Annotated in this window: 41 protein-coding genes, 1 tRNA gene, 1 rRNA gene and 1 pseudogene (1 of these 44 cut by a window edge); 20 read left to right on the forward strand and 24 right to left on the reverse strand. The window is 70.9% G+C overall.

The features are described 5' to 3' along the window. Positions 1 to 162: the beginning of a tRNA (N6-isopentenyl adenosine(37)-C2)-methylthiotransferase MiaB gene (miaB, locus tag ACIBNA_RS23030; RefSeq protein ID WP_399167011.1), read on the reverse strand. The gene continues 1,374 nt to the left of window position 1, outside the view; 162 of the gene's 1,536 nt are visible here — the first part of the coding sequence; its start codon is at positions 160 to 162; its stop codon lies off the left edge, out of view. Positions 163 to 367: 205 nt separating this feature from the next. Between miaB and ACIBNA_RS23035 the strand changes: the two genes are divergently transcribed. From ACIBNA_RS23035 to ACIBNA_RS23060, 6 genes and pseudogenes are all read left to right on the forward strand, one after another. Next, positions 368 to 4,126: a helix-turn-helix domain-containing protein gene (locus tag ACIBNA_RS23035; RefSeq protein ID WP_399167012.1), complete on the forward strand. Its 3,759-nt coding sequence runs from the start codon at positions 368 to 370 to the stop codon at positions 4,124 to 4,126. Between the two features lie 196 nt (positions 4,127 to 4,322). Further along, positions 4,323 to 5,753 carry a polysaccharide deacetylase family protein gene (locus ACIBNA_RS23040; protein ID WP_399167013.1) on the forward strand — a complete coding sequence of 477 codons (1,431 nt, stop codon included), beginning with the start codon at positions 4,323 to 4,325 and terminating at the stop codon, positions 5,751 to 5,753. 385 nt (positions 5,754 to 6,138) lie between these two features. Further along, a pseudogene (locus ACIBNA_RS23045) lies at positions 6,139 to 6,804 on the forward strand (DUF3533 domain-containing protein); the annotation flags it as partial. Positions 6,805 to 6,875: 71 nt separating this feature from the next. Continuing rightward, on the forward strand, positions 6,876 to 7,445 hold the full coding sequence (locus ACIBNA_RS23050; RefSeq protein ID WP_399167014.1) for a TetR/AcrR family transcriptional regulator: 570 nt from the start codon (positions 6,876 to 6,878) through the stop codon (positions 7,443 to 7,445). 330 nt (positions 7,446 to 7,775) lie between these two features. Then, entirely contained in the window at positions 7,776 to 8,261 is a 486-nt protein-coding gene (locus ACIBNA_RS23055; RefSeq protein WP_399167015.1) for a cation:proton antiporter regulatory subunit, read from the forward strand. 4 nt (positions 8,262 to 8,265) lie between these two features. Further along, positions 8,266 to 9,489, forward strand: coding sequence for a cation:proton antiporter (locus ACIBNA_RS23060; RefSeq protein WP_399167016.1), 1,224 nt, complete (start codon positions 8,266 to 8,268; stop codon positions 9,487 to 9,489). A 274-nt stretch (positions 9,490 to 9,763) separates the two neighbouring features. Here the strand turns inward: ACIBNA_RS23060 and ACIBNA_RS23065 are convergent, their stop codons facing one another. Continuing rightward, on the reverse strand, positions 9,764 to 10,171 hold the full coding sequence (locus ACIBNA_RS23065; RefSeq protein ID WP_399167017.1) for a MazG nucleotide pyrophosphohydrolase domain-containing protein: 408 nt from the start codon (positions 10,169 to 10,171) through the stop codon (positions 9,764 to 9,766). A gap of 109 nt (positions 10,172 to 10,280) precedes the next feature. On the opposite strand from ACIBNA_RS23065, the gene ACIBNA_RS23070 reads away from it, so the two are divergent. Further along, positions 10,281 to 11,282 (forward strand): TAXI family TRAP transporter solute-binding subunit, encoded by a 1,002-nt coding sequence (locus ACIBNA_RS23070; RefSeq protein WP_399167018.1) that lies wholly within the window; start codon positions 10,281 to 10,283, stop codon positions 11,280 to 11,282. Positions 11,283 to 11,314: 32 nt separating this feature from the next. On the opposite strand, the gene ACIBNA_RS23075 is transcribed toward ACIBNA_RS23070, so the two are convergent. Next, positions 11,315 to 12,718, reverse strand: coding sequence for a sensor histidine kinase (locus ACIBNA_RS23075; protein WP_399167019.1), 1,404 nt, complete (start codon positions 12,716 to 12,718; stop codon positions 11,315 to 11,317). Positions 12,719 to 12,727: 9 nt separating this feature from the next. Continuing rightward, complete coding sequence (locus tag ACIBNA_RS23080; RefSeq protein WP_010034790.1) at positions 12,728 to 13,414, reverse strand: response regulator transcription factor; 687 nt, start codon at positions 13,412 to 13,414, stop codon at positions 12,728 to 12,730. Between the two features lie 290 nt (positions 13,415 to 13,704). On the opposite strand from ACIBNA_RS23080, the gene ACIBNA_RS23085 reads away from it, so the two are divergent. The 8 genes from ACIBNA_RS23085 to ACIBNA_RS23120 all read left to right on the forward strand — a co-directional run bounded on the left by ACIBNA_RS23085 (position 13,705) and on the right by ACIBNA_RS23120 (position 20,104). Further along, entirely contained in the window at positions 13,705 to 14,481 is a 777-nt protein-coding gene (locus ACIBNA_RS23085) for an amino acid ABC transporter ATP-binding protein (protein ID WP_086600642.1), read from the forward strand. Positions 14,482 to 14,561: 80 nt separating this feature from the next. After that, positions 14,562 to 15,392 carry a glutamate ABC transporter substrate-binding protein gene (locus ACIBNA_RS23090; RefSeq protein ID WP_399167020.1) on the forward strand — a complete coding sequence of 277 codons (831 nt, stop codon included), beginning with the start codon at positions 14,562 to 14,564 and terminating at the stop codon, positions 15,390 to 15,392. Between the two features lie 90 nt (positions 15,393 to 15,482). Next, positions 15,483 to 16,148 carry an amino acid ABC transporter permease gene (locus ACIBNA_RS23095; protein WP_399167021.1) on the forward strand — a complete coding sequence of 222 codons (666 nt, stop codon included), beginning with the start codon at positions 15,483 to 15,485 and terminating at the stop codon, positions 16,146 to 16,148. Further along, positions 16,145 to 17,017, forward strand: a complete 873-nt coding sequence (locus ACIBNA_RS23100) for an amino acid ABC transporter permease (RefSeq protein WP_399167022.1) — start codon at positions 16,145 to 16,147, stop codon at positions 17,015 to 17,017. Before ACIBNA_RS23095 ends, ACIBNA_RS23100 begins: the two co-directional genes overlap by 4 nt. A 176-nt stretch (positions 17,018 to 17,193) precedes the next feature. Continuing rightward, complete coding sequence (locus tag ACIBNA_RS23105; RefSeq protein WP_399167023.1) at positions 17,194 to 18,801, forward strand: FAD-dependent monooxygenase; 1,608 nt, start codon at positions 17,194 to 17,196, stop codon at positions 18,799 to 18,801. Between the two features lie 109 nt (positions 18,802 to 18,910). Further along, a complete protein-coding gene (locus tag ACIBNA_RS23110) occupies positions 18,911 to 18,982 on the forward strand; it encodes a putative leader peptide (RefSeq protein WP_309544753.1) in 72 nt (23 codons plus the stop codon). A 100-nt stretch (positions 18,983 to 19,082) separates the two neighbouring features. After that, positions 19,083 to 19,658: a cysteine dioxygenase gene (locus ACIBNA_RS23115; protein WP_399167024.1), complete on the forward strand. Its 576-nt coding sequence runs from the start codon at positions 19,083 to 19,085 to the stop codon at positions 19,656 to 19,658. Between the two features lie 17 nt (positions 19,659 to 19,675). Beyond that, the gene (locus ACIBNA_RS23120; RefSeq protein ID WP_399167050.1) at positions 19,676 to 20,104 is read left to right on the forward strand and encodes a rhodanese-like domain-containing protein; all 429 of its coding nucleotides are present in this window, start codon (positions 19,676 to 19,678) and stop codon (positions 20,102 to 20,104) included. Positions 20,105 to 20,153: 49 nt separating this feature from the next. Here the strand turns inward: ACIBNA_RS23120 and recX are convergent, their stop codons facing one another. The 4 genes from recX to ACIBNA_RS23140 all read right to left on the reverse strand — a co-directional run bounded on the left by recX (position 20,154) and on the right by ACIBNA_RS23140 (position 23,886). Then, positions 20,154 to 20,975 carry a recombination regulator RecX gene (recX, locus tag ACIBNA_RS23125; RefSeq protein WP_399167025.1) on the reverse strand — a complete coding sequence of 274 codons (822 nt, stop codon included), beginning with the start codon at positions 20,973 to 20,975 and terminating at the stop codon, positions 20,154 to 20,156. A gap of 3 nt (positions 20,976 to 20,978) precedes the next feature. Next, positions 20,979 to 22,106: a recombinase RecA gene (gene recA, locus ACIBNA_RS23130; RefSeq protein WP_274820233.1), complete on the reverse strand. Its 1,128-nt coding sequence runs from the start codon at positions 22,104 to 22,106 to the stop codon at positions 20,979 to 20,981. A gap of 232 nt (positions 22,107 to 22,338) precedes the next feature. Further along, positions 22,339 to 23,607 carry an AI-2E family transporter gene (locus ACIBNA_RS23135; RefSeq protein WP_399167026.1) on the reverse strand — a complete coding sequence of 423 codons (1,269 nt, stop codon included), beginning with the start codon at positions 23,605 to 23,607 and terminating at the stop codon, positions 22,339 to 22,341. An 84-nt stretch (positions 23,608 to 23,691) separates the two neighbouring features. Beyond that, positions 23,692 to 23,886 carry a DUF3046 domain-containing protein gene (locus tag ACIBNA_RS23140; protein WP_399167027.1) on the reverse strand — a complete coding sequence of 65 codons (195 nt, stop codon included), beginning with the start codon at positions 23,884 to 23,886 and terminating at the stop codon, positions 23,692 to 23,694. A gap of 80 nt (positions 23,887 to 23,966) precedes the next feature. Between ACIBNA_RS23140 and ACIBNA_RS23145 the strand changes: the two genes are divergently transcribed. After that, on the forward strand, positions 23,967 to 24,911 hold the full coding sequence (locus ACIBNA_RS23145; RefSeq protein ID WP_399167028.1) for a hypothetical protein: 945 nt from the start codon (positions 23,967 to 23,969) through the stop codon (positions 24,909 to 24,911). Here ACIBNA_RS23145 and ACIBNA_RS23150 read toward each other — a convergent pair whose 3' ends face one another. Genes ACIBNA_RS23150 through ACIBNA_RS23160 form a run of 3 tightly spaced genes read right to left on the reverse strand, consistent with a single transcriptional unit; the run spans position 24,912 to position 26,795 of the window. Next, positions 24,912 to 25,223 carry an AzlD domain-containing protein gene (locus tag ACIBNA_RS23150; protein ID WP_399167029.1) on the reverse strand — a complete coding sequence of 104 codons (312 nt, stop codon included), beginning with the start codon at positions 25,221 to 25,223 and terminating at the stop codon, positions 24,912 to 24,914. Beyond that, the gene (locus tag ACIBNA_RS23155; protein ID WP_399167030.1) at positions 25,220 to 25,942 is read right to left on the reverse strand and encodes an AzlC family ABC transporter permease; all 723 of its coding nucleotides are present in this window, start codon (positions 25,940 to 25,942) and stop codon (positions 25,220 to 25,222) included. The genes ACIBNA_RS23150 and ACIBNA_RS23155 overlap by 4 nt, the downstream gene beginning before the upstream one ends. A 22-nt stretch (positions 25,943 to 25,964) precedes the next feature. Then, positions 25,965 to 26,795, reverse strand: a complete 831-nt coding sequence (locus ACIBNA_RS23160; protein ID WP_399167031.1) for an AraC family transcriptional regulator — start codon at positions 26,793 to 26,795, stop codon at positions 25,965 to 25,967. Positions 26,796 to 27,089: 294 nt separating this feature from the next. Between ACIBNA_RS23160 and ACIBNA_RS23165 the strand changes: the two genes are divergently transcribed. The 3 genes from ACIBNA_RS23165 to ACIBNA_RS23175 are packed head-to-tail and all read left to right on the forward strand — an operon-like array spanning position 27,090 to position 33,694. Next, on the forward strand, positions 27,090 to 32,015 hold the full coding sequence (locus tag ACIBNA_RS23165; RefSeq protein WP_399167032.1) for an ATP-dependent helicase: 4,926 nt from the start codon (positions 27,090 to 27,092) through the stop codon (positions 32,013 to 32,015). Between the two features lie 54 nt (positions 32,016 to 32,069). Further along, positions 32,070 to 32,897 carry an Fpg/Nei family DNA glycosylase gene (locus tag ACIBNA_RS23170; RefSeq protein WP_399167033.1) on the forward strand — a complete coding sequence of 276 codons (828 nt, stop codon included), beginning with the start codon at positions 32,070 to 32,072 and terminating at the stop codon, positions 32,895 to 32,897. 32 nt (positions 32,898 to 32,929) lie between these two features. Next, the gene (locus tag ACIBNA_RS23175) at positions 32,930 to 33,694 is read left to right on the forward strand and encodes an SDR family NAD(P)-dependent oxidoreductase (RefSeq protein ID WP_399167034.1); all 765 of its coding nucleotides are present in this window, start codon (positions 32,930 to 32,932) and stop codon (positions 33,692 to 33,694) included. Here the strand turns inward: ACIBNA_RS23175 and ACIBNA_RS23180 are convergent. The 10 genes from ACIBNA_RS23180 to ACIBNA_RS23225 all read right to left on the reverse strand — a co-directional run bounded on the left by ACIBNA_RS23180 (position 33,657) and on the right by ACIBNA_RS23225 (position 48,774). After that, a complete protein-coding gene (locus ACIBNA_RS23180; RefSeq protein WP_399167035.1) occupies positions 33,657 to 33,998 on the reverse strand; it encodes a hypothetical protein in 342 nt (113 codons plus the stop codon). The genes ACIBNA_RS23175 and ACIBNA_RS23180 overlap by 38 nt on opposite strands. 175 nt (positions 33,999 to 34,173) lie before the next feature. Then, positions 34,174 to 34,644: a Dps family protein gene (locus ACIBNA_RS23185; protein WP_399167036.1), complete on the reverse strand. Its 471-nt coding sequence runs from the start codon at positions 34,642 to 34,644 to the stop codon at positions 34,174 to 34,176. A 222-nt stretch (positions 34,645 to 34,866) separates the two neighbouring features. After that, entirely contained in the window at positions 34,867 to 35,247 is a 381-nt protein-coding gene (locus ACIBNA_RS23190) for a helix-turn-helix domain-containing protein (RefSeq protein WP_003993396.1), read from the reverse strand. A gap of 109 nt (positions 35,248 to 35,356) precedes the next feature. After that, positions 35,357 to 35,902: a CinA family protein gene (locus ACIBNA_RS23195; protein WP_274820215.1), complete on the reverse strand. Its 546-nt coding sequence runs from the start codon at positions 35,900 to 35,902 to the stop codon at positions 35,357 to 35,359. Beyond that, positions 35,899 to 36,771 (reverse strand): CDP-diacylglycerol--glycerol-3-phosphate 3-phosphatidyltransferase, encoded by an 873-nt coding sequence (pgsA, locus tag ACIBNA_RS23200; protein ID WP_399167037.1) that lies wholly within the window; start codon positions 36,769 to 36,771, stop codon positions 35,899 to 35,901. Before pgsA ends, ACIBNA_RS23195 begins: the two co-directional genes overlap by 4 nt. Then, positions 36,768 to 38,246, reverse strand: a complete 1,479-nt coding sequence (gene rimO, locus ACIBNA_RS23205; RefSeq protein WP_399167038.1) for a 30S ribosomal protein S12 methylthiotransferase RimO — start codon at positions 38,244 to 38,246, stop codon at positions 36,768 to 36,770. The genes pgsA and rimO overlap by 4 nt, the downstream gene beginning before the upstream one ends. 93 nt (positions 38,247 to 38,339) lie before the next feature. Next, the gene (locus ACIBNA_RS23210) at positions 38,340 to 39,188 is read right to left on the reverse strand and encodes a helix-turn-helix domain-containing protein (protein ID WP_399167039.1); all 849 of its coding nucleotides are present in this window, start codon (positions 39,186 to 39,188) and stop codon (positions 38,340 to 38,342) included. A gap of 263 nt (positions 39,189 to 39,451) precedes the next feature. After that, positions 39,452 to 42,187 (reverse strand): DNA translocase FtsK, encoded by a 2,736-nt coding sequence (locus ACIBNA_RS23215; protein ID WP_399167040.1) that lies wholly within the window; start codon positions 42,185 to 42,187, stop codon positions 39,452 to 39,454. Between the two features lie 127 nt (positions 42,188 to 42,314). Beyond that, entirely contained in the window at positions 42,315 to 42,995 is a 681-nt protein-coding gene (locus tag ACIBNA_RS23220) for a two-component system response regulator (RefSeq protein WP_399167041.1), read from the reverse strand. A gap of 307 nt (positions 42,996 to 43,302) precedes the next feature. Continuing rightward, positions 43,303 to 48,774 (reverse strand): HAMP domain-containing protein, encoded by a 5,472-nt coding sequence (locus ACIBNA_RS23225; RefSeq protein ID WP_399167042.1) that lies wholly within the window; start codon positions 48,772 to 48,774, stop codon positions 43,303 to 43,305. A 377-nt stretch (positions 48,775 to 49,151) separates the two neighbouring features. Here ACIBNA_RS23225 and ACIBNA_RS23230 point away from each other — a divergent pair, with 377 nt between their 5' ends. Further along, positions 49,152 to 51,905, forward strand: a complete 2,754-nt coding sequence (locus tag ACIBNA_RS23230) for a SpoIIE family protein phosphatase (RefSeq protein ID WP_399167043.1) — start codon at positions 49,152 to 49,154, stop codon at positions 51,903 to 51,905. Positions 51,906 to 51,948: 43 nt separating this feature from the next. On the opposite strand, the gene ACIBNA_RS23235 is transcribed toward ACIBNA_RS23230, so the two are convergent. The 3 genes from ACIBNA_RS23235 to rrf all read right to left on the reverse strand — a co-directional run bounded on the left by ACIBNA_RS23235 (position 51,949) and on the right by rrf (position 52,992). Continuing rightward, positions 51,949 to 52,024, reverse strand: a tRNA-Thr gene (locus ACIBNA_RS23235). A 74-nt stretch (positions 52,025 to 52,098) separates the two neighbouring features. Continuing rightward, on the reverse strand, positions 52,099 to 52,761 hold the full coding sequence (locus tag ACIBNA_RS23240; protein WP_399167051.1) for a DegT/DnrJ/EryC1/StrS family aminotransferase: 663 nt from the start codon (positions 52,759 to 52,761) through the stop codon (positions 52,099 to 52,101). Between the two features lie 114 nt (positions 52,762 to 52,875). Further along, a 5S ribosomal RNA gene (gene rrf / locus ACIBNA_RS23245) occupies positions 52,876 to 52,992 on the reverse strand. Positions 52,993 to 53,051: the final 59 nt, after the last annotated feature.

Below are 53,051 nucleotides of genomic sequence, written 5' to 3' on the forward strand. Positions count from 1 at the left end.
GTCGGCTCCTTCGGGGGCTCGCACGTAGCCCGCGTCCTCCAGCAGACCGGCCAATCGCTCGGAGTCGTGAACGTTCATCTGACACCCGTAGGTGCGGATCTCGTAGCTTCGGGTAACGCCCACTTCGTCCACTGCTCCGGCCCGATCACTGCTGCTGGTCATGACTCAAGGGTAAGGGCGCGCCGGCAACGCCCACTCCAGACCGGGCTTGGGATCACCGTGCACAGCGCGGCGAGCGGCAAGCCGTACCTGACCATGGCCAACCCGAGGAATCCCGGCACACGCGGTGAACCCGGATTGCCTGCGGACGGGTGAAAACGTAGGTTGAGCTCCGTTTTCTTGTTCGAGGGTCGAAAGGTGCCACCAGGTGGGTCGACGCGAGAAACCGGTGGACCCCAGCGCCGGTCCGGTGCAGCGCCTCGCGCACGACCTGCGGCTGCTGAGGGAGAAGGCCGGGAAACCGCCGTACCGGGAGATGGCCGAGCGTGCGGGCTACTCCACGACCGCGTTGTCGCAGGCCGCGGCCGGCGACCAGCTGCCGACTCTGGCGGTGGTGCGCGCCTACGCGGAGGCGCTCAACGCCGACGCCGACGAGTGGGAGGCCCGCTGGCGGGAGGCGGACGCCGAGCTCCGTGCTCCCGCGGCCGACGAGCGGGCTCCGTACCGGGGGCTGGCCCGCTTCGAACCGGACGACAGTGACCTGTTCTTCGGCCGGGAGGCACTGGCCCGCGAACTCCTGAACCTGGCGCGCACGCACCGGTTCGCGGCGGTGTTCGGGCCCTCCGGCAGCGGCAAGTCCTCGCTGCTGAGGGCCGGCCTCATCCCGCTGCTGCGGGAGGGCGGGGGCGCCGACCGGCCGGCGGTGGTCCGGGTCCTCACGCCCGGCGAACGGCCCGCCCACGCACACGAGCAGGCGCTCGTTCCCCGGGACGGTGAGCTGGACACCTGGGTGATCGTCGACCAGTTCGAGGAGCTGTTCACCCTCTGCCACGACCGCGAGGAGCGGGACCGTTTCCTGGATCTGTTGCTCGGCGCGCGGGATCCGGAGAGCCGCCTGCGGGTGGTGGTCGCGGTGCGCGGCGACTTCTACGGCCACTGTGCCGAACACCGGGAGCTGGCGGAGGCGGTCAGTCACGCGAACCTGCTGGTCGGGCCGATGAGCGGAGAGGAGCTGCGGGAGGTCGTCACCGGTCCCGCCACCGCCGCGGGGCTCAACGTGGAGCGGGTGCTGACCGCGCGGATCATCGAGGAGGTCGGCGCCCGGCCGGGCGCGCTGCCGATGCTCTCGCACGCCCTGCTGGAGACCTGGCGCCGTCGCCGGGGCCGCACGCTGACGCTGGCCGCGTACGAGGAGACGGGCGGCGTGCGCGGGGCGATCGCCGCCACCGCCGAGCAGGTCTACGGCGAACTGGACCAGAGCCAGGCCCGTACGGCCCGGCGCATCCTGCTGCGGCTGATCGCCCCGGGGGACCGCACGGCCGACACGCGCCGCCCGGCGTCCCGTGCCGAGCTGGGACCGGGCGCGCTCGACGTCCTTGAACGACTGGCCGCCGCCCGCCTGGTCACCCTGGACGGCGACACCGTCGAACTCGCCCACGAGGCCCTGATCACCGGGTGGCCGCGGCTCGCCGGCTGGATCGAGGAGAGCCGGGAGCGGCTGCGCGCCCAGCGGGGCCTCGGCGAGGCCGCCCGGACCTGGGAGGAGCTGGACCGTGACTCCGGCGCGCTGTTGCGGGGGGCACGGCTGGACCGCGCCGAGGAGCTGTTCGGCAGGCAGCAGGAGAAACAACAGGAGCGAGAGGAGAACCAGAGAGAGGAGAACGACGACCTCACCCGGCTGGAGCGGGCCTTCCTGACCGCCTCGGCCGCGGCCCGTGACGCCGAGCGGGACGCCGGGGCGCGCGCCGCCCGCCGCACACGGGCCCTCGCCATCGGTCTCTGCGTGTTCCTCGTGCTCGCGCTCACCGCGGGACTCGTCGCCTGGCAGCGCGACCGGGTGAGCGAGGAAGAGGCCGCCAAGGCCGCCGCCCGCCGCCTGGCCACCGTCGCCGAGAGCCTGCGCGCCACCGATCCCCGTACCGCGTCCCTGCTCGGCGCCGCCGCGTGGCGGATCGCCCCGCTCACCGAGTCCCGCTCCGCCCTGCTGGGCGCGCTCGCCCAGCCGGAACGCGACGCCTTCACAGACCCGCAGACCGGCCAGAACGTCCGGCGCTTCCTCACCGACCAGGGCCGCACCCTGCTCAGGGCCGACGGCGGCCGCGTCACCGCCTGGAACGTGGCCGACCACCGCCGTACCGGCGCCTACCACCTGCCGAGCGACGCGGAGGCGACCGACGTCGGTCCGGGTGGGCGGTTCCTCGTCCTGAGCGGGTCGGCCAGCGACACCCTGTGGAACCTCCCCGAGGGGAGATCCGTCGCCGATCTGGGCGATGCGGAGCTCGGGGCGACCGCGCCCGGCGGAGAGGCGTACCTCATCCAGCCGTTCGACGGGCCCGGGCAGGTACAGGTCCGCCGGACGAAGAACGGCAAGGTCCTCTTCACCACCGGTGTCTCCCGCAGTATCACCACGGCGGCCCTCGGCCGGGGCGGGCGTCTGGCCGCTCTCTGCCCTGCCGAGAGCCCGCCCCAGGTGTGGGACACCGTGCGCGGCAGGCAGGTGCCCGGCGCCTGGCAGAAGGCGGACAAGACCGTGTGCGGCACCGGCTCGGGAGCGGACGGCGGGGACCGGCTGCTGCGCCTCAGCGCGGACGGCAGGCGGCTGGCCTCGGTCCACGGGACGGCGGCCACCGTCTGGGACGTCCGCAGCGGCCGCGTCGTCGCCGACTTCGACAGCGGCGGCACGACCGGGTTCGCCCAGGCGGACCTCTCGCCCGACGGGGAGTTCCTCGCCACCACCGACGACCAGGAGATCGCCGTATGGCAGCTGGCGTCGGGGGGCGGGCAGGTCTTCCACCGGCCGCTGGCCGGCGCGGAGGTCACAGGGCTGACGTGGACCCCGGACCACGGCCGCCGCATCCTGCGCTACCTCGACCGCGCCACCATCCACACCTTCGACCTCACCGACCGCCTCGCCGCACACTGGCAGAGCACCCCGGCCGACGCCACGCTCCTCGCCCCCGACGGCACCACCCTCGCCACCGCCACCCGGTCGGGGGGCGGCTACCGCCTCGACCTGCGCTCCACCGGCACCGGCGCCGTCCTCGCCCGGAGCACGCTCGGCCCCCTGCCGAGCCTCACCGGCGACGAAACCCCGCTGCTGGCCTTCAGCCCGGACGGCCGAACGCTCGCCGTCGCCGACACCACCTCCTCGGGCGGCTCCCTGCGGCTGCGCTTCACCGTGTGGGACGTACGGGACCGCACGGTCCGTACGAGCTTCACCACCTCCGGAGCGGCCGACCGCCCCGTGTCCGCGCTCGCCCTGGGCACCGACGGGCGCACACTGCTGGCCGCGCGCTCCGCGGGTGACGGCGAGGCGGCGGAGGTCTGGGACACCCGGACCCACCGCACGTCCCGGACCCTGCACGGCCTCTTCGGGCAGGGCGTGGCCGTGCGGCCGGACGGACGGCTCCTCATCGGCTCCGCCGACCAGTACGCCGACCTGTCCTCCGGCAAGGTCACCGGGTGGGCGCTCGCCGACGGCCGTGAGGTCACCGCGCTCGCCTTCAGCCCCGACGGCACCCGGCTCGCCGTGGGCGATGTCACCGGGCACGTGACCCTCTGGGACGGCGACCTGCGGCACACCACGGGCGTCCTGACCGGCACCGCCGACACGGCCCCGAGCAGCCAGACCGAGGCCGTGGGCGCGCTGGCCTTCTCCTCCGACGGCGGCACCCTCGCCGTGGGGGGAGCCGACGGGACCCTCCGGCTGTGGGACACCGCCGGGCAGCGACTGCTCGGCGGCGACCTGCCCACGGCCGGGGACGAGATCCGCTCGCTCGCCTTCGGAGGGAACGACGGCATGCTCTACGCCACCAGCCCGAACGTGGTGCTGCAACGCCGCCCCATCGCCCCCGACGCGGCCGTCCGCGCCATCTGCGAACGCGCCGGTGGCGGACTGCCCCGGGCGCAGTGGCGGCGGTACGTCCCCGACGCGCCGTACCGGCAGGTCTGCCCAGCAGCGCACTGAAAGCGCACAAAAGGGGACAGAGTGCCGCAGGAGCCGGCCCTGAAATTGTTCACGGTGACCCCGGGGCTCGCTGAAAAACGCCCCTGACCAGAACGATCGGAGATCACAACGGCCGTCGGTGTCCCTCGAACGCGGCGGCCGCCCGGCGTCCGGTCCGCGACGCCCGGAAGGTCTCCTCCCCTCAGGTTCTGGTCACATGCGCTCTCACACCCTGCTCCCTGCCCTCCTGCTGCTCGGCTCTCTCACCTCAGCCTGTGCGCACGGGACGTCCGAACCCCCGGTCACGGCAGCCGACGGCGCCCGGCCCGGTTCGTCACCGTCCCCGGCCCGGACGGCCGACCCATCGAAGATCAAGGGCCTGGAGATCGTCAGCGACAGCAGCGAGAGCGGCTCCTGCCCGTTCGCGACCAGCTACCCGGACGTGCCGGGCGCGGAGGCGATGACGGCCGCGATGAAGAAGGACGTGGAGCGGCGCCTGGCTAGCTTCCGCTCGGGGGCGTGCACGGGTTCGGGCGGCGCGGACGGCCGCGAGCTCAACATCAGCCACCAGTTCCTGGTCGCCTCCGGCGACGTGCTCGGCGTCCGCCTCACCACGCAGGACCAGAGTGCGGCGGGCGACGGACTGTCCGCCAGCACGTACTGGTACGACGGCAAGGCCGGCGCCTACCGCACGACACTCGGACTCGTCGCCGACGGCTCCCGGGACGCCTTCGTCGCCGCCTTGAAGGATCAGCTCAAGGACCGGGAGGGCGTGGATGCAGCCGCCCTGGACGACAAGTTCTCCGACCCGGACACCCGCGACGCCGCCCTGTACGACATGGCGTTCACCGCCGACGGCGGACTGCGGGTGCACTTCGACCGCGGCGACGTGGGCGTTCCGGCCGCCGGAGCCCAGACGGTGACCATCACCAAGAAGACGATCACCCCATGGCTGTCCGCGTTCGGCAAGCGCGCCCAGCGGCAGACCGTGAGCCCCAGCCGTTCACTCGACCTGGGCGCGCCCCACATCCCCGCCCCGGCCGTCCCCACCCACACCGCCTCCGGCGACGACGACACCGACTGCAAGAAGGTCAAGTGCATCGCCCTGACCTTCGACGACGGACCCGCCGTCCCCGAGACCTCGACCCTGCTGACCCACCTCGCCCGGTACAAGGCGCGCGTCACCTTCTTCGCCGTCGGCCAGAACGTCGCCGCCCACCCCGACCTCATCCGCGCCGAGGCGAAGGCCGGCCACGAGATCGGCAACCACTCCTGGAACCACCCCGACCTCACCCGGCTCAGCTCGCAGCAGGTCGCCTCCCAGCTGGGCCGCACCAGCGCCGCCATCAAGGCCGCCACCGGCAAGACCCCCACCCTCTTCCGCCCGCCCTACGGCGCCGTCAACCGCACCGTCAGGGCCGCCACCACCCTCTCGCCGGTGCTGTGGGACGTCGACACCGAGGACTGGAAGTACCGCGACCCCGCCAAGGTGGCCCGGACCGTCATCACCAAGGCCCAGCCCAACGATGTCGTCCTCCTGCACGACATCCACGCCACCTCGGTCGCGGCCGTCCCCGAGATCCTGCGCACCCTCACCGCCCGCGGCTACCACTTCGTCACGGTCAGCCACCTGCGCGCCACGCTGTGACGCCCAGGGTCGGGTCGGGGGTTGTCCCGGGCAGGAGCGCCTTGAGGACCAGCGGCCTCTGATGGACCCTCGATGCCGAACGCCTCCCGCGCCTGCGCCGACTGCTTGCGCTTGCCACGTGCAACTGGCTCTCCCGGGGCTATCCGGCCGCATTCACCGCATCCGTCCTGGTCATGCCCCTCTTCCCGAACGGCGGATTCGCCCCCGACTTCCTGATCCTCACGACACCTCTCTCCTTCCTGAGCACGGTCCTCCCCTTCGGTCCCGGCACCGAGGGCGGTGGGGCGGTCGAGGTGCTCGCCACCGGCTTCTGGGCCGTATGGCTGCTCCCTGAGCACCCTCGTGAACGCCGCCCGTGCTGGGCGCCCTCGTCGCGAGGTCCGCGGCCCCCGCACCGGCCGTCGCGGCGCGCGTCCTGCTCGCCGACCCGGCCGCCGTCACGGTCGAGGACGGGCATCTGGACCACGCCCTCGGCTACACCCACAACGACATGGGCCCGCTGCGCCTGCACCGCCCGCTGATCCGGGCGACCCGGGTGCAGACCCTCGCCATCGGCAGCACTCTGATGATCGGCCTGTCCCTGCTGATGGGGACCCTGGTCAGGGCGGGCGCGGTCGGCGTCATGGGGATGGACGCCGCCCATCTGCCGCTGCTGTGGCTGTACTCGGTGTGCGCCATCGCGGTCTGCGGCATCGGTGCGCTCGCCCTCCTCGCGGTCTGCGGCACGCCCGGCATGCTGGTGGTCACGCCGGTCTTCATCGGGATGGCGGTGCCGACGGCCGGCGCCACCACCCCCATCGAGGCGCTGCCCGGCTTCTACCGCTTCCTCGCGGAGTTCGAGCCGCTGCGGCAGATCACCGGCGGTCTCCACTCGATCCTCTACTACGACGCCCAGGCCGACGCGGGCCTGGCCCGGGGCTGGGTGATGACGGCCGTCGGCCTCGCGGTGGCCGCGCTGTTCGGCTTCGGCATGACCGGCTGGTACGACCGCAGGGGGCTGCATCGCATCCCGGTCGAGACGAAACCCGGGAAAACCGCCGCCCCGGCATAGCGGAAACCGCCCCCGCACACCCTGAAAACCGATCGGTTTTCATTTTGCCCCCATCGAGTTAACCTCGCAGTATGACGACAGAAGTGAAGCCGAGCACCAGAGAGCGGCTGCTGGAGGCCGCGGCCACGCTCACCTACCGGGACGGTGTCGGCATCGGCGTCGAGGCGCTGTGCAAGGCGGCGGGGGTGTCGAAGCGCTCCCTGTACCAGCTGTTCGAGAGCAAGGACGAACTGCTGGCAGTGAGCCTGGAGGAGCGCGCCTCCGCCTTCGTGGCAACCCTCCTGCCCGCGCCGGACGACGGACGGTCACCCCGCGAGCGGATCCTGCACGTCTTCGAGCAGGTGGAGTCGCAGGCGGGTGCGCCCGAGTTCCGAGGCTGCCGGTACCTGGCTGTGCAGATCGAACTGAAGGATCAGAACCACCCCGCGAGCCGGGTGGCCCACCGGATCAAGGCGAGCCTGACCGAGTTCTTCCGCTCCGAGGCCGAACAGGGCGGGGCGGGCGACCCCGACCTGCTGGCCCGGCAGCTCAGCCTGGTCTTCGACGGCGCCAGTGCCCGTGCGGGGATCGGGGCCGACAAGCTGACTGGGCTCATCGCGCCCACCGTGACCACCCTGCTCGATGCGGCGGGCATGCGCTGACACATCCCTCATAGGCGTTCGCCATGGACGCCACGGCCCGTGACCCGCGCTCGGTGACGCACCCCGATGCCGTTCCGCTGACGCTCGACGTCACCGACCCGGCATCCGTGGCAGCCGCCGCCGAGCACCGCCCCCGCCACCCTCTCCGGCGACCGGCCGCTGCGTATATCCGTCACGACACCCATGTCGTCACCGTACGGCCGGATGACAGCATGCGGAGTTGGCCCGTCCACAGATCGACACCGTTCACCGGACCGGCAAGAGCCGGCCGCACAACCAGCGCCGGCCGAACCAGCCAGAGCAAGAAGAAACGAAACAAGGGGAAGAAACGTGTCAGCTCCGCGCCTGAGGGCGACGCCGCTGCCGGGAATCGGGGTCCAGTACGACATGGAGACCCGGGAACACCGCCATCTGTCGGTGGTGGCGCACCGCGACGGCACGCGCACGGTGAACGTGTACCGGGCCGACGATCCCGACTCCTGCGCGCAGTCCCTGCGGCTGTCCAGCTCGGAGGCGGGGTCGCTGATCGACGCGCTGAAGCCGTCCCACCACAGTCCGAGTCTGCTGTACACCACGGACCTGGGGCTGGTCGCCGAGCGGATCGAGGTGGCCGCGACCTCGCGCTGGAACGGGCGGGTGCTGGGCGACACGCGGATGCGCACGGAGACGGGCGCGTCGGTCGTGGCGGTGCTGCGCCGGGCCGAGGCCATCCCGTCCCCCGCGCCGGACTTCCGGCTGGCGGGCGGTGACACGCTGATCGTCGTCGGCACCCGTGAGGGCGTCGACGCCGCCGCGGCGATACTCGGTCGGGAGTGAGCCGGTGCACTCCGCGGTCCTGCTGATCGAGTTCGGTTCCATCATCCTCGGCCTCGGCCTGCTCGGCCGGTTCGCCGGCCGTTTCCGGCTGTCGCCGATACCGCTGTACCTCCTGGCGGGGCTGGCCTTCGGCGAGGGCGGTCTGCTGCCGCTCGGCGCGAGCGAGGAGTTCGTCGCCACGGGCGCGGAGATCGGCGTCATCCTGCTGCTGTTGATGCTGGGCCTGGAGTACACGGCGAGCGATCTGGTCTCCAATCTCAAGACCCACTACCCGTCCGGTCTGGTCGATTGCGCGCTCAACGCGCTGCCGGGAGCGGCGGTGGCGCTGCTGCTCGGCTGGGGGCCGGTGGCCGCCGTCGTCCTGGCCGGTGTCACCTGGATCTCGTCGTCAGGCGTGATCGCGAAGGTGCTGGGCGATCTGGGCCGGGTCGGCAACCGGGAGACGCCGGTGATCCTCAGCGTGCTGGTGCTGGAGGATCTGGCGATGGCGGTGTACCTGCCCATCGTGACGGCGCTGGTGGCGGGGGCCGGGCTGCTGGCCGGCAGTCTGACCCTGGCGATCGCGCTGGGCGCGGCGGGCCTCGTGCTGTTCCTGGCCCTGCGCTACGGCAGGGTCATCTCCCGCTTCGTCTCCAGCGACGACCCGGAGAAGCTGCTGCTGGTCGTGCTGGGTCTGACGATCCTGGTCGCGGGTGTGGCACAGCAGCTCCAGGTGTCGGCGGCGGTGGGGGCCTTCCTGGTGGGCATCGCGCTGTCGGGAGAGGTGGCGGAGGGTGCGCACACTCTCCTCAGCCCCCTGCGTGACCTGTTCGCGGCGGTCTTCTTCGTCTTCTTCGGACTGCACACCGACCCGTCCAGCATCCCGCCGGTTCTGCTGCCCGCCCTGGGTCTGGCCGTCGTCACCGCCCTGACGAAGATCGCCACCGGCTACTGGGCGGCGCGGCGCGCCGGGATCTCCGTCAAGGGCCGCTGGCGGGCGGGCGGTGCGCTGGTGGCCCGGGGCGAGTTCTCGATCGTCATCGCCGGCCTGGCGGTCTCGGCGGGCATCGAACCGTCCCTCGGCCCCCTGGCCACGGCCTACGTCCTCATCCTGGTCGTCCTCGGCCCCCTCACCGCGCGCTACACGGAGCCCGTGGCGACCTGGTGGAACCGACGCCGGGAGTCGCACCCGGGTGCGGTGGAGACGACGCCCCGGGCCAAGGAGGCGGACGCGCCGGTGGCCGACTGAGGGGCGGCGGCCGGGCAGGGGTGCCGTCGTTCGGCCCGGGCGGCTGTCGGGCGCCGGACGAGAGCCACCGCCGACCCGGGCAGTCGCCAGGCGCCGCACGGGGGAGGCCACCACCCATCCCATCTACCGGCCAGCCACCGACCCTCAGCAGCGCCTCATGCTGTCGCCGGACAGGGGCCACCGCCCACCCCGGCACCCGCCGGACAAGAAGCAACCGCCCGCCCCGGCACCCGTCATGCGCCGGACCAGATGAGCCGCGGGCCGGAGCGGCGGCTCAGGCGTCGCCGGCCGGTTCCCACCCCTGCCTCCGCAGCACCCCCGGCACATCCGGTGCCTCGTAGTGCCACCCCTTGAGCACCTTGCCGTCCTCACGGCGGGAGACGGAGCCGTCGGGGCCGATCTTGGTCATGTTGGAGCGGTGGATCTCGGCCAGTACCGCGTCGAGGTCGATGCCGTGGACGAGGGCGGTGCCGTAGGCGACGTAGACGACGTCGGCGAGTTCGTGGGCGAGCCGGTCGAGCGGGCCCGTCACCGACACCTCGGCGACCTCCGCGGCCTCCTCCGCGAGGAGTTCACCGCGGTGGGCGGCGAGTTCCGGGGACACCTCCGTCGGTGTACTGCGGGCGTCCAGGCCGAAGGCGAGGTGGAATTCACGGACCAGGTCTGCGGGCGAGGAGCTCATGGGGGCGACTGTAGTGGCCGCCACTGACACTCCCCTTCGCCCGGTGTCCGGCCCCACTCCGTGAGCCCGCCCCTGGTCAGCGGGGCACCACGGCTGGCAGGATCTCGCCATGTCCAAGATGTTCCCGCCCATCGGCAGGCGCCGGGCCCTTCAGGGCGGCGCCGCCTCCCTCGTGGTCCTCGGGCTGCTGCTGTGGTGGCTGCGCCCCTGGACCGAGGAACCTCCGGGCGGGACGATCAGGTTCAGCACGGGCACCCAGGCGGGGGTCTACCACGAGTACGGCAAACTCCTGCGAACCGAGATCGACAAGGACATGCCCGATCTGAAGGTGCGGTTGCTGACCAGTGCCGGTTCGCAGGAGAACGTCGCGGACGTGGCGACGGGCAAGGCCGACTTCGCGATCGCCGCGGCCGACGCGGTCGCCACGTACAAGCTCGACAACAGCACGGGCGCCGACCGGCTGCGCGGTGTCGCGCGCCTGTACGACGACTACGCCCAGCTCGTCGTACCACCGGACTCGGACATCCGCTCCGTCGCGGACCTGCGCGGCAAGCGCGTGGCCATAGGGCTGCCGAACTCCGGCGTACGGCTGATCGCGAACGGCGTGCTCAAGGCGGCCGGGATCGACCCGGAGAAGGACATCAAGCCGTCGTCGGACGGCATCGACACCGGCCCCAAACGGCTGGGACACGGTCTCGACGCGTTCTTCTGGTCGGGCGGACTGCCCACGGACGGGCTCAGCCGGCTGGCCAAGAAGTCGGCGTCGGCCTTCCGCTTCGTGCCGATCGACGTCGGCCTCGTGGCCAGGCTGCACGACCAGGGTGGTGCCACGCGCTACTACCGTGCCACCAAGATGCCCGAGTCGGCCTACCCCACCATCCAGCGCGGCGACCCGGTCCCCACCCTGGCGGTGTCCAACCTGCTGGTCACGCGCAACGACATGGACCCCCGGCTCACCGAGTGGCTGACCCGTACGGTGATCGACAGCCGGGACGGCATCGGCGCGACCGTCCACTCCGCCCAGCTGGTCGACGTCCGCACGGCGATCTACACGGACCCGCTCAAGCTGCACGAGGGGGCCAGACGCTACTACCGGTCGGTCAAGCCCTAGGGGGTGTCCGCAAAGTCCCGCCCTCGACTTCGCTACGCCGGTCCGCCCCTGGGCACCGCCACCGTCACCTTCAGCCCATGCGGCTCGTGATGGTCGTACGCGATCAAACCGCCGCCCGCCGCGAGCAGCGCCCGCGAGATGGACAGCCCGAGGCCCGAGCCCTTGATGTTCTGGTGGCGGCTGCTGCGCCAGAAGCGGTCGCCGATGCGGGCCAGTTCCTCGTCGGTGAGGCCGGGGCCCTCGTCGGTTACGACGACGGTGGAGGTGTCGCCGTTGGAGACGACGGTCACCTCGACGGTCCGGCCCTCGGGCGTGAACTTCAAGGCGTTGTCGATCACCCCGTCCAACGCGCTGGACAGCGCCACCGGGTCGGCCCACGCGGTGGTCGGCGGGCAGTCGCCCACCAGCCGTACGCCCTTGGCCTCGGCGGTCGGGGACCAGGCCGCGACCCGTTCGGCGGTGAGCTCGCCGATGTCGGTGATCTTCAGATCGGCCTCGGTGTGCTCCGCCAGCGCCAGGTCGAGCAGATCGTCCAGGACCTGCGCCAGGCGCTTGCCCTCGGACTGGACCGAGGCGATCTCCTTGTTGCCCTCGGGCAGCTCGAAGGAGAGCAGCTCGATGCGCAGCAGCAGCGCCGCGAGCGGGTTGCGCAGCTGGTGCGAGGCATCGGCGACGAAGGCGCGCTGCTGCTCCAGCACGTCCTCGACGTTGTCCGCCATCTCGTTGAACGACCGGGCCAGACGCCTGAGTTCCGGCGGACCGCCGGCGGCGGCGACCCGGGACTTCAGCCGTCCCGTGGCGATGTCGTGGGTGGTGGCGTCCAGCACCCGTACCGGCTTGAGCACCCAGCCCGTCAGCCGCAGGGCCGCTCCGACGACCAGCAGCATCGCGGCGGACTCACCCGCGCCGATGACCAGCCAGCCGTGCAGCGTGCGCGAGCGCAGCTGCCCGGTGGGCGAGTCGGTGACGACGACCGCGACGACGTCACCGTCGCGGATGACCGGCGAGGCGACCACGAGGTTGCCCCGCTGCCAGGGCCACACCTGCCGCGGGTCATGGCTGCGGCGGCTGAGCAACGCCTCGTCGAATGCGTCCCGCACCTCGCCCTCCTCCGGCAGGGACCACCCGGCCGGTGCATGAGCCATGGCACTGCCGCTGCGGTAGAAGACACCGGCCCGGATGCCGTAGACCTTGTAGTAGCTGTCGAGTTCACTGCTGAGCGTGGCCAGACGCTCGTTCTCGAACGCGCTGGCGGTACCGGTGGGTGAGTCGGTGACGAACTGGGCGAGAGCCGCGAAGCGTGCCGTGTCGTCGATCCGGTCGACGACGACCTTCTGCTGCTGGGCACCGGCCAGGCTGACGGCCAGCGGGATGCCGAGCGCGAGCAGCACGGCCGCCATCAGGACGATCAGCAGCGGGAGCAGACGAGTGCGCACCCGGCCCCGCTACCCGGCAGGCGCGACGAGCCGGTAGCCGACTCCGCGTACGGTCTCGATGAGGGCCGGCATGCGCAGCTTGGCGCGCAGGGAGGCGACGTGCACCTCCAGGGTGCGCCCGGTCCCCTCCCAACTGGTCCGCCACACCTCGCTGATGATCTGCTCCCGGCGGAAGACCACCCCGGGCCGCTGCGCGAGCAGGGCCAGCAGGTCGAACTCCTTGCGGGTCAGCTGGATCACGGTTCCGTCCACGCTGACCCGGCGCGTGGGCAACTCGATGTGCACCGGGCCGAGGCGCAGCTCCGTCTCGATGCCGCTGGAGGTGTCCTCGTGGGAGGTGCGCCGGCTCACGGCGTGGATGCGGGCGAGCAGTTCCCCGGTGTCGTACGGCTTCACCACGTAGTCGTCGGCGCCGAGATTGAGGCCGTGGATGCGGGAGCGCACGTCGGAGCGCGCGGTGACCATGATCACCGGCGTGCTGGTGCGCTTGCGGATCTTGCCGCAGACCTCGTATCCGTCCTGGTCGGGCAGGCCCAGGTCGAGCAGGACGACGCCGAAGCCGTCGACCTCGGGCACCAGTGCCTGAAGGGCCTCCTCGCCGCTGCGCGCGTGCGTGACGTCGAATCCGTGCCGTGCCAGGACCGCCGACAGGGCGGCGGCGACGTGGTTGTCGTCCTCGACGAGCAGCAGTCTCACCCGGGCCCCCTTCGGTTCACTGGCCGTACGATCTATCTGTGTACAAAAACGCGTGCACGCGCGCGCGTGCACCTTGTGCAGTCACGCTGATGGATGAGGACGGCGTCAAGAGGGTTCCGGTTGCGGAGAGCTTCCGTTACCCGGCCGATATGAGCGCTGCTCATAAGTGCTACGACACGTGTCCGATTGCTATCGGATCGTGATGCTCAGATTCCCCTCAGATGTAATGACGCAGGTCGTAGAGGGTTACTACTGTCCTCCGAAACCGAGGAGGACGGAGCCTGAGAGCGATGACCGAAGTATCGGTGGCCAAGGAAGATGTGGCCGCGACCGGAGAACTGGTCGTCCTGAAGAGCGTCAACAAGCACTTCGGCGCGTTGCACGTACTCCAGGACATCGACCTGACGATCGCCCGCGGTGAAGTCGTCGTGGTCATCGGACCGTCCGGGTCCGGCAAGTCCACCCTGTGCCGCACCATCAACCGCCTGGAGACGATCGACTCCGGCACGATCGAGATCGACGGCAAGCCGCTGCCCGCCGAGGGCAAGGGACTCGCCCGGCTGCGGGCCGACGTCGGGATGGTCTTCCAGTCCTTCAATCTCTTCGCGCACAAGACCGTGCTCGAGAACGTGACGCTCGGCCAGGTCAAGGTCCGCAAGAAGGACAAGCAGGCGGCCGAGGAGCGGGCCCGGGCCCTGCTCGACCGGGTCGGCGTGGCCGCGCAGGCCGAGAAGTACCCGGCACAGCTCTCCGGCGGCCAGCAGCAGCGCGTCGCGATCGCGCGGGCGCTGGCCATGGAGCCGAAGGTCATGCTCTTCGACGAGCCGACCTCCGCGCTCGACCCCGAGATGATCAACGAGGTGCTGGAGGTCATGCAGCAGCTCGCCCGCGACGGCATGACGATGATCGTCGTCACCCATGAGATGGGTTTCGCACGATCGGCCGCAAACCGCGTGGTGTTCATGGCGGACGGCCGAATCGTCGAGGAGGCTGCGCCCGACCAGTTCTTCAGCAATCCGCGCAGCGACCGTGCCAAGGACTTCCTGTCGAAGATCCTGCATCACTGACGGCGTACGTCGCGCGCGACGCGACCTGCGTCACCGCCCTTGACGGCCCGCATCTCTTCACAAGTCAAAGGATGTTCACCATGAAGCTCCGCAAGGTCACCGCCGCCTCGGCCACCGTGTTCGCCCTCGCCCTCACCGCCACCGCGTGCGGCGGCAACGGCGGCGACTCCGGCTCGGACGGTGGCAAGACCATCACCGTCGGCATCAAGTACGACCAGCCCGGCCTCGGCCAGAAGACGCCGCAGGGCTACGCCGGCTTCGACGTCGACGTCGCCACGTACGTCGCGAAGAAGCTCGGTTACGACGCCGACCAGATCGAGTGGAAGGAAGCGAAGAGCGCCGACCGCGAGACCATGCTCCAGCGTGGTGACGTCGACTTCATCGCCGCCACCTACTCGATCACCCCGGAGCGCCAGGGGAAGGTCGACTTCGCCGGCCCGTACCTGCTGGCCCACCAGGACGTGCTGGTCCGCGCCGACGACAACTCCATCAAGTCGCCGGCCGACCTCAACAACAAGAAGCTGTGCTCGGTCGCCGGCTCCACCTCGGCGCAGAACGTCAAGGACAAGCTGGCTCCCAAGGCGGACCTGCAGACGTACCCGACGTACTCGGCCTGTCTGAGCGGTCTGCAGAACAAGGCCATCGACGCCCTGACCACCGACGACTCGATCCTCGCCGGTTACGCCGCCCAGGCCCAGTTCAAGGGCAAGTTCAAGCTCGGCGGCTTCAAGATGACCAACGAGAACTACGGCATCGGCATCAAGAAGGGCAGTGACCTCAAGGCCGACATCAACAAGGCCCTCGAGGACATGGTCGCCGACGGTTCCTGGCAGAAGGCCGTGGACAAGAACCTCGGTCCGGCCAACTACAAGAACGAGCCCGCTCCGAAGATCGGCGACATCAAGAGCTGACACAGCGGCTGAGGCACCGACGCCTGACGGGTGCGCCGCCCTCCGGGGCGGCGCACCGGGGCACCCCTACACGCGGAAGCGCGGGAGATCGTGTTCGACTTTCTTGAAGGTTACGACCTGCTGGGAGCCTTCTGGACAACGGTCCAGCTCGCTGTGCTCTCAGCCGTCGGCTCCCTGATCTGGGGCACCCTGCTGGCCGCCATGCGCGTCGGCCCGGTGCCGCTGATGCGCGGCTTCGGGACCGCCTACGTGAACCTCGTGCGGAACATCCCGCTGACCGTGATCATCCTGTTCACCTCGCTGGGCCTGTACCAGACTCTGAACGTCAGCCTGGGTGCGGAGGGCACCGAGTCGATCAACTTCCGGCTCGCCGTACTCGGCCTGATCGTCTACACCTCCGCCTTCGTGTGTGAGGCGCTGCGGTCCGGCATCAACACGGTGCCGGTCGGGCAGGCGGAGGCGGCCCGGGCGATCGGCCTGAGCTTCTCGCAGGTGCTGTGGCTGGTCGTGCTGCCGCAGGCGTTCCGCTCGGCGGTCGGCCCGCTGACGAACGTACTGATCGCGTTGACGAAGAACACCACGGTGGCCGCGGCGATCGGTGTCGCGGAAGCGGCGTTCCTGATGAAGGAGATGATCGAGAACGAGGCTCAGTTGCTCTTGATCTCCGCGATCTTCGCCTTCGGTTTCGTGGTGCTGACACTGCCGACCGGTCTGATCCTCGGCTGGGTGGGCAAGAAGGTGGCGGTAAAGCGATGAGTGCCCTTCTCTACGACGCCCAGGGCCCCCGCGCCAAGCGGCGCAACGTCCTGTTCACGGTGATCTTCCTGGTCGCCCTGGCGGCCCTGCTGTGGTGGGTGTACAGGACCCTCGACGAAAAGGGCCAGCTCGCGTGGGTGCTGTGGGAGCCCTTCTTCACCGGCACCGAGGCCTGGTCTACGTATATCTGGCCCGGCCTACAGAACACGCTGAAGGCCGCCGCGCTCGCCATGATCATCGCGCTGCCGCTCGGCGCCGTCTTCGGCATCGCCCGACTGTCAGAGCACGCCTGGATCCGGGTGCCGGCCGCCACCGTGGTCGAGTTCTTCCGGGCCATCCCCGTGCTGATCCTGATGATCTTCGGAAACGCCCTGTTCGCCGCGTACACCAACGTGCCCTCCGACGACCGTCCGCTGTACGCGGTCGTCACGGGCCTGGTGCTGTACAACGCCTCGGTCCTGGCCGAGATCGTCCGGGCGGGCATCCTGTCCCTGCCCAAGGGCCAGTCCGAGGCGGCCATGGCGATCGGCCTGCGCAAAAACCAGGAGATGCGGCTCATCCTGCTGCCGCAGGCGGTCACCGCGATGCTGCCGGCCATCGTCAGCCAGATGGTCGTCATCGTGAAGGACACCGCCCTCGGCGGCGCGATCCTCACCTTCCCGGAGCTGCTCTCCTCGGCGAACACGATGAGCGGCTACTACGGCGCGAATGTCATCGCCAGCTTCACGGTCGTGTCCGTCATCTTCATTGCGCTCAACTTCGCCCTCACGTCCTTCGCGAGCTGGCTGGAGCGCCGGCTGCGGCGGGCCAAGAAGTCGACGGGTGCGGTCGTGGGCGTGGACGACCTGGCGACCGGAAACGTCACCTGACACTCGGTCACCCCACGTGACACACTCAGGGGCAGTGGCATGATCGCCACTGCCCCTGGTCACTTGACGCAAGCACCGGCAATGGGTTGCATACGTTCTGTGATCGTGCACCCTGCTCCAACTTCCTGTTCACCTACGTCTCTCAGGACACCACCACGGGCAGGGGGCGCCGCGCCGTGGACCCGGTGATCATCGTCGGAGCGGGGCCCGTCGGGCTCACGCTCGCCCTGGCACTGGCGCGCCAGGAGGTGCCCTGCGTCGTTCTCGACGAGGGACCGGGCAAGGACGAACCCCGTGCGGCGCGCACCGTCGTCCTGCGCGAGGACACCGCCGCACTGCTGGAACGGCTGACCGGCGTGTCCCTGTCCCGGGCCGGTGCCCGTTGGGCCGGATGGCGGTCGATGCGGCGCAAGCAGGTGATGCGCGAGATCGTTTTCGACGGCACCGAACCCGCCCCCCTGCACATCGCCCAGCACGTGCTGACCGACGCCCTGCGCGCGGCCCTCTCCGGCGAACGGCTCGTCAAAGCCGCGGTGGACAGCCGCGTCGACGGCATCGAACAGGAGTCCTCGGGCGTCACGGCCCACACCCGCGGCCCCAAAGGCACCTGGTGGCGCGGCAGTTACCTGGTCGGCTGCGACGGCCCCCGCTCGACCGTGCGCAAGCTCCAGGACATCCGCTTCCCGGGCCGTACGGCGGTGGAACGTCACGCCGTTGCCGCGCTGCGTACGGAACTGCCCTGGCACGACGAGGCGATGCTGCATCGCTTGCCGCCGTGGCGCATGTCGGGCCCCTCGGCCGGCGAGGTCACCGTGCGCCCGCTGCCGGACGGCGTCTGGCGTCTGGACTGGCTCCTGCCGCCCGGCAAGGACCTGGTCACACCCGAGCTGCTGCTGACCCGCATCCGGGAGACCCTGGCCGGCTGGGCGGGCGGCACGACCCCGCCGTACGAACTGCTGGACACCGGCGTCCACACGGTCCACCACCGACTGGCCCGCCGCTGGCGCGCCGATCGCGTCTTCCTCGCCGGGGACGCGGCACATCTGCTCGGCGCGCTGGGCACGCACGGGCTGGACGAGGGCCTCAGGGACGCCGACAACCTCGCCTGGAAGCTGGCCCTGGCCTGGCACCACGGGCCGCACGAGGCGCTCCTCGACAGCTACCAGACCGAGCGCCGGGCGGTCGTCGCCGCCCGGCTGCGCGCCGCCGACCAGGCGCTGCCGCTGCTGCGCGGCGGCGGGGGCCTGCGCTCCTACGTCCCCGGCTCATCCCGGGGCCACGACGCGCTCCTCACGGACGGTCACTTGGGGCACGGCCAGCTCGGCGCGCCGGGGGCGTACGCCGACTCGCCCCTCGCGCCCCGCCGCCTCGAGGGAGAGACCCCCGTCGACACACCGCCCGGAGCGCCGGTCACCGACGTACGGGTCACCGCGGAGGACGGCACCTTCGTACGGCTGCGGGACCGGCTCGGCCGCGGCGCGCTGCTGGTGCTGCTGATCGCGCCGGGCACGGGCGTGTGGGAGCGCAAGCACTGGGTCAGCGCCGGCATCATGCCCCGGCTCGCGGCCGCGGTCGCGGCACTGCCGCACCCCGCCGAGCTGCTGGTCGCCGAGAGCTATCCGGGCGCTGCCGCGCACACGGTGCTCCTGGTGCGGCCCGACGGGCACCTCGTCACCGCGCTGAGCGGAGTGCGCCCGGAGGACCTGTACGCGGCGGCGGAGGCCACGGTGGGCGGACCGGCGAAGGCGCAGGCCGAGGCCGGTGCGTCGGCCGGCTCTCGCTGACGTCGATACCGAGGGTGCTGTGCTCGCTGTCACCGTGCGTCCGCATGGTGACAGTGAGTTGACCGGTCCGGGCGGTCATGGTGTACTCCGGTGCGTGACCGACACCTGTGTGCGCCTGTGGCGGAGGGTCCATATGGACCTCGTCCGCTATGCGGGCTGCGTGTGTCGCCCGTCCTGCTGACTTCGCATCACTCTTCCTCCGTGCGCGCGCCGCGCTCTGTCTGCCGCGGCCGACGCGCCTGACTCGCGAACCCTTCATCAGGACCTTCAGGACGGCACCCGTGTCTGTATCCCCTTCCCCATCCCCCGCTGTCTCCTCTTCCGGCTCTGCTTCCGGCTCCTCTTCGGTCTCCGCCGCCGTTTCGGCGCCCACTCAGGCCGACCTCTTCGACTTCGTGCGGCGTACGGCCGCCGACACCGAGCTGATCGCCTCCCTGCCGCTCGACCCGGAAGGCCGCACCTGGGTGCGGCTGGACGGGCCCGGCGGCAGCGAGGCCTGGCTGATCGGCTGGCCGCCCGGCACGGGCACCGGCTGGCACGACCACGCCGACTCCGTCGGCGCCTTCCTGACCGCGTCGGGCGAGCTCAGGGAGTACTCGCTCGCCGCACGGCTGCCCACCGACGGCTGGAAGACCCTGGAACTCACCGACGGTGTCGACCGCGAACGCCGGCTGCCCTCCGGCCAGGGCCGCGCCTTCGGTCGGCACCACGTCCACGAGGTGCTCAACGAGTCCCCCGACCGGCACGCGATCTCCGTCCACGCCTACTACCCGCCCCTGCCGCAGATCCGCCGCTACAGCCGCAGCGGGCCGATCCTGCGGCTCGAGCAGGTGGAGCGACCGGAGGACTGGCAGTGAGCGCGACGCACGAGCGGGTGAGCGACGGCGGCGGTGGCGGTGGCGGTGGCGGTGGCGGTGTCCAACGTCCCGTCAGCATCGATGAGTTGTTGGAGCGCGTGCGTGCGGGCTACGAGCGGATCGAGCCGCGGGAGGCGTACGAGGCTGCCCGGGCCGGTGACGCACTGCTGGTGGACATCCGCTACGCGGCCCTGCGCGAACGGGACGGCCTGATCCCCGACGCCGTCGTCGTCGAGCGCAACGAGCTGGAGTGGCGCCTCGACCCGCAGGGCAGCCACCGTCTGCCGGAGGCCACGAGCCACGCCCTGCGCGTCGTCGTGATCTGCAACGAGGGGTACGCCTCCAGCCTGGCGGTCCAGTCCCTGCACCAACTGGGACTGCACCGGGCCACCGATCTGGTCGGCGGGTTTCAGGCTTGGCGGGCGGCGGGGCTTCCGGTGGTGTGACCGCGCGGCTCGACAGCGGGCGCGGGCCCACGAGGGTCTCGCCCTCGCCTCAGAACCCCTCGTCCCCCAGAAACTCCGTGTCCTCGCCCTCCTCCTCCAGCGCCTGCCGGACCACGCGCAGGGCCATGCCCTCGGAGTAGCCCTTGCGGGCGAGCATGCCCGCGAGGCGGCGGAGGCGCTTGTCCCGGTCGAGCCCACGAGTGGAGCGGAGCTTCCGCGCGACGAGTTCCCGCGCGGTCGCCTCCTCCTGCTCGGAGTCGAGCTGGGAGACGGCCTCGTCGATCAGCATGGAGTCGACGCCCTTGGTCCGCAGTTCCCGGGCGAGCGCACGCCGGGCCAGCCCCCGGCCGTGGTGCCGGGACTCCACCCAGGCGTCCGCGAAGGCGCTGTCGTTGATGAGGCCGACCTCTTCGAACCGCGACAGCACCTCCTCGGCGGCATCGTCAGGGATCTGCCGCTTGCGCAGGGCGTCGGCGAGTTGCTTGCGGGTCCGCGGGGTCCCGGTGAGCAGACGCATGCAGATCGCCCGAGCCTGCTCGACCGGGTCCCCTGGAGGCTCCCCCTGCTCGGCCCTCGACGAGGAGAGGGAACCTCCGTCCTCGGCAACCGCCGCGCCGAAGCCACGCCGGCGGCGCCCGCGTCCACGCCCGTCAGGCGGCCCACCGTCACGTGAGCCGTCCCTGGACGAGCCGCCTCCGCGTGAGCCTCTGCCGGACGAGCCGCTGCCCTGGGAGGCATCCCCGTACGGCCCGTCGTCCCCGTACGCGTCCTCGCCGTCCACGGCCGAGCCCGTCTCCCCTCCGGTGCCCCTCCCCCGTGGGGCACCGGAGGCGGTGTACTCGTACTCCGCCCAGTCGGTTCGTCGAGTCACGGGTCAGCTCTTGGCTGCGGCGGCCTTGGACTTGGCGGGCTTGGCCGCTGCCGGGGCGGGGACCGCCGCAGCAGCGTCGGCCGGTGCCGGGGAGACCGCCGCGTCCGTGCCCGGCTCGGCGGCCGGCTCCTCGGGACGCACGCCGACGCCCAGCTTCTCCTTGATCTTCTTCTCGATCTCGTTGGCCAGGTCGGGGTTGTCCTTCAGGAAGTTGCGCGCGTTCTCCTTGCCCTGGCCGAGCTGGTCGCCCTCGTACGTGTACCAGGCGCCGGCCTTGCGAACGAAGCCGTGCTCCACGCCCATGTCGATCAGGCCGCCCTCGCGGCTGATGCCATGGCCGTAGAGGATGTCGAACTCGGCCTGCTTGAAGGGGGGCGCGACCTTGTTCTTGACGACCTTGCAGCGGGTGCGGTTGCCGACCGCGTCCGTGCCGTCCTTCAGGGTCTCGATGCGGCGGATGTCGATGCGCACCGAGGCGTAGAACTTCAGCGCCCGGCCACCGGTCGTGGTCTCCGGGGAGCCGAACATCACGCCGATCTTCTCGCGGAGCTGGTTGATGAAGATCGCGGTGGTCTTGGACTGGTTGAGCGCGCTGGTGATCTTTCGCAGGGCCTGGCTCATCAGGCGGGCCTGAAGACCCACGTGACTGTCGCCCATCTCGCCCTCGATCTCCGCGCGCGGGACGAGCGCCGCGACGGAGTCGATGACGATGAGGTCGAGGGCTCCGGAGCGGACCAGCATGTCCACGATCTCCAGGGCCTGCTCGCCGTTGTCCGGCTGGGAGAGGATGAGGTTGTCGATGTCGACGCCGAGCTTCTTCGCGTACTCGGGGTCGAGTGCGTGCTCCGCGTCGACGAAGGCGACCTGGCCGCCCGCCTTCTGCGCGTTCGCCACCGCGTGCAGGGTCAGGGTGGTCTTACCGGAGGACTCCGGTCCGTAGATCTCCACGACACGGCCGCGGGGCAGGCCGCCCACACCGAGGGCCACGTCGAGGGCGGTGGACCCGGTCGGGATGACCTCGATGGGCTCCTTGGTCCGGTCGCCCATGCGCATGACCGCGCCCTTGCCGAATTGCCGTTCAATCTGTGCGAGAGCGGCATCCAGGGCCTTCTCGCGGTCGGTTCCTGCCATGGGTTCCACCCGATTTGCTTGAGTCGATCGCTTCACGTCAAAGACGCTAACGCCTGCCACTGACAATGCGCCCCGACGCACGTCCGGCCTGTGGATAACTCGGACACTTCTCCATCCAAAGTATGTCGAAATGCCCGCCGTTGAGCTTCGCCGGAGACTCCATAAGAATGGATGTTCGATTTCCGTGTCAAGCGCCCCACGCGGCACCTGAGTGAGGCAGGGGCGCAGCGACTCAGGCCGGGCTCTTCCAGGAGCCCTCGCCCTCGGGCCGTCCCCTCTCGGGCCGCCGTGCCCACAGCTGCCTGGCGCGCGGGACGAGGCCCGACCCCTCCCCGCGTCGGCGATGGCCGTGCACCCGGGGATCGTCCGTGACGTCGTACCGCTTCACGTACGCCCCCAGGAAGGCCTGGAGCGTGGCGATGGCGGGGATCGCGATCAGCGCGCCGACGGCGCCCAGGAGCGCGGTGCCCGCGATGACCGAACCGAAGGCGACCGCGGGGTGGATGTCGACGGTCTTGGCGGTCAGCTTCGGCTGGAGCACGTAGTTCTCGAACTGCTGGTAGATCACCACGAAGATCAGCACCCACAGCGCGTACCAGGGGTTGACCGTGAACGCGATCAGCATGGGCAATGCGCCCGCGAGATAGGTGCCGATGGTGGGGATGAACTGCGACACCGCGCCCACCCACACGGCGAGCACGGGCGCGTATGGCACGTCCAGGGCCTGCAACAGGACGAAGTGCGCTGCGCCGGAGATCAGCGCCATCAGGCCGCGCGAGTAGATGTAGCCGCCGGTCTTGTTCACGGCGATCTCCCACGCGCGCAGCACCTCGGCCTGCCGTGCGGGCGGCAGGAGGGAGCAGATCGTGCGGCGCAGTCGCGGTCCGTCCGCGGCGAAGTAGAACGAGAACAGCGCGATCGTCAGCAGCTGGAAGAGACCCCCGATGACCTGGGCGGACACGTCCAGGACACCCGTGGCGCTGTTCTGCACGTAGTTGCGCAGCCAGTCGGAGCGGAGCAGGCCCTCCTGGATGTCGACGCGCTTCAGATCGGTCTTGAAGTGTGTGTTGATCCAGTTGATGACGGAGTCGAGATAGTCCGGGAAGCCCTCGATCATCTTGATGATCTGGTCCGCGAGGATGGACCCGAGCAGCGTGACGAAGCCCGCCGAGACGACGATCACGCCGATGAAGACGACGAACGTGGCCAGTCCTCTGCGCATGCCGCGCGAGGCCATCCAGCTCACCGCCGGTTCGATGGCGAGCGCCAGGAAGAACGCGATGAGGATGTTGATCAGCAGGCCGGTGAGCTGGTGGAAGGCCCAACTGCCCAGCTGGAACACGGCGACGAGGGCGAGTGCGAGGACCAGGGCGCGCGGCAGCCAGCGCGGCATACGGTTGTTCGGCCCGGCGGTCCCGCCGACGGGAGGCGGGGTGGGCGGTGTCGTACCGGACAGGGAGGGCTGCTGGGCTTCCTGCCCGGTCTCGTCAGTGGGTGCCACGCACCAAGTCTCGCCCACGCCACCGACAGCCGTCTGCCCGCCCGCGATCTTCGTGGGCCCTCGGTCAGCGGTCTCCACGACGGGTCAACGCTTCTCCCTCGGCACGTCCATCACCGCGCACACCACCTGCCAGACCTCCTTGGCGTCCCAGCCGGCGTCGAGCGCCTCGTGGACGGTGCGCCCGCCGAGATCCGACATCACATGGTCGCGTGCGAAGGTGTCGGCGTAGCCCAGACCGAAGTGCTCCGCCATCCGCTCCCAGAAGACCGTCAACCGCATGGTGCCAGTATCCCGCTCCTGAGGGTGGGCCTGAGCCGGGACCGCCTGCCGGCACCGTTTTCCGCCCTACCGTCTGAGCCATGGCCGAAACAGGAGCTCCCTCACTCCCCCAGTCGCCCCCGCCGCTCACCCCCGTGGCCCGCGCGGAACGCTTCGTCTGGCTCACCGCGCGCGTGCTCGAGCAGCGCCTCTTCGCCCACCATTTCCTCGGCGGCGCCGCCGACCCGGTGGAGACCGCCCTGGACGCCTACCGCAACGAGGACGGCGGGTACGGCCACGCACTGGAGCCCGATCTGCGCGGCCCGGTCAGCCAGCCGCTGCACACCGCCCACGCCCTGCGCGTCCTGGACGCCGTGGGACGCTGCGCCGGACAGCGCGTGGAACGCATGTGCCGCTACCTGACGTCCGTGTCCACGGCGGACGGCGCCCTCCCGGCGATCCACCCGAGCCAGCGCGGCTACCCGACGGCCCCCTTCGTGCCGGTCGTGGACGACCCGCCCAGCGCTCTCCTGGCCACCGGGCCGGTGGTGGGGCTGCTGCACCGCAACGAGGTGTGGCACGCCTGGCTGTTCCGGGCCACGGACTTCTGCTGGCAGGCGGTCGAGTCCCTGGAGAAGTCCCACCCGTACGAGATCGAGGCCGCCGTGGCCTTCCTCGACTCCGCCTCGGACCGCCCGCGCGCGGAGGCGGCCGCCGACCGCCTGGGCCGCCTGGTACGCGCACACCGCCTCGCGGCCCTGGATCCCGACGACCTGGACTCGTATCCGGTCTCCCCCGGCTATGCCCCGGGCGAGCACCACTTCCCGCACGACTACGCGAGGACACCGCGGTCGCTCGCACGCGCGTGGTTCACGGACGACGAGATGGCACGCTCCCTGGACCACCTCGCGGCCCAGCAGCAGGAGGACGGCGGCTGGCCCGTCCGATGGCGCCACTGGGCCCCGGCGCCCGCCCTGGAGGCACGCCCCGTGGTGACGGTCGAGGCCCTGCGCACGCTCCGGTCCCACGGCCGCCCCGTCGGCTGATCACCCCACGCCCAGGGCCCGCACTCCTGCGGTCACCAGCACGCCCGCCGCGACGACGAGCAGGAACGGGGCGCGCAGGACCAGCGCCAGGGCCGCGGCTGCGAGCCCGGCGGCCCGCGCGTCCAGCACCAGTGCCTGTCCGTCGGCGAAGGTCTGCTGGGCCGTGAGGGCCGCCAGCAGCGCGACGGGCAGCAACACGGCAAGGCGCTTGACGACGGGCCGCTCAAGAGCCCCGGCGGGCACCAGCAGCCCGGCCAGCTTGACGGCGTAGCACCCGAGGACGGTCACACCGATCGCGATCCAGACGTTCACCCCTCGTCCCCCTGTCCCTTGCGTCGGCCGTCCGCCCAGAGCACGACCGGCGCCCCCAGCGCGGCTGTCAGAACCGGCACCCCGGCGGGCAGCACGGGCAGCAGCCCGAGCCCCAGCAGCACGGCGAGCCCGGCGACGGCCCGCTCGGTGCCGGTCTTCAGCATCGGCGCGAGCAGCGCCAGGAACACCGCGGGCCCCGCGGCGTCCAGCCCCCACGCGTCGGTGTCCCCGATGGCCCCGGCGCCCAGGGCCCCGAGCAGCGTGGTGAGGTTCCACAGCACGTACAGGCTCAGCCCGGTCACGACGAACCCGATCCGCGCCCCGCGCCGCGTGGGCTGGGCCAGCGCGACGGCGGTCGTCTCGTCGATCACCCACTGGGCGGCGATCGGCCGCACCGCGCGCGGGAGTGCCAGCAACTGCGACAGACGCAGGCCGTAGAAGGCGTTCCGCACGCCCAGGAAGAAGGCCCCGGCAGCAGCCGTGAACGGGCCGCCACCGGCCGCGAGGGCTCCCACCAGGGCGAACTGGGACGCCCCGGTGAACACCAGCAGACTGAGCGCGCACGTCTGCATCAGCGTGAGTCCGGCGCCGGCCGACGTCACCCCGAAGGCGAACCCGGAGAGCCCGACGGCCACCCCGACGCCCAGGGCGTCCCGCACGACGGCCCGGTCCGCCTTCTCACCGGTCTCTGTATCTGTGAGAGCTGTCCGATCTGCCACGCCCGCACGCTACGGGGAGCCGCTACCGCAGGTCTTGTACGTTCTTGCGCTCCCGCTGGTAGGCCCCCGGGGGCACACCGACCATCCGGCTGAAGTGCCGGTTGAGATGCGGCTGATCGGTGAATCCCACGGCCACGGCGACCTCCGAGGGCGCCGTCCCCAGGTCCAGCAGCTGCCGCGCCCGCCGTACCCGCGCATCCGTGAGCCACGCGTGCGGCGGCATCCCGTAGGTGTCCCGAAAGGCCCGCAGCAACGCGAACGGACTGGTCCCGAGCTCGGCCGCCAACCGCTCCAGGCTCGGCGGCCGCGCCATCCGCTCTTCCAGAACCGCACGCGCGCGTGCCGCGATCCGCGCCCCCGCCGTCCGCACCTCCCGCCGCGGCATGGGCCCACCGTTCAGCCGCAGCAACCTGGTCACGGCGACTCGCAGCAGCGTGTCCGCGGCCAGCGCGTCGCCCTCGTCGGCAGCCCGCAGCACCTGATGCACCAGCCCGGCGGCATACAGATCATCCACCACCGGGCTGACGAACCCCGGCGTCCCCCGCAGCGTCGTGGTCTCGGCCGCGATCTCCGCCACCACCTCCACGGACGGATACACGGCCCCGTACCGCCACCCCTCGGGCACACCGGCCCGCCCGGTATGCGGAGTATCCGGATTCACCAGCGCGAGCGCCCCGGCCCCCGCGTACTGATCGCCCCCACCGTGGTGAAACACCTCCACCCCGTCGGCGATGGCAGCGATCACGAAGTTCTCGTGCGTATGCCGCACGAACGTCTTCCGCACATACCGGGCCAGCAGCAGATCCACCCCGGGCAGGTCGTCGTACTGCCAGTGCCGCGCGCGCTCAGTCATACGACGATTGTCCGCGCAACGGGCCGCGCACCCCCACGGCCCGCACCCGCGTACGCACGGAAGGGGACGTGTCGGGGGGTGTCCGCCCGCGGCGGTTGCGCGTCAACGGACAGTGAGTCGGTACGCGACCCCATCGCGCCGTTCCGAGGACGGACACCCCCCCGACGCGCCCCGACCCACCATCACCGCGCAGGCGTGACACAAGCCCCCACCAAGCCGCACCGGCCGCCGCGTGCACCCCCGGCCCAACCGCCGGAGGCACCCGTTGTCAGTGGCGAGGTGCACGATGGACGCATGGCCAGCCACGCACACCGAGCCCTGGACACCTTCTCGCCCGCGACCCGCGCCTGGTTCACGGGCGCCTTCTCCGCGCCCACCACCGCCCAGGCCGGCGCATGGCAGGCCATCCACCAGGGCTCGGACGTGCTGGTCGTCGCCCCCACCGGCTCCGGCAAGACCCTGGCCGCCTTCCTCGCCGCCCTGGACCAGCTCGCCTCAACCCCTCCCCCCGCCGACCCCAGGAAGCGCTGCCGGGTCCTGTACATCTCCCCCCTGAAGGCCCTGGCGGTGGACGTCGAGCGCAACCTCCGCAGCCCCTTGACCGGCATCCGCCAGGAGTCCGTGCGGATGGGCCTGCCCGAGCCCGAGGTCAAGGTGGGCATCCGCTCGGGCGACACGCCCGCCGCCGAGCGCCGCGCCCTGTCCACCCGCCCGCCGGACATCCTGATCACCACCCCCGAATCACTGTTCCTGATGCTGACCTCGGCCACGCGCGACGCGCTGACCGGCGTGGACACGGTGATCCTCGACGAGGTGCACGCGGTCGCCGGCACCAAGCGCGGTGCCCACCTCGCGCTCTCCCTGGAGCGACTGGACGACCTCCTCCCGAAGCCCGCCCGCCGCATCGGCCTCTCCGCGACGGTCCGCCCGGTCGACGAGGTGGCCCGTTTCCTCTCGCCCCGAGGCAAGGTGGAGATCGTCCAGCCGGAGTCGGGCAAGGAGTTCGACCTCTCCGTGGTCGTCCCGGTCGAGGACCTGGGCGAGCTGGGCGGCTCCCCGGTGGCGGAGGGCTCGGAGGGCGCCGAGCGCCCGTCGATCTGGCCGCATGTGGAGGAGCGGATCACCGACCTCGTCCAGTCCCACCGCTCCACGATCGTCTTCGCGAACTCCCGCCGCCTCGCGGAGCGCCTGTGCAACCGCCTGAACGAGATCGCGTACGAACGAGCCACGGGCGAGACCCTCGACGAGCACCACTCCCCCGCCGAGCTCATGGGCGGCTCGGGAGCCGCCCAGGGCGCGCCACAGGTCATCGCCCGCGCCCACCACGGCTCGGTGTCCAAGGAGCAGCGTGCCCTGGTCGAGGAGGACCTCAAGGCCGGCCGCCTCCCCGCGGTCGTAGCCACGTCCAGTCTCGAACTGGGCATCGACATGGGCGCGGTCGACCTGGTGGTCCAGGTCGAATCACCACCCTCGGTGGCCTCCGGCCTGCAGCGCGTCGGCCGGGCGGGCCACCAGGTGGGCGCGGTCTCCACCGGCGTGGTCTTCCCCAAGTACCGCGGCGACCTGGTCCAGGCGGCGGTGGTCACCGAGCGCATGCGGACCGGCGCGATCGAGTCCCTCAGGGTCCCCGCCAACCCGCTGGACGTCCTGGCCCAGCAGATCGTCGCGATGACGGCCTTGGACACCTGGCAGTTCGACGACCTCCTCGCCGCCGTCCGCCGGGCGGCCCCGTTCGCCTCGCTCCCCGAGTCCGCCTTCACGGCGGTCCTCGACATGCTGGCCGGCCGCTACCCGTCCGACGCCTTCGCCGAGCTGCGCCCGCGCGTGGTGTGGGACCGCGTCACCGGCGAGATCACGGGCCGCCCCGGCGCGCAGCGCCTCGCCGTCACCTCCGGGGGCACGATCCCCGACCGCGGCCTCTTCGGCGTCTTCCTCGCGGGCGCCGATCCCAAGAAGGGCGGCGGCCGGGTCGGCGAACTCGACGAGGAGATGGTCTACGAGTCCCGCGTCGGCGACGTCTTCACGCTCGGCACCAGTTCCTGGCGCATCGAGGACATCACCCGCGACCGCGTCCTGGTCTCCCCGGCCCCGGGCGTACCGGGCCGACTGCCCTTCTGGAAGGGCGACCAGCTGGGCCGCCCGCTGGAACTGGGCCGGGCGGTGGGCGCGTTCCTGCGCGAGGTCGGCTCACTGCCCAAGGACGACGCCCGGCTCCGCCTCCTCGCCGCCGGCCTGGACGCCTGGGCGGCGGACAACGTGCTCTCGTACCTGGACGAGCAGCGCGAGGCCTGCGGACACGTCCCGGACGACCGGACGATCGTCGTTGAGCGCTTCCGCGACGAGCTCGGCGACTGGCGCGTGGTCGTGCACTCCCCCTTCGGCGCCCAGGTGCACGCCCCCTGGGCCCTCGCGCTCGGCGCGAAGCTCTCCGAGCGCTACGGCATGGACGCGCAGGTCATGCACGCCGACGACGGCATCGTGCTGCGCCTGCCGGACGCCGACCTGATGGGCCTGGACCTCCTCGACCAGGAGCCGGTCAAGATGGGCCGGGAGTACGAGGCCGAGCAGGCACCGGTCGGCGCGGCGGACGTGGTCTTCGACAAGGGCGAGGTCGACCAGGTCGTCACCGACCAGGTGGGCAGCTCGGCCCTGTTCGCGTCCCGGTTCCGCGAGTGCGCCGCCCGCGCCCTGCTGCTGCCGCGCCGCAACCCGGGCAAGCGCACACCGCTGTGGCAGCAGCGCCAGCGCGCCTCCCAGCTGCTGCAGGTGGCGAGCGAGTTCGGCTCGTTCCCGATCGTCCTGGAGGCGGTCCGCGAGTGCCTCCAGGACGTCTTCGACCTGCCCGGACTCGTCGAGCTGATGGGCGACCTGGAGTCCCGCAAGGTGCGCCTCGTCGAGGTCACCACTGCCGAGCCGTCCCCCTTCGCGCGCTCCCTCCTCTTCGGCTACGTCGCCCAGTTCCTGTACGAGGGGGACTCACCGCTCGCCGAGCGCCGGGCCGCTGCCCTGTCGCTGGACTCACGGCTGCTGGCCGAGCTGCTGGGCCAGGCGGAGCTGCGCGAACTGCTCGACGCGGAGGTGCTGACGGAGCTGGAGCGGGAGCTTCAGTGGCTCACCGAGGACCGCCGCGTCAAGGACGCCGAAGGCGTCGCGGACATTCTCCGCCTCCTCGGCCCACTCACGGACGCGGAGCTGGCCGAGCGGGGCGCCGAACCGCACTGGGCGCAGGAACTGGCCGGTGCCCGCCGCGCCATCCGGGTCCGGATCGCGGGCGGGGACCACTGGGCGGCGATCGAGGACGCGGGCCGGCTGCGCGACGCGCTGGGCACCGCCCTGCCAGTCGGCGTCCCCGAAGCCTTCACGGAGCCCGTCAAGGACCCGCTCGGCGACCTCCTCGCGCGCTTCGCCCGCACCCACGGCCCGTTCACCTCGACCGCGGCGGCGGCCCGCTTCGGCCTGGGCGTGGCCGTCACCGAGGGCGCCCTCCAGCGGCTGGCCGCGGCGGGCCGGATCGTCCAGGGCGAGTTCCACCCGGCCGGAATCGGCCAGGAGTGGTGCGACACGGCCGTGCTGCGCCGCCTGCGCCGCCGCTCCCTGGCCGCCCTGCGCCATGAGCTGGAGCCGGTGCCGCCGGCCGCACTCGCCCAGTTCCTTCCCCAGTGGCAGCACATCGGCAAGGCTCACTCCCTGCGCGGCGTCGACGGCCTGGTGCGCGCCATCGAGCAGGTGCAGGGCGCGTCCGTGCCCGCCTCCGCCCTGGAGAAGCTTGTCCTGCCCTCCCGCGTCGTGAACTACAACCCGGCCATGCTGGACGAGCTCACCGCCGCCGGAGAAGTGGTCTGGGCCGGGGCGGGCTCCCTCCCCGGCAAGGACGGCTGGGTCTCCCTCTACCTGGCGGACGCGGCCCCCCTGCTCCTGCCGCCCCCGCACCCCTTGGAGCTGACCGCCCTCCACCAGTCCGTCCTGGACGCCCTCTCCGGCGGCTACGGCCTGTTCTTCCGCCAGATCGCCGACCAGGTCCGCGCCACCACCCACCCCGACGCCACCGATCCCCAACTGGCCGACGTCCTCTGGGACCTGGCCTGGTCCGGACGCCTGACCAACGACACGCTCGCTCCCATGCGCTCCCTGCTCGGCTCGGGCCGCACGGCCGGCTCCACGGCCCACCGCGCCAAGCGCACGGTCCCGCGCGGCCGCTACGGCTCCCTGACGGCCGCGGCCCGCCCCGCCGCCTCCCGCTCCGGCCCACCGACGGTCGCAGGCCGCTGGTCCCTGCTCCCGGCCCACGAGCCGGACCCCACGGTGCGGGCCCACGCCCTCGCCCGCACGCTCCTCGACCGTCACGGCGTGGTGACCAGGGGCGCGGTCTCGGCGGAGGGCGTCGAGGGCGGGTTCTCGGCGACGTACCGCGTCCTGTCCGCCTTCGAGGAGAGCGGCCAGGCCCGCCGCGGCTACGTGGTGGAGGGGCTCGGCGCCGCACAGTTCGCGATGGACGGTGCCGTGGACCGCCTGCGCGCGGTGTCCAACGCCCGTGATCGCGGCGAGGACCTGCCCGGCCCCCCTCCGGACCCCGGCCCCGACCCGTTCCCCGCCCATGACTTCGCCGGACAGGACGACCCACTCCCTTCCAACGACCACCCCGACGGCCCCGGCCCCGACGGCTTCCCCGGCTTCGGCCCCGCCTACGTCACCCCGGCCCCCCAGCCGTCCCGGGACGAGTACGTCTCCCCCCGGGACTACGCCCCGCAGGGCACCCCGCCCTGGCAGAACGGCGGACGCGCAGCGTACGGCCCCGGCTTCCCGGGCCACCGCACCCGCCCGGATCCCGCCTCCCGGGCCGTCGTCCTCGCCGCCGCCGATCCGGCGAACGCGTACGGCGCCGCCCTGGCCTGGCCCGAGCCCCCGACCGGCGCCGGGCACAAGCCGGGCCGCAAGGCGGGCTCCCTGGTGGTCCTCGTAGACGGTGAGCTGACGCTCTACATGGAGCGCGGCGGCAAGACCCTGCTGGCCTGGACCACCGACCTGGACGGCGACCCCACCGACGACCTGCGCCTCCACACCGCCGCCGAGGCACTCGCCGCAGCCGCCCGCGCGGGCTCCCTCGGCACGGTCACGGTGGAGCGCGTCAACGGCGCCCAGGCCCTGACCTCCCCCATCGGCACCCTCCTGGAAGGAGCGGGCTTCATCGCGACCCCCCGAGGCCTCCGCCTGCGCGCCTGATCACCACACCGCCCGCGACCGACCAGCAGCCCCACCCCGTGCCACCCTTGACGCATGCCCGAAGGCGACACGGTCTGGCAGACCGCGAGGCGGCTGCACAGCGCCCTCGCGGGCAAGGTGCTGACCCGCAGCGACCTCCGGGTGGCCCGGCTCGCCACGGCCGACCTCACGGGCCGCGCGGTCCTGGACGTCACCCCGCGCGGCAAACACCTCCTGACCCGCGTCGAGGGCGGCCTGACCCTGCACTCCCACCTGCGGATGGACGGCTCCTGGAAGGTGTACGAGAACGGCCGGCGCTGGAGCGGCGGCCCCGGCCACCAGATCCGCGCGATCCTCGGCAACACCGACCACACGGCCGTCGGCTACCGCCTCCCTGTGCTGGAACTGCTGCGCACCACCGACGAGCACCGCGCGGTCGGCCATCTGGGCCCCGACCTCCTGGGCCCGGACTGGGACCCCGAAAGGGCCCTCGCCAATCTCCTCCAAGACCCCGCCCGCCCCCTCGGCGAGGTCCTGCTCGACCAGCGCAACCTCGCCGGTATCGGCAATGTCTACAAGAGCGAGCTGTGCTTCCTGCTCGGCGTCACCCCCTGGCTCCCCGTCGGCGAACTGCCCGCCGAGCGCGCCGCCCAGCTGCCCGCGCTCGCCAGGAAGCTGCTGGAGACCAACCGCGACCGCCCGATCCGCAGTACGACGGGCCGCCGCGGCCAGGACCTCTTCGTGTACGGCCGGGCTCCCCGTCCCTGCCTGCGCTGCCACACCTCCGTCCGCGTCGCCGACCAGGGCGACGGCTCCCGCGAACGCCCCACGTACTGGTGCCCCGCCTGCCAGCCGGGCCCCGCCCCGGCCGCTTCCCCGACCCGGCGAAGCCGCACCAATTGACGATCCGTCAGAAACGCTCGTACGGTCCCTGTATGCCCGTCACGGCGTACGACCTCACCGGCCGCACCGCGTTCGTCACCGGCGCCGCGAGCGGCATCGGCCGTGCCTCGGCGCTCCTGCTCGGGGAGGCGGGCGCCATCGTGCACTGCGCGGACCGTGACCCCGAGGGCCTGCACGAGACGGCGACCCTGATCAAGGCCGGCGGCGGCACCGCCCGCACCCACGATCTCGACGTCACCGACCGCGCCCGGCTGAGGCAGGCCATCGCCTCCTGCGAACACCTGGACGTCCTGGCCGCGATCGCCGGGATCATGCACAGCAGCCCGGTGCTGGAGACCCGGGACGAGGACCTCGACCGGGTGCTCGACGTCAACTTCAAGGGAGTGCTGTACGCCTGCCAGGAGGCGGCCCGCCTGATGATCACCCGGGGCACCGGCGGCAGCATCGTCACCATGGCTTCAGGTGCCGTCGACACCGGCGGCCCCGGCCTGCTCTGCTACGGCGCGGCCAAGGCGGCGGTGGTCCAGCTGACCAAGACCCTCGCGACCGAGGTGGGCCGGCACGGCATCCGCGTCAACGCGGTCGCACCGGGCTGGATCCGTACCCCCATGACCGACCGCCACGACAGCGAGGCCCAGGCCCACGCCGAGGCCGTCATGGCCCGCATGTCACCCCTGAGCCGGGTCGGCACCCCCGAGGACATCGCCCACGCGGTCCTGCACCTGGCATCCGACGCCTCGGCCTTCACGACAGGCCAGATCATCCGCCCGAACGGCGGTGTGACGATGCCCTGGTAAGGCACACGCGTCCCCCCGGGTAGCGACCCCCACGCCCCCGGCGCAACCCGCCCCGCCGCGACACCACACCCCGACCCCCGGCCCCCCACACCCTCCGCCATCGCCCCGTACCAACCACCCCGTCGGCCCGCCCCTTCGGCACGCAATGCACCGGCAGCACACTCAGCCCCCACCCCCCGGCCGCCAGCGTCGCCTCCAGCACCCCAGCCCCGGGCGCGACCGCCAGCCGCAGCACCGCCCACCACCACAGCGCCCCCAGCCCCAGCACAGCTCCGCGGGCCCCCCAGTGCCCTATCCCCGCCACGGCCGCCACCTCCAGCCCGACGCTATTCGGCCGCTCGGGCCGCAGGACAGGGCGCACCAACGGCACACAGGCGCACCGCGCACCCCACTGCGCCGGGCTGCGGAACCGCGAGCCGCGAAACCCCGAGCGGCGGACTCTCCGGTCGGCCCGTCGCCCGCTGCCGCGCCCGCTCCGATCACCCGTTCTCGGCCTGGAACATCCAGTGATGCTTCTCCAGGTCCGCCGTGATCCCAATGAAGATGTCCTGGCTCACCGGATCCGGCTCACCGGTCGCCGCGACCCGCTCCCGCATCCGCGTGATCACCGCGCCCAGCGCCTCGACGAGCGCCCCCACGGCGGTCGTGTCGTCGACCCACCCCTCGGGGGTCACACCGATCCCGCTGCCGACGGCGACCGTCGCGGCACGCCCGTCCGGCGGGATCCCGAGCGCCGCGGCGCGCTCGGCCACGGTGTCGGAGTGCTTCCGCGCGGTGTCGACGACCTCGTCGAGCTGGAGATGCACGGAACGGAAGCGCGGCCCCACCACGTTCCAGTGGATCTGCTTGGCCACGAGGGCGAGGTCCACCAGGTCCACGAGGGCGCCCTGCAACGCCTCGGACACGGTCTTCAGGCTCGCGTCGGACAGCGGGCTCTTCACGACGTACATCCGCACCTCCGTTGGCTGCCCCCCGCCATCCCCTCAACGATGACCGCCGCACGCCCCACCGGCAAACGCAAATAAATCGGGCATAACTCTGCCCGGCAGTCTGCAGGCAAGCGAAAACCCCGACCGACACCCCTCCGGATCTCCCGGAGAACCCCGGCCGGGGCCTCACCAGTCTCGGCGCCTGGTCAGCGCCGCTCGTTCATGCCACGCACGCGCGGAGCGTCACGCGGCGACGACGTCCACCGCCTCGGCGGGCGCCTTGATCGTCACCCGTTCCGGTGGCACACCGGTCACCGAAACGGAACCCAGCATCGGGCGAACCGGCGTGGGCACAGGTTCGCTGGGGGTGGCCGCAGCGGACTGGGCCAGCTCGGCAAGGGCGAGTTCGTCGCTCACTTCCCGCATGAGCTCGGACATCCGTACGTCCAGCGCGTCGCAGATGGCGGAGAGCAGTTCGGAGGAAGCCTCCTTCTGCCCCCGCTCCACCTCGGAGAGATAGCCGAGTGAGACTCGGGCGGACGAGGAGACTTCGCGCAGAGTACGGCCCTGGCGCTGGCGCTGCCGACGCAGCACGTCACCCAGCAGGCGACGGAGCAGAATCATCGGTGGCTCCCTCCTCGGACCGCGTAGCCGCATCCATTACGCCCCACCGTACCGCCTTGCGCCGCGGCCGTGCGGGGAGCGATGTCGTGTTCACTCAGGGCTGCAAACATCAAAACCCCCCGTTCCGTTCCGTATCCTGTGCCCGCTCATTCCCAGTCTGTTCGCCCGCAAGCTCCTCCAGGAGCAGTGCGAGTACGCTCCGTACACTCTCTCTACGAATTTCCTCGCGGTGGCCGTTCAACCGCAGACCCTCCACTTTTCCGCCGCCGGCAGAACCGGAATCGGCCCTCAGGGGTCCGTCCACGGCGACGAAGACCGTCCCGACGGCCTGTCCGTCCTGCGGCTCGGGGCCCGCGACACCGGTGGTCGCGATGCCCCAGTCCGCGCCGAGCGCCTTGCGCACTCCGGCCGCCATCTGGGCCGCGACCTGCGGATCCACCGCTCCTCGCGCCGCCAGCAGGGTGGTGTCGACACCCAGCAGTTCATGCTTCAGTTCGGTCGCGTAGGCCGTCACCGAGCCCCGGAAGACCTTGGACGCCCCGGGGACGGATGTGATCTCCGCCGCAACGAGGCCACCGGTCAGCGACTCCGCGACGGCAAGCGTCCTGCCCTTCACCGTGAGTAGTCGCACCACGTCGGTGGCCGTGGAACTCACGCTTCCTTCTCCTCCAACGCGGCCTTGCGCTCGGCGATTCCCCGCCTGCGCAGCACAATGGCCTGTTTCACATAGTCGAGCCCGGTCACCACGGTCAGAACGACCGCCGCGGCCATCACCCAGAACCGCAGGGTGGCCAGCCACCCCGTCAGCGCCAGCACGTACATGCCCACGGCCACGCCCTGGGTGAGGGTCTTGAGCTTGCCTCCGCGGCTGGCGGGGATGACGCCGTACCGGATGACCACAAAACGCAGGAGGGTGATCCCGAGTTCCCGCCCGAGGATGACGCCGGTCACCCACCACGGCAGATCGCCGAGCGCGGACAGACAGATCAGCGCCGCCCCCATGATCGCCTTGTCGGCGATGGGGTCGGCGATCTTCCCGAAGTCCGTGACCAGGTTGTACGTGCGCGCCAGGTGACCGTCGAAGAGGTCGGTGATCATGGCGATGGCGAAGGCCGCCCAGGCGAGGGACCGCCACGCCGGGTCGTACCCGCCGTCCGCGAGCATCAGCGCGACGAAGGCCGGTACGAGGATCAGCCGGAGCATGGTCAGGAGGTTGGCGACGTTCCAGACGCTGGCCTGGTTGACGGCCGCGGCCGCCAGCTTCCCGCCCCGCGCGGGCTTGCCGTCGTCCTGCGCGTCGACGACGGCGCTCTCCGAACCGTCACCGGCGGCCGCCGCACTGTCACCCGTCCCGGACGCCGCGCCATGCCGTGCACCAGGCGTCGCACCGGGCTCTCCGCCCTCGGCCGACCGCGCGGCCCCACGGCCCATCGCGGTCCCGGGAACCTTCCCCGAGGCCGCACCGGCCGCTGTCCTCCTCGCGCCGGAGGAGCCTCCCGCCGCGGATGCCGGAACACCGGTCATCTGCCCGCCTCCTCACTCGCCGGCGACGCGAACGAGCCCTCAAGCGGCTCGGCCACCAGGTCGACACCCTCGGTACCGACCACCTTCGCCTCGACCATACGGCCGCTGCTCAGACCCGCGCCGCTCGTGAGCAGCACCTGGCCGTCCGTCTCGGGCGCCTGGTGCGCCGCGCGGCCGTACACGCCCTCCTCGTCGTCGACGGACTCGACGAGCACGTGCACCGTCTGGCCGACGCGATCCTCGGCGCGCTGCGAGACGAGTTCCTCGGCCAGCCGCGAGACGCGGGCCAGCCGCTCGGCGACGACGTCCTCGTCGAGCTTGTTCTCGTAGGTCGCCGCCTCGGTGCCCTCCTCGTCGGAGTAGCCGAAGACACCAATGGCGTCCAGCCGTGCGCCGTTCAGGAAGCGCTCCAGCTCGGCGAGGTCGGCCTCGCTCTCGCCGGGGAAGCCGACGATGAAGTTGGAGCGCACGCCGGCCTCGGGCGCCTTGCCGCGGATCGTGTCGAGCAGCTCCAGGAACCGGTCGGTGTCGCCGAAGCGGCGCATCGCCCGCAGCACGCCGGGCGCGGAGTGCTGGAAGGACAGGTCGAAATAGGGCGCGACCTTCGGGGTCGACGTCAGCACGTCGATCAGGCCCGGCCGCATCTCCGCGGGCTGGAGGTAGCTCACCCGGACCCGCTCGATGCCGTCCACCTCGGCGAGCTCGGGCAGCAGCGACTCCAGCAGGCGGATGTCGCCGAGGTCCTTGCCGTAGGAGGTGTTGTTCTCGGAGACCAGCATGATCTCCTTCACGCCCTGCTCGGCCAGCCAGCGCGTCTCGTTCAGCACGTCGCTCGGGCGGCGGGAGATGAAGGAGCCGCGGAAGGACGGGATGGCGCAGAAGGAGCAGCGCCGGTCGCAGCCGGAGGCGAGCTTCACGGAGGCGACCGGGGAGCCGTCCAGACGGCGGCGCAGCGGCGCACGCGGTCCGGAGGCCGGAGCGAGGCCCTCGGGAAGGTCGACCGGGGCGTGCCCGGGCAGTGCGACCGCGGTGGCCGACTCCTGCCGCTCGGCCGGGCTGATCGGCAGGAGCTTGCGCCGGTCGCGCGGGGCGTGCGAGGCGTGGATGCCGCCGTTGAGGATGGTCTGGAGCCGGTCGGAGATGTCCGTGTAGTCGTCGAATCCGAGCACACCGTCTGCCTCGGGGAGGGCCTCGGCGAGTTCCTTGCCGTACCGCTCGGCCATGCAGCCCACCGCCACGACGGCCTGGGTTCTGCCGTGTCCCTTGAGGTCGTTGGCTTCCAGGAGGGCGTCGACGGAGTCCTTCTTGGCGGCCTCGACGAAGCCACAGGTGTTCACGACAGCGACGTCCGCGTCCTCGGCGTCCTCGACGAGCTGCCAGCCGTCCGCCTCCAAACGGCCTGCGAGCTCCTCCGAGTCCACCTCGTTACGGGCGCAGCCAAGGGTGACGAGTGCGACGGTACGGCGTTCAGGCATGGGCTCAAGAGTACTTCGTCCCGCTGACACCCCACGTCGACGGGGTTGGCCGTTTCCCGGCCAACCCCGCAGTGACTGCACGCTCCGGGCCGGTTACCCGGCCTCGGGGTCGCCCTTGGTGTAGGTCAGGCGTTCCACCGAGCCGGGCTTGAAGTCGTCCTTGATCTTCTTGCCGTTGACGAAGAGGTCGATCGCACCGGCGTCCCCGAGGACGAGGTGCACCTTCGAGCTGTCCTGGAAGGTCTTGGTCTCGCCCTGCTTGAGGAATCCGTCGAAGATCAGCCGGCCGTTGTGGTCCTTGGCGGCGATCCAGCTGCGGCCGTCGGCGGCGGCCACCTGGACCGTCACCTTGTCCCGGGGCGCGGCGGCGATGGCACTGTCGGACGCCTCGGGCTTGGGGCCGGTGGGCTTCTTGGTCTTGGGGGTCGGGGAGGTTGAGTCGCTGGGCGTGGAGCCCTCGGCCACGTTCGCCTCGCCGGCGCTGTCGTCGGTGCCCTGGAACATGGTGAACCCGACGAAACCGATCACGACGACGATCGCGGCGACCATCGCGGCGGTCCAGTTGGGTCCCCGCCGCTCCGGACGGATGCGTTCCGCCTCGAACAGGGGAGCTGCCGGGGTCGGTGCCGGGCGCCCGCCGTGCTCGTCGCCGTACTGGTCGAGCAGCGGCGCGGGGTCGAGGTGGACAGCCTTGGCCAGGGTCCTGATGTGCCCTCGGGCGTAGACGTCCCCACCGCAGGCGGTGAAGTCGTCCGCCTCGATGGCGTGCACGATGTTCATGCGGACCCGGGTGGCGCTACTGATGTCGTCGACGGTCAGCCCAGCGGCGATGCGCGCCTGCTGAAGGGCACGGCCGATGGAGGGGCGGGCTTCCTCGCGGTCTTCTTCGACGCGCTCGTCTTCGAACGGACGCTCGTCTTCAGGGGAGTTGCCGATGGACACGGGGGCGCCTTTCGAGCGTGTAGCCGCCTGTGCTGGAGGTTCAGTCTAGGGGGGGTACAAAAGGGTGGGGCAACCGGGCGGTGGCACTTTGTACGCCATCGGAATGGCCCGACATTCCGATGGTGGAGAAGCTGCTTATCGCTTCCCTCAACTTGACGTACGCCGTAGGGAAACGGTTGCTCGATGACCCCTTACGGGTGAGTCACGATCCGGACACCCGATTGCAGTACGACTCGGCGAGGCGACCGGCGTGTCCCGCTTCCCTACCCTTCAGACTCCCCCCGGATCAGCGCGAGCACGCCATCCAGCTCGTCAGGCTTCACAAGAACGTCACGAGCCTTCGAACCCTCGCTCGGTCCGACGATGTTCCGGGATTCCATCAGGTCCATCAGCCGCCCGGCCTTGGCGAAGCCGACGCGCAGTTTCCGCTGGAGCATGGACGTCGATCCGAACTGCGTGGAGACGACCAGTTCGGCCGCCTGGCACAGCAGGTCGAGGTCGTCGCCGATGTCCTCGTCGATCTCCTTCTTCTGCTTGGTCCCGACGGTGACGTCGTCCCGGAAGACGGGCGCCATCTGGTCCTTGCAGTGCTGGACGACGCCCGCGATCTCCTCCTCGGTCACGAAGGCGCCCTGCATACGGGTCGGCTTGTTGGCGCCCATCGGCAGGAACAGCCCGTCGCCCTTGCCGATGAGCTTCTCGGCGCCCGGCTGGTCGAGGATGACCCGCGAGTCGGCCAGCGACGACGTGGCGAAGGCCAGCCGCGACGGCACGTTCGCCTTGATCAGGCCGGTGACGACGTCGACCGACGGCCGCTGTGTGGCGAGCACGAGGTGGATGCCGGCCGCACGCGCGAGCTGCGTGATGCGCACGATCGCGTCCTCGACGTCCCGTGGCGCGACCATCATCAGATCGGCGAGCTCGTCGACGATGACCAGCAGGTACGGGTACGGCTGGAGCTCGCGCTCGCTGCCCTCGGGCGGTTTGACCTTGCCCTCGCGCACGGCCCGGTTGAAGTCGTCGATGTGCCGGTAGCCGTAGGCCGCCAGGTCGTCGTAGCGCAGGTCCATCTCGCGCACGACCCACTGGAGCGCCTCCGCGGCCCGCTTGGGGTTGGTGATGATCGGTGTGATCAGGTGCGGGATGCCCTCGTAGGCGGTCAGTTCGACCCGCTTGGGGTCGACGAGGATCATCCGGACGTCCTCGGGGGTCGCCCGCATCATGATCGAGGTGATCAGGCAGTTGACGCAGGACGACTTTCCGGAGCCGGTGGCGCCGGCGACCAGCATGTGCGGCATCTTCGCCAGCGAGTGCATGACGTAGCCGCCCTCGACGTCCTTGCCGAAGGCGACCAGCATCGGGTCGTCGTCCTCCGCGGACTCCGCGAGCCGCAGTACGTCACCGAGGTTGACCATCTCGCGGTCGGTGTTGGGGATCTCGATGCCGACCGCGGACTTGCCGGGGATCGGGCTGATGATCCGCACGTCCGGGCTGGCGACGGCGTAGGCGATGTTCTTGGCCAGCGCGGTGATCCGCTCGACCTTCACGGCGGGGCCGAGCTCGATCTCGTAGCGGGTGACCGTCGGCCCGCGCGTGAAGCCGGTGACGGTGGCGTCCACCTTGAACTCGGTGAAGACGTTGGTCAGCGCGGCGACTATGGCGTCGTTGGCGGCGCTGCGCGCCTTGCCCGGGCCGCCGCGCTCCAGCAGGTCGAGCGACGGCAGCGCGTACGTGATGTCCCCGGACAGCTGGAGCTGTTCCGCGCGCGGGGGAAGGTCGCGGGGCTTGGCGGGCGGGGACTTGGTGAGGTCGCGGACGCCCGCCTTCGGCCTCCCCTGCTCGGGCTTGTCCTCCTTGAGCTTCTCCTGCTGCGGCCGGGCGGCCGGGACGGGCGTCGGCGTGGTCGCCTCGCGGTCCCCGACGGTCACGCCCTGGGTGAGGTCGGCGACGATCGGCGAGGGCGGCATCCCGTGCAGCACGGCCCCGTCGAGCGCGGCGGCGGCCGCCGCGGCGACGTCCACGGCGTCCATGGGCCGGTCCATGTCGGGCTGCGGCACGGCGGACCGCCGGGGACGGCCGCGGCGCCGGGAGAGGGCCTCCTGCTCGGCGCTGTCCGGGTCGTACGCCGCGGGCGCCGGCGTGCGCCTGCCGCGCGGCCGGGCGGGCAGCGCCTCACGCCACTGCTCCTCGTAGCGCTCGTCGTCCTCCCCGAACTCGTCCTCGGCCGGGTCGCGGACGATCCCGAGCCGCACCCCGAGCTGCCGCAGCCGCTGCGGGATGGCGTTGACGGGGGTGGCCGTGACGACCAGCAGTCCGAAGATCGTCAGCAGCACGAGCAGCGGCACGGCGAGCATGTCGCCCAGGGCGTACGACAGCGGGGTCGCCACGGCCCAGCCGATGAGACCGCCGGCGTCCCTTATGGCCTGCATGCCGTCGCCGCGGGCGGGTGAGCCGCAGGCGATGTGGACCTGGCCGAGCACGCCGATGACGAGCGCGGACAGGCCGATGACGATCCGTCCGTTGGCCTCGGGCTTCTCCGGGTGGCGGATGAACCGCACGGCGATGACGGCGAGCAGGATCGGCACGAGCAGGTCGAGCCGGCCGAACGCGCCGGTCACCAGGATCTCGACCAGGTCGCCCACGGGGCCCTTCAGGTCGGCCCAGGTGCCCGCGGCGACGATCAGCGCGATGCCGAGCAGCAGCAGGGCGACGCCGTCCTTGCGGTGGGCCGGATCGAGGTTCTTGGCGCCCTGCCCTATGCCGCGGAACACGGCGCCGACGGCGTGTGCGACCCCGAGCCACAGGGCGCGCACGAGCCGGTAGATGCCCCCGGTCGGGCTCGGAGCCGGTTTGGGCGCGGCCTTCTTCGCCGCGGTCTTCTTGGCGGGCGCCTTTTTCGCTGGAGCCTTTTTGGCAGCGGCCTTCTTCGCCGGAGCCTTCGCCGAACCGGCCGCCTTCTTCGCGGGCGGCTTCTTGGCTGCGGAGGGACGTGAGGCCATGGGTGTGAGGTTACCGGGGGAGACGACAAGGGACACGTGTGCCTACGGCTTCACCCGTTCGTGTCGCTCCGGGAGAGGCACGGAACTGACGCGCGCTCATGGGCGGGCAACCACGCCTGCCCGGGCGTCAGTTCTGCGAGGACACCGACGATGTGCTCCCGGTGCCCGGCTCCAGCGCGTCCAGCGCCCGCCGCAACCCCGTGAGCTTGCGCTCCAGATGAGCCGCCGTGGCCACCGCCGCCGCGTCCGTCGAGTCGTCGTTGAGCTGCTTGGTCAGCGCCTCGGCCTGCTCCTCGACCGCCGCGAGCCGCGCCGAGAGCTCGGCGAGCAGCCCGGCCGACTCCTTGACCTCGCCGCCCGCGTCCTTGCCGTTGCCCTCCAACTGGAGCCGCAGCAGCGACGCCTGCTCACGCAGCTGGCAGTTCTTCATGTACAGCTCGACGAAGACGGAGACCTTCGCGCGCAGCACCCACGGGTCGAACGGCTTGGAGATGTAGTCGACCGCGCCCGCCGCGTAACCCCGGAAGGTGTGGTGCGGCCCGTGGTTGATCGCGGTGAGGAAGATGATCGGGATGTCCCGGGTCCGCTCCCGCCGCTTGATGTGCGCGGCTGTTTCGAAGCCGTCCATGCCCGGCATCTGGACGTCCAGCAGAATGACCGCGAAGTCGTCCGTGAGCAGCGCTTTGAGCGCTTCCTCCCCGGACGATGCCCGCACCAGCGTCTGATCGAGCGCAGAGAGGATCGCCTCCAGCGCAAGCAGATTCTCCGGCCGGTCATCGACCAGGAGGATCTTGGCCTTCTGCACCATGGCCCGCCCTCCTCGCCCCGGCGTGGGGCCTCCCCTGTCCGCAGGACCTGGGGGTGCACCGGTGGGTGCCGCCCCAGGGGACGACTCCCTTGCGCCGCCCGTCCTTGTGCCGGTCATCGTAGCCGCACCCCGCCTGTCGCCACACCCTGTCACCGCGATGTCACTGTGCACGTAGCAGAAACGCAGCAGGAGACCAGAAGGTTCCCCAGATCTCGTACTCCTACACGACTATGCGCGCACCGAGTCCGCAACTGCGTGCGAACACCGAACCTTCCCGCCAACGTTGCGTAACGGTCCAACGTTCCCCTCATTCCCCTCGCATCCACTGATCCATCACCGCGAGCAGGTGATCGGGGTCGACCGGCTTCGTGACGTAGTCGGAGGCGCCCGACTCGATCGCCTTCTCCCGGTCGCCCTTCATCGCCTTCGCGGTCAGCGCGATGATCGGCAGCCCGGCGAACTGCGGCATCCTGCGGATCGCCGTGGTCGTCGCGTACCCATCCATCTCGGGCATCATGATGTCCATCAGGACGACCGCCACGTCGTCGTGCTGCTCCAGCACCTCAATGCCCTCACGGCCGTTCTCGGCGTACAGCACGGACAGGCCATGCTGCTCCAGGACGCTGGTCAGCGCGAAGACGTTGCGGATGTCGTCGTCGACGATCAGGACCTTCTGGCCGCCGAAACGGATGCCGCGCCGCGGCTTCGGCGCCGCCTCCTGCTCCGCGGGCGTCCACTGCTCCTGCTGCGCCGGGCGCGGCGCCAGCTCCGGCATCCTGCGCCGCCGCCGGAACAGGGCGGCCGGCCCGTTCTGCGTCTCGTTGTACGACTTCACCTCGGCCGGCGTCTCGACCTCGACCTCGGACAGCTCGGACAGGTCCGACGTCGACACCATCAGGTCACCGGGCTCCAGGGCCGGCAGCTGCTGCTGATAGCCCTGCGGCGGCAGTTCGCTCGGGTGCAACGGCAGGTACAGCGTGAACGTCGAGCCACGGCCCGGCTCGCTCTGCGCGTGGATCTCACCGCCGAGCAGCTGGGCGATCTCCCGCGAGATGGACAGCCCGAGACCCGTACCGCCGTACTTGCGGCTGGTCGTACCGTCGGCCTGCTTGAACGCCTCGAAGATCACCCGCATCTTGCTGGACGCGATGCCGATCCCGGTGTCGGTCACGGAGAACGCGATCAGCTCGGCATCCGGGTCGGTCAGCGACCCGGCCTCCAGCAACTGCTCCCGGATCCTCTGCGGCACGTCGTCCCGCGCCGGCCTGATGACCAGCTCCACCGACCCGGAGTCGGTGAACTTGACCCCGTTGGACAGCAGGTTGCGCAGCACTTGGAGCAGCCGCTGCTCGTCGGTGTGCAGCGTCGCGGGCAGCTCCGGCGAGACCCGTACGGACAGGTCCAGGCCCTTCTCCGCGGTCAGCGGGCGGAAGGTGGCCTCCACGTAGTCCACGAGCTGGACGAGCGCGATCCGCGTCGGGGAGACGTCCATCTTGCCCGCCTCGACCTTCGACAGGTCGAGGATGTCGTTGATGAGCTGGAGCAGGTCGGAACCTGCCCCGTGGATCGTCTCGGCGAACTCGACCTGCTTCGGCGAGAGGTTCCCCTCGGCGTTGTCGGCGAGCAGCTTGGCCAGGATCAGCAGCGAGTTGAGCGGCGTACGCAACTCGTGCGACATGTTCGCCAGGAACTCGCTCTTGTAGCGCATCGACACCGCGAGCTGCTCGGCGCGCTCCTCCAGGACCTGCCGCGCCTCCTCGATCTCGGTGTTCTTCACCTCGATGTCGCGGTTCTGCTGGGCCAGCAGCTCGGCCTTCTCCTCCAGTTCGGCGTTGGACGCCTGGAGCGCCTTCTGCCGCTGTTCCAACTCCGCGGAGCGCTCACGCAGTTGCTCGGTCAGCTCCTGCGACTGCGCCAGCAGCAGCTCGGTCTTGGTGTTGACGGAGATGGTGTTGACGCTCGTCGCGATCATCTCGGCGATCTGGTTGAGGAAGTCCTTCTGGATCTGTGTGAACGGCGTGAAGGACGCCAGCTCGATGACGCCGAGCACGCTGCCCTCGAACAGCACCGGCAGCACGATCACCTGCGCGGGCGGCGCCTCACCGAGCCCGGAGGAGATCTTCAGATAGCCGCTCGGCGCGTTCTCCACCAGAATCGTGCGCTTCTCCTCGGCGGCTGTCCCGACCAGCGCCTCACCCGGCTGGAACGACGTCGGCATGGAGCCCATCGAGTAGCCGTACGAACCGAGCATGCGCAGCTCGTACTGGTCCTCGTCCGCGGCGCTCATGTCCTCGCCGTCGACGAGGGGCATCGCCACGAAGAACGCGCCGTGCTGCGCGGACACCACCGGCGTCAGCTCGCTCATGATCAGCGAGGCCACGTCCTCCAGGTCGCGACGCCCCTGCATCAGGGCGGAGATCCGGGCCAGGTTGCCCTTCAGCCAGTCCTGCTCCTTGTTGGCGATCGTGGTGTCGCGCAGGTTGGCGATCATCTTGTTGATGTAGTCCTGGAGCTCCTGGATCTCCCCGGACGCGTCCACGTCGATCTTCAGGTTCAGGTCGCCGCGGGTCACGGCGGTCGCCACGCGCGCGATGGCACGCACCTGCCGGGTCAGGTTCCCGGCCATCTCGTTCACGGACTCGGTCAGGTCCCGCCAGGTGCCGTCGACGTCACGCACGCGCGCCTGCCCGCCGAGCTGTCCTTCCGTGCCCACCTCGCGGGCGACCCGGGTGACCTCCTCGGCGAAGGACGACAGCTGGTCGACCATCGTGTTGATGGTCGTCTTCAGCTCCAGGATCTCCCCGCGCGCGTCGATGTCGATCTTCTTCGTCAGGTCACCCTTGGCGATCGCCGTGGTCACCATGGCGATGTTGCGCACCTGGCCGGTGAGGTTGGACGCCATCTGGTTCACGGACTCGGTGAGGTCCTTCCACGTACCGGCCACACCCGGCACATGCGCCTGACCGCCCAGGATGCCGTCCGTGCCCACCTCGCGGGCCACCTTGGTGACCTGCTCGGCGAACGAACTCAGCGTCTTCACCATCGTGTTGATGGTGTCGGCGAGCTGCGCGACCTCACCGCGCGCCTCGATCGTGACCTGCCGCGTCAGGTCACCGTTGGCGACCGCCGCGGAGACCTGGGAGATGTTCCGCACCTGTGTGGTCAGGTTCTTGGCCATCAGGTTGACGTTGTCGCTCAGGTCCTTCCAGATGCCCGTGACACCCGGCACGTGCGCCTGTCCGCCCAGGATGCCCTCGGTGCCCACCTCGCGGGCCACCCGGGTCACCTGCTCGGCGAAGGACGACAGCTGGTCCACCATCGTGTTGACGGTCGTGACGAGTTCGAGGATCTCGCCCTTGGCGTCGACGGTGATCTTCTTCGACAGGTCACCCCGGGCGACCGCGGTCGTGACCTCGGCGATGTTGCGCACCTGGATGGTCAGGTTGTTCGCCATGCCGTTCACGGACTGGGTGAGGTCCTTCCAGGTGCCGGAGACGCCCTGCACCTCGGCCTGGCCGCCCAGGATGCCCTCCGTACCCACCTCACGGGCCACACGCGTGACCTCCTGGGCGAACGACGACAGCTGGTCCACCATCGTGTTCAGGGTGTTCTTCAGCTCCAGGATTTCCCCGCGCGCATCCACGTCGATCTTCTGCGACAGATCACCCCGGGCCACCGCGGTCGCCACCTGCGCGATGTTGCGCACCTGCGCGGTGAGGTTCCCGGCCATGCCGTTCACGGAATCGGTGAGGTCACGCCACACACCGGCGACGCCGGGCACCTGCGCCTGTCCGCCCAGCCGGCCGTCCGTACCCACCTCGCGCGCGACCCGGGTCACCTGGTCGGCGAAGGCCGAGAGCTGGTCGACCATCGTGTTGATGGTGTTCTTCAGCTCCAGGATCTCGCCGCGCGCGTCCACGTCGATCTTCTGCGACAGATCACCCCGGGCCACCGCCGTCGTCACCTGCGCGATGTTGCGCACCTGGGAGGTGAGGTTCCCGGCCATGGAGTTGACGGAGTCGGTCAGCTCCTTCCACGTGCCGGACACGCCGTCCACCTGGGCCTGACCGCCGAGACGGCCCTCCGTGCCCACGTCCCGGGCCATCCGGGTCACCTGGTCGGCGAAGGACGACAGCTGATCCACCATGGTGTTCACGGTGTTCTTCATCTTGAGCATCTCGCCGGAGACGTCGACCGTGACCTTCTGCGAGAGGTCACCGTTGGCCACCGCCGTCGTCACCTGCGCGATGTTCCGCACCTGTCCGGTGAGGTTCCGGAACGCCGTGTTGACGGAGTCCGTCAGGTCCTTCCATGTCCCGGCCACACCCGGCACCTGCGCCTGACCGCCCAGCTCACCCTCGACACCGATCTCGCGTGCCACACGGGTCACTTCAGCACCGAAGGCGGAGAGCTGGTCGACCATCGTGTTGACGGTGTTCTTCAGCTCCAGCATCTCGCCGGCCACGTCCACGGTGACCTTCTGCGACAGATCACCGTTGGCCACGGCCGTCGTCACGGCGGCGATGTCCCGCACCTGAGTGGTCAGGTTCCGGAAGACCGTGTTCACCGAATCGGTGAGGTCCTTCCACGTCCCCGCCGCACCCGGCACATTCGCCTGGCCGCCGAGCCGCCCCTCGGCCCCGACCTCGTTGGCCACACGCGTGACCTCGTCCGCGAAGATCCGCAGCGTCTCGGTCATCTGGTTGATCGTCTCGGCGAGCTGCGCGACCTCGCCCCGCGCCTGCACGGTCACCTTCCGAGACAGGTCACCGTTGGCGACCGCCGTCGTCACCTCCGCGATCCCGCGCACCTGGGCCGTGAGGTTCCCGGCCATGGTGTTGACGGAGTCGGTGAGCTCCTTCCAGACACCGTCCACCCCGGGTACCTGCGCCTGCCCGCCCAGCGCACCCTCGGTGCCCACCTCACGGGCCACCCGCGTCACCTCGGAGGAGAACGCCGACAGCTGGTCCACCATCGTGTTGACGGTGTTCTTCAGCTCCAGCATCTCGCCGGCCACCTGAACGGTGACCTTCCGGGACAGATCACCCTTGGCGACCGCCGTCGTCACCAGCGCGATATCCCGCACCTGAGCGGTGAGCCGGTACGCCATCGTGTTGACGGAGTCCGTGAGATCCCTCCACGAACCCGACATGCCACGCACACGCGCCTGCCCGCCCAGCTTGCCCTCGGTGCCCACCTCACTGGCCACACGCGTGACCTCGTCGGTGAACGTCGACAGCTGGTCGACCAGATTGTTGACGGTCCGCCCGACCTTCAGGAACTCGCCGCGCAACGGCTGCCCGTTGCCGTCCGGCACCTGTGTCCGCAACTCCATACGCGGCGACAGATCACCCTCGGCCACCGCCGACAGCACCCGGCTGACCTCGGAAACCGGCCGCACCAGGTCGTCCACCAGGGCGTTCGAGTTGTCGATCGCGGTCGCCCAGGAGCCCTCGCAGGCCCCCGTCTCCAGCCGCTCGGTGAGCTTGCCCTCCCGGCCCACCATCCGCCGCACCCGCGAGAGCTCACCCGTCAGATGCAGATTGCGGTCGGCCACCTCGTTGAAAACCGCCGCGATCTCGGCCATCACGCCGTCCCCGGACACCGTGAGCCGCTTGCGGAAGTTGCCGTCCCGCATCGCCACCAGGGCAACCATCAGCCGGTTCAGGGCTGCCGTGTCCACTTCAGTCGTGCCGCTGCGCACTTTGCCCTGATTGCTTGGGGACTGTCCGCCTTTCGCGCGCGTTTTCTTGCCACGCGTCGCTGCGCCAGACTCCACTGTGTCCCTCCCGCAGGGGTCGACCGTCACTGCTGTGCTGAGGTACCACGCTCGGCGTACCGGTTACTACTGCGTATTCTCCGCCCTGCATACCAGGCCGTTCCCAGGGGGCTGCTGCCCCCGTACGCAGAAGACACTCAGCCTGCCCGGACTTTCACAAGAAGCTTGCCCAGTGTTTCACCCTGGCCGAACCAGGCCATAACAGTTCGGCAGCTTCGCACATCGTCCGCACACCCTCCGGACGGAAACACTGCAGACCGGCATCCGCATGGACCGCGAAGGTAAGTAACCTTGCATGCGGCTGTCCAGCCGCGCCGGTCCGTCCGGCCTGGGCGGTGGCACGAAGACGAGCGGGCATCGGAGGGGCGGCCGCACACATGACCACCGGACTGATCCCGGGGGGACAGCCCCCGGACCCCCGGCCGACGGGCGGCCTGCCGCAACAGCGGCGCGAGCCGGTCGGCCACGCAGCCCAGCACGTCGAGAACCGGTCGAGGAGTTCTGTGATCACCGCGCGAGCGGCCGCCAGTTTCGAGCCCGTCGGGCGATCTGTCGCGAGCGCCCGCTCCTTCGTTCGCGACACCCTCCAGGGCTGGGGCTTCGCCGACATCGTCGACGACGCCGTCGTTCTCACCAGCGAACTGGTGACCAACGCCGTGGTCCACGCCGGTACCTCCGCCGACCTGCTCTGCCTGCGCAGCGACGAGGGCGTGCGCATCGAGGTGGCCGACCGATACCCCGAGCGTGAGATCCCGCTCCAGGCCTCGGCCGTCAACATGGGCAGCCCCGACCGCGAGGGCGGACGCGGCCTCCAACTGTGCGCGGCCCTCGCCGGCCGCTGGGGCGTCGAGTACACCCCCACCCACAAGACCGTCTGGTTCCAACTCGACCTCCCGGCCCGGGCGGTGGGCACCCGCGCGGCCGGCCCCGCCCTCCCCGCCAACCTCCTCCCCCTCGCCGACGGCCGGGTCCGCGTGGCCGTCATCCAGATCGACCGCACCGGCCACATCACCGCCTGGAACGAGGACGCCGAGGACCTCTTCGGCTACCCGGCCGAGCAGGTCACCGGCAAGCCCCTGACCGACCTCGCGGCCTGGCCGCACACCCCGGGCACCAGCACCGGCATCGCGGAGGCACTCCAGCTCTCCCGCTGGGAAGGCAGTTACGGCATCCGCGCCGCCAACGGCCGCGTGACCCCCGTCTACGCCTCCCACCTGCGCGTCCGCGACACCGGCGGCGAACCGTCAACCGTGTGCCTCCTGGTACGGGACCACGAACGGGCCGTTCTCCAGACGCCCCTGCGCATCCCCGCCTCCGACACCTCCACCACCTCCGAGGGCCAGAGCACCGACCCCTTCGAGGTGTTCATCGGCTACCCCGCCCCGGACGACCTCGACGGCCTCCTCCAGCGCACGGTCGAACGCGCCCGCGACATGCTCGACGGCGACTCCGCGTTCCTCCTGCTGGCCACCGACGACGAGACGGAACTGGAGGTCCGCGCCTCCACGGGCCTGCCCTCCGCCCGCCAGCGCTTCGCCCGCGTCCCCGTCGAGGCGGGCTCCGGCCGCTACGGCTCGGCCCGTATGCCGGCCGTCCACGACGACCTGACGGCGGTCCCCGGCGCGGTGCCGCTGCTGAACGGCACCGGCATGCGCTCGGTCGTCACGGTCCCGCTGAAGGTCGAGGGCCGCCTCACCGGCTCCCTCGGCGTCGCCGCCGAGGCACCCGGCAGATACTCCAACGAGGAGGCCCTGCGCCTCCAGTTCGCCGCCGACCGCATCGCACTCGCCGTCGAATCGGCCCGCCTCGGCGAACTCGAACGCCTGCGCCGCGGCTCCCTGAACTTCCTCGTCGAGGCCTCCGACCTGCTCGCCGGCACCCTGGACCGCGACCAGACCCTGGCCCTGATGGCCCAGATGACGGTCCCGACCCTCGCCACCTGGTGCGCCGTCTACACGATCGCCCACCAGGCCTCCGAGCCGTACCTGTCGTACGTCCTGCACGAGGACGAGGAACTCATCGACGGCATCAAGTCCCTGCTGTCGAAGGTCCCCCCGCCCGACCCGGTCCCCACCCCGGGCGCCCGCGTCTGGACGGCCCCCGCCGAGGTGGCCCACCAGGCGGCCCTGCGCAGCTCCATGCGCAGCCTCGGCCTCAGCGGCGGCCCGACCCACCAGGTCACTCCCGGCATCGGCCCGACCCTCGCCACGGCATCCGCGGTGGGCGGTGAGACGGTCGTCCTCCCCCTGGTCGCCCGCAACCGCGTCATCGGCATGCTGACGCTCGGCAAGCCGACCGACGAACACTTCCGCCAGGAGATCCTGGAACTCGCCGAGGACCTGTCCCGCCGAGCCGCCCTGGCCCTGGACAACGCCCGCCTCTACTCCGAGCGCACGGCCATCAGCCAGTCCCTCCAGCGCAGCCTCCTCCCGCCGGAACTTCCCACGATCGAGGGAGTCGAGGTCGAGGTCATCTACCGCGCCGCCGGCGAGGGCAACGAGGTCGGCGGCGACTTCTACGACGTCTTCCCCATCCGCGACGGCGCCTACGGCTTCGCCATCGGCGACGTCTGCGGTACCGGCCCGAACGCCGCGGCGGTCACGGGCCTCGCCCGCCACGCCCTGCGCCTCCTGGCCCGCGAGGGCCTCAGCGGCCCGGCGGTCCTGGAACGCCTGAACTCCGCCATCCTCGACGAAGGCGCCCGCAGCCGCTTCCTCACCCTCCTCTACGGCGAGATGCGCCCCCAGGAGGACGGCAGCGCCGAACTGAAGGTCGTGTGCGCCGGCCACCCGCTCCCTCTGCGCCTGCGCCAGGACGGCTCGGTGGAGCCGGCAGCCGAACCCCAGCCGCTCCTCGGCGTCATCGAGGACCTGGAGCTCTACGAGCAGACGGTCACGCTCGACCCGGGCGATGTCCTCCTGTGCGTCACGGACGGCGTCACGGAACGCCGTGAAGGCGCCCGCATGCTGGGCGACGACGGTCTCGCCGACGTCCTCACGACCTGCACGGGCCTCACGGCCGGCGCGGTCGCGGCCCGCATCATGCGCGCGGTGGAACGCTTCGCGTCGGACGCCCCGTCCGACGACATGGCGATCCTGGCGATGCGCGTCCCGGGTCTCCACAAGGACTAGGACACGAAAAAGGCCCCACCCGTGAGGGTGGGGCCTTTTCTGCTGGAGCCCCCAAACGGAATCGAACCGTTGACCTTCTCCTTACCATGGAGACGCTCTGCCGACTGAGCTATAGGGGCCTGTTGCGTTGCGGGGCTTCCCGCGCGGCAACGGAATAGATCATACCCCGAACAGACCCGTGCTCCCAACCACCTCAGAAGGCGGGCTGAAGAAGCCCTCCAAGGGCATTACAGGCGGACACGATCCGCTGCATGTCCCGCTTGGTCAGGGTGGCATCCACAGGCAGTGCGAGCGTCTCGTCGGAAGCCCGCTCCGTCTCCGGGAGGGAAACACACCGCCGGAATTCGGGCAGTCGATGCACCGGAGTCTTCACCGGCACCCGGCATTCGACTCCCTTGGCCCGCACAGCCCGCGCGAAAGCGTCCCGATCCGGTCGCCCATTGCCCGGAACCCGCACGACGTACTGCTGATAGGTGTGCCCGTCACCGTCGTCCGGCGTCCGCACACCCCTCAACTTCGCATGGAGATAGGCCGCCCGCTCCCTGCGCTGGGCTATCTCGTCGTACGGCGCCTCGGACTCCCCGTGCTCCAGCACGAGCAGCCCGTGCCGCGCTCCCAGCGCGTGCAGCCGCCCGATGTCGGCGAGCCGCCCGAAGCGGTGTACGACCACCACGGCCGCGGTCCGCGGAGTTACCGCCGCTTCCACAGCGGAGGCGTCGAGGCAGTAGGAGACCGGATCTATGTCGGCGAACACCGGCAGCGCCCCGGCCTTGGCCACGGCCTCGGCCACCTCGACGTTCCCGAAGGCCGGCACGACGACCTCGTCACCGAGTCCGACACCGGCGGCCCTGAGCATTGCAGCAGTACCCATACTGTGGATGCTGATCGCGCAACGTGAACTTCAAGTGACGGAGAACAAAAAAGGGTTGGACCCGTAACCGAAGTTCCGGGTCCAACCCTGTCAATAATTGTTCGGCGGCGTCCTACTCTCCCACAGGGTCCCCCCTGCAGTACCATCGGCGCTGTAAGGCTTAGCTTCCGGGTTCGGAATGTAACCGGGCGTTTCCCCTACGCTATAACCACCGAAACACTATGAAACTATTCAGCCGCACCATACCGTGACCATGGCATGGGGCTGTTCGTGGT

Origin of the sequence: Streptomyces sp. NPDC050164, assembly GCF_044459945.1 — a bacterium.
Taxonomy (GTDB): Bacteria; Actinomycetota; Actinomycetes; order Streptomycetales; family Streptomycetaceae; genus Streptomyces; species Streptomyces coeruleorubidus_A.

Coding starts and splice junctions, on each gene's coding strand:
- ACIBNA_RS23160 (WP_399167031.1), bottom strand. CDS start 26,795: ATGACTGAGCGCGCGCGGCACTGGCAGTACGACGACCTGCCCGGGGTG.
- ACIBNA_RS23240 (WP_399167051.1), bottom strand. CDS start 52,761: ATGCTCAGGGCCGCCGGTGTCGGACTCGGTGACGAGGTCGTCGTGCCG.
- ACIBNA_RS23170 (WP_399167033.1), top strand. CDS start 32,070: ATGCCCGAAGGCGACACGGTCTGGCAGACCGCGAGGCGGCTGCACAGC.
- ACIBNA_RS23140 (WP_399167027.1), bottom strand. CDS start 23,886: ATGCGGTTGACGGTCTTCTGGGAGCGGATGGCGGAGCACTTCGGTCTG.
- ACIBNA_RS23065 (WP_399167017.1), bottom strand. CDS start 10,171: ATGAGCTCCTCGCCCGCAGACCTGGTCCGTGAATTCCACCTCGCCTTC.
- ACIBNA_RS23165 (WP_399167032.1), top strand. CDS start 27,090: ATGGCCAGCCACGCACACCGAGCCCTGGACACCTTCTCGCCCGCGACC.
- ACIBNA_RS23215 (WP_399167040.1), bottom strand. CDS start 42,187: ATGGCCTCACGTCCCTCCGCAGCCAAGAAGCCGCCCGCGAAGAAGGCG.
- ACIBNA_RS23040 (WP_399167013.1), top strand. CDS start 4,323: ATGCGCTCTCACACCCTGCTCCCTGCCCTCCTGCTGCTCGGCTCTCTC.
- recA (WP_274820233.1), bottom strand. CDS start 22,106: ATGGCAGGAACCGACCGCGAGAAGGCCCTGGATGCCGCTCTCGCACAG.
- ACIBNA_RS23145 (WP_399167028.1), top strand. CDS start 23,967: ATGGCCGAAACAGGAGCTCCCTCACTCCCCCAGTCGCCCCCGCCGCTC.
- ACIBNA_RS23090 (WP_399167020.1), top strand. CDS start 14,562: ATGAAGCTCCGCAAGGTCACCGCCGCCTCGGCCACCGTGTTCGCCCTC.
- ACIBNA_RS23070 (WP_399167018.1), top strand. CDS start 10,281: ATGTCCAAGATGTTCCCGCCCATCGGCAGGCGCCGGGCCCTTCAGGGC.
- pgsA (WP_399167037.1), bottom strand. CDS start 36,771: ATGACCGGTGTTCCGGCATCCGCGGCGGGAGGCTCCTCCGGCGCGAGG.
- ACIBNA_RS23175 (WP_399167034.1), top strand. CDS start 32,930: ATGCCCGTCACGGCGTACGACCTCACCGGCCGCACCGCGTTCGTCACC.
- ACIBNA_RS23190 (WP_003993396.1), bottom strand. CDS start 35,247: ATGATTCTGCTCCGTCGCCTGCTGGGTGACGTGCTGCGTCGGCAGCGC.
- ACIBNA_RS23220 (WP_399167041.1), bottom strand. CDS start 42,995: ATGGTGCAGAAGGCCAAGATCCTCCTGGTCGATGACCGGCCGGAGAAT.
- ACIBNA_RS23050 (WP_399167014.1), top strand. CDS start 6,876: ATGACGACAGAAGTGAAGCCGAGCACCAGAGAGCGGCTGCTGGAGGCC.
- ACIBNA_RS23085 (WP_086600642.1), top strand. CDS start 13,705: ATGACCGAAGTATCGGTGGCCAAGGAAGATGTGGCCGCGACCGGAGAA.
- ACIBNA_RS23230 (WP_399167043.1), top strand. CDS start 49,152: ATGACCACCGGACTGATCCCGGGGGGACAGCCCCCGGACCCCCGGCCG.
- rimO (WP_399167038.1), bottom strand. CDS start 38,246: ATGCCTGAACGCCGTACCGTCGCACTCGTCACCCTTGGCTGCGCCCGT.
- ACIBNA_RS23185 (WP_399167036.1), bottom strand. CDS start 34,644: ATGTACGTCGTGAAGAGCCCGCTGTCCGACGCGAGCCTGAAGACCGTG.
- ACIBNA_RS23100 (WP_399167022.1), top strand. CDS start 16,145: ATGAGTGCCCTTCTCTACGACGCCCAGGGCCCCCGCGCCAAGCGGCGC.